The organism is Psychrobacter sp. CX14 (assembly GCF_057396205.2).
The window spans coordinates 1-46,989 of the sequence record NZ_JBXYJI020000002.1 but is presented as its reverse complement, the minus strand read 5'-3'; the positions used below and the strand labels follow the sequence as shown (position 1 = coordinate 46,989).

The window sequence follows — 46,989 nt, the reverse complement described above, 5'->3', positions numbered from 1 at the left end:
CGCCTTTGGGTGCTGACTGATAACAATACCATCTTGTAGGATGGCAGGGTAACTGTCCGGTGCCAAAGGGATATATTGGCTGGAATTAATATCGGCACTGACTAATTGTGATAGCGCAACAAAGCCATAATCGGTACTGGCGGTATGCGTATATTGAAAGGCTTGGCTGATATTTTCTGCTTGAATGATATTTTTGTTAGCGCTTAAGGTTTGATAGAGTCTTTGCTGTTCCAAAAATGCTTTGGCTGATGCGCCGTAAGGGGCGAGTTCTGGATTGGCAATCGCAATTTTCAATGTCGGCTGAGTTGCCATATCGTTCGAAAGCAGCTGATTCACTTGCGTACTACTTAGTTTAGACTTATCTGCCTCTTGCTTATTATTTAACGGATGCTTGCTACTGTATAACGCCAATTGACCCCGCGCATAAGTAAAGGGCTGATAAGACTGCGCTAACGAGCCTTGCTCTGATTGTTTCTGGTGCTGCTGAGCGTATTTTTCGGATAACTTTGATCCGCTGATAAAAAAATATCATAAGGTGCGCCAGAGTTAATCTGAGCGTACAACTTACCAGAGGACGCATAGGTAACCTCTATATGGGTATTATCATTTGCCTTTACTGAGTCTTGAGCTGAATGGTTTTCATTATACTCATCAATTATAGATGGTAATACACCTGCTAAGTTTGCCGCTGCTGCGATACGCAAAACCTCAGTGTCTTCGCTGGTGTTATGCTCAACTGTTTTTGGCTTTGTTTGAGATTGCGTGGCAGTGTTGTTGTCGCTGTTGTTATGAATGCTAGATTGATTGCTGTTCTGATTGCTTGCTTGATCATTTGAGCAGCTAGCAATCAGGACAGCCAGTGGCAATAATACCAGTTGTTTTAGACGCAACGTCAGGGTTATGGTTGGCTTAGAGGTTAGCGCTGGTTTATGAGTCAATAGGGCGAACATGGGTCACCTAGATAATATTGGGATTAAAACTGACGCAAACAAGAATAGTCATAGTCAGCGAACTACTAACATATTTAGCGTGTGGTGTAGCGCAGCGAAACCCATGTTGACGTCTTTAATCGAATGAAAGTTAAGTGCCTAATTTAGTATCGCGACATCACTGTTGCAGCACTTCTGCGATCGCATTAGCGACATAATCGACATTATGAGTATTTAAGCCGGCGACACACATTCGAGAAGTGGCCAATAGATAGATGGCATAGTCTTCTCGTAGGCGATCGACCTGTTCAGGGGTCAAGCCGGTGAAGCTAAACATCCCCTTTTGAGACGTCAGATAATCAAAGTTATGAGCAGGTAGTTTAGCTTCTAATACCGACTTGAGCTTATAGCGCATAGCTTTGATACGATCTCGCATAGCATATAATTCACCTACCCATTGCTCGTACAACGCATCGTCACCCATGACGATATTGACCACATGTTCTCCGTGGAATGGTGGGGTAGAGTACAGACGGCGTACGATAAGCTTCAGTTGCCCAAATACCCGCGTTGCCTCATCCTCTGACGGGCAGACGATAGACAGGCCACCGACACGCTCCCCATACAAAGACAGATTTTTCGAATATGAGTTACTGACAAACACTGGCAAGCCCAATTCTACCGCTTTGCGAATCGCATAAGCATCGCTGTCTAAGTCCTCACCAAAGCCTTGATAGGCAATGTCCATAAACGGGATAAGCTCACGCTCTTTCACCACTTCCAGTACGGTGTCCCATTGCTCATGCGTCAAGTCAACGCCAGTGGGGTTGTGACAACAAGGATGCATCAGCACCACATCGTGTTTATTCAGGCTCTTAAAGAAGGCGATCAGCGCCTCAAATTTAAGTCCGCCCGTCTCTGTGTCATAGTAAGGATAGCTACCCACTTCAACACCGCTACCTTCAAAAATAGCAACATGATTGACCCAAGTTGGGTCGCTCACGTAGCATTTTGATTTTGGGAACCAAGCATCGATAAATTCCGCACCGACTTTCAAAGCGCCAGAGGCTCCGACTGTGCCAATGGTCGCGACACGATTTTGTTGTAATACTTCCGCATCTTTACCAAACACTAAGTTTTGACAGGCTTTTTGAAAGCCGACCAGTCCCTCCATCGGCAGATAAGGACGCGGAACAATAGGATCGGACAGACGTGCTTCTGCTGTCTTCACGCACTCTAGTACCGGTAGCTGACCGTGCTCATCCAAGTATATACCAACCCCCAAGTTTACTTTATTAGGATTGATGTCCGCCAAATATTGACCCACCAATTCTAAGATGGGATCACCTGCATAAAACTCGACATGTTTAAACATTTTAGAACCTTACGTTTTACGTTGCCCTTTATTGACCTTCATAACGTTCATGAGCCGCATTGAGCAACAATAAGCCACTTTATTGTTATTAATATAACTATTGGGATTATGATTTGGGTTTATGATTAAAGTATAGGTAAAATTAGTGATAATTGCTATGATGCGTCCGTAACATAGTGTCCAAACCTATCGGTCGCAATAACAGTACCAATATAGGTAGCAATATAGGTAGATAGATAGCTCGACAGCATAGCTCAAAAACATAGCTCGAAAAATAGAACACTAAAACTGACACAACCCAAAACAGCCAAAGCAAAACAGCCGTTACAAAACAGCAAATCTATCAATAAATCCCGGAGCAAAAATACCCGCTATTTCATTATTGGGTCAACAGGAGGAAGCGTGTATGACGACAGCGCAGACAGACACCGCACAACAACCGTCCCCAGATCTAAACCAGTCCACTCAACCGCAAAGTGCGCCACACAGCCCACCACACAGCCGCCCGCCCAGTCCACCGCAAAGTCCACTGCCCACGCCACTATGGGCGCTTATCATTGCTGGCCTAGTGATATTGGTTATGGGTATCACCATGATAGGCTTTGGCTGGGTGCCTCACTTGTCGTTGCTATTGGCGATTTGCTTTTTATTCTTTATTGGTAAGACTCGAGGTCTAAGCTTTCAGCAGATGCAAGCCCACATGGCAGAAGGGGTGATGAGTGGTATTGGCGCCATCTATTTGTTTTTCTTTATCGGACTGATGGTCGCCGCTTTGATGATGTCTGGCGCCATTCCGACCCTCATGTATTATGGCTTTGAGCTGATCTCACCTGATTTTTATTATATCTCAGCGTTTGTATTGACCTCGATTATCGGTATTGCCTTGGGCAGTAGTCTCACCACCGTTGCTACCTTAGGCGTTGCGTTTATTGGCATGAGCCATGCCTTCGATGCCAATGTGGCGATAGCGGCGGGTGCGGTGGTCTCTGGCGCATTCTTTGGTGATAAGATGTCGCCGCTATCAGATACGGGCACTATCGCCTCGTCTGTGGTCGGTATTGATTTATTCGAGCACCTTCGCAATATGGTATATACCACCGTACCGGCATGGCTAATCAGTGTCGCATTATTTTGGCTATTCTCAGGGCAGACTCACAGTCCAGAATTGGCTCAAGTCACGGCATTGGCGCAAGGCGAGGTTCTTAGTCAAGCAAGCGAACTGAGCCAAAGCGGCGGTCTTAGTAAAGTCACCGTCCTGCAAGCACAATTGATCGACAGCGGCTTAGTACACCCCTATGCGGTATTGCCGTTTGTGGTATTGATCGTATTGGCCCTACTGCGCGTCAACGCCATTTACACAATTATCGCCACTATCCTCACCGCGTTAGTCATTACATTTAGCCACAGCACGCTCAGCATCGAGCAATTGGGTGGTTACTTCTTTGCAGGCTATACGCCAACTGGCCCCTCTGGGCAGTCGTTAGAATTGGGTGACGTCGGCGATATGTTGTCACGGGGCGGGGTGCAAAGTATGTTCTTTACCCAGACCATTGTGATATTGGCGTTAAGCTTAGGCGGACTGCTAAAAGCCTTGGGTATCTTACCTGCTTTGTTATCAGGGCTACGCGATACCTTAACCAATGCCGGACAAGCCATATTTGCCGCTGCCATGACCGCACTGAGTGTCAACGTATTGATTGGCGAGCAGTATTTAAGTCTATTGCTGGCGGGCACCGCGTTTAGACCGACCTTTGAGCGTCTCAACCTCCATCCGAAGAATTTATCGCGCACCCTCGAAGATGCGGGCACGGTGATTAACCCGTTAGTGCCGTGGAGTGTCTGCGGGGTCTTTATTAGCCAAGCGTTAGACGTTCCGGTATTGGATTATCTGCCTTACGCGTTCTTTTGTTACTTGTCGTTGTTATTGACCCTGATATTTGGCTTTACCGGCTTTACCATTAGTCAAAAACAACCCAAAACCCTAGCCAATCCTCATAACGATCAATGACAATAACACCCAACAATAACCATCAACCTGCCACACTAAACGGGTGCAATGCATCGTATTAACAGTATGAAGGCGATAATACAACAGGAGCTGATCCAGCTTTGTGCTACTATCTGCCCGTCTGTGCAAAGCGTTGGCAAGTGGGCGTTGACTGTCACCTGCTTCGCGTGCCAGCCAACCCCCAGCCATCGCAATTTGCACCGTCAGGCAGTATATCCACTGCAATCTGGGCTAGCGGTCACATCCTGTCGTTTACCACTATCTATCGTAATCTGAATTAATGTCTTCTTTTCTCAAAAGCAAGGCTGGGATGGATTTAACCCCCTTCCTTTCTCAAAGGAAGGTTGGGATGGATTTTTTAACTCCTTCCTTTCTCAAAGGAGGGCTGGGGAGGATTACTTAAAGGAGGGCTGGGGGGATTTTCGGTTGGGATTTCATAAAAAAAAGCTGAACAATTAAATTGTTCAGCCCAGATATTAAAAAATTAGAAATACCAAAAGTATTAAGCTTTAATTAGCATCGTCCTTTAACACTTCCGCCATCGCATTCGCCACATAATCGATGTTGCTGGTATTGAGTCCCGCCACACACATACGTGAGTTGGACACCATATATACCCCAAACTCCGCTCTTAAGCGTTCGACTTGCTCAGGCGTGAGACCAGTGAAGCTAAACATACCATTTTGGGTAGTCAGATAGTCAAAGTTACGACCGGGTACTTTCGCTTCAAGCACTGATTTAAGCTTTAAGCGCATGGCTTTGATACGGTCACGCATACCATACACTTCGCTGACCCATTGCTCATATAGCGCGTCATCATTCATGACGATATCGACGATATGACCGCCATGTGACGGTGGGTTTGAGTATGTACGGCGCACCGTAAATTGCAATTGACCAAATACTCTATCGGCAAGCTCAGCGGTCGGGCAGACCACCGATAGACCGCCGACACGCTCACCATATAATGATAAGTTTTTAGAGAATGAGTTACTGACAAACAGTGGCAAGCCCATATCGACCGCTTTGCGAATCGCATACACGTCGCTGTCCATGTCTTCGCCAAAGCCTTGATAGGCGATATCCATAAACGGGATTAACTCACGGGTTTGGATGACCTCGAGTACTTTGTCCCATTGCGCAGGTGTCAAGTCCATACCGGTAGGGTTATGACAGCAAGGATGCAGGATGACGACGTCGTTTTTATTCAAGGCTTCAAAGAAGGCCACCATCTCATCAAATTTGACGCTGTTGCTGGCTTTGTCATAGTACGGATACTTCGCCACAGGCACATTGCTGTACTCAAAGATAGAGATGTGGTTGCCCCAGGTTGGGTCACTGACATAGGCTTTGGCATCAGGGAACCATTCATTGATAAATTCCGCGCCGATTTTAAGCGCCCCAGAGCCGCCCACTGTGGCAATGGTTGCCACACGTTTGTCTTCTAGTACTTGAGCACCTTTACCAAATAATAGCTCTTGGCACGCTTTACGGTGTCCAGGTAGGCCTTCCATCGGTAGGTAGGGACGCGGAGTGATAGGGTCTGCAATACGCTGTTCTGCTGTCTTCACACAGTCCAGTACCGGCAATTTACCGTCTTCATCATAATACACGCCCACACCAAGATTGACTTTATTAGGGTTTGGGTCAGTGGCAAATTTCTTATTAAGACCTAAAATGGGGTCACCAGGGTAATAATCGACACGATCAAACATATTTTATCCTTTACAGGTTGGTGAGTCATAGCATACAAAGGATAAACCAGAATGAGGGTTAACTCAATCTAAGATTGTTTAGTTTCCTTACTTATCAACTAATAACTTGTATAATGTAAGACGTAATGAACCAATACATACTGAATCAATCAATGAGACCACTTTATGATCTTAACCAATACTGAAAATGCAACGACTGATAAAAGTCAAACTAATAAGATATTAGTTACTGGTGGCGTTGGCTATATCGGCTCACATACTTGTATCGAGCTGATTGAAGCAGGCTATGATGTGGTGGTCTATGACAATTTATCAAACAGTCATCTTGAGGCATTAAAACGTACTGAGCAAATCGCGGGTAAGGAGATACCTTTTATAAAAGGGGATGTGCTTGATGGTGAGCTGTTAAATCAAGTGTTTTCAGAGCATGACTTTTTCGGTGTTATTCACTTTGCAGGATTAAAGGCGGTTGGTGAGTCAGTAGCACAGCCACTTAAATACTACAAAAATAATGTCACCGGTACATTGGTCTTATTAGAGGCAATGCAAGCGCATAATGTGAGAAACTTTGTTTTCTCATCCTCAGCCACGGTGTATGGCGATCCTGAAATCTTACCAATTCCTGAAACAGCACCCAGATCTTGCACCAATCCTTATGGTCAATCCAAGCTAACAGTTGAATATATTTTACAAGACTTAGCTAAAGCAGAACCTAGTTGGAATATTGCGTGTCTACGTTACTTTAATCCGGTAGGGGCACATAGCTCAGGGTTAATCGGGGAAGACCCTAATGGTATCCCCAATAATTTAATGCCTTATATTAGCCAAGTCGCCGTCGGTAAGCTTAAGCAGTTAAGTGTCTTTGGTGGGGACTATGATACGGTTGATGGTACAGGCGTACGCGACTTTATTCATGTAGTCGACTTAGCTAAAGGTCACGTGGCTGCTTTAGACTATCTAGAGCAGAGTCATCAAGCGTCTAAAACAGGTTTGGGTTTTGAGGCGATTAATTTAGGGACTGGTAATGGAAGCTCGGTTCTACAATTAGTAGACGCTTTCGAAACGGCAACAGGTCAAAAGGTACCTTATCAGATAAGTGCTAGACGCCCAGGTGATATAGCTGCTTGTTATGCAGGGGCTGATAAGGCAAAAGCTTTATTGGGTTGGGAGGCTGAACTAACGATTGAGAATATGTGTAAAGACAGTTGGCACTGGCAAAGTCAGAATCCTGACGGCTATAAGTAAAAATCCTGATAGTAGGCAATAAAAAGCAGCCGCTAAATTTTAATTAAGCGACTGCTTTTTATTTTATAATCTAGGCTTAACGTTTAAAAGTTATTAAACTCAATACCAATACCACCACCGATATCTGTTGAGTGAATATCAGAATCAGATACCCAAGCACGGCTCGAAATCAAGGTTTTTGGATTTAGTTGATGCTCCCATGCAACATCCAATACTTTTAACTTGTCTGATTCAGGGAAAGCATGGTTATTATTATATGAGCGGCTACCAACTTTGCCAGATTGATTTACTTTGGCATACTGCATTTTGGCATTAATAAAGTTTTGATTATCTAACCAAAGCTTGCCACCAATAGCGATACTCTCTGTGTCTCCACCTAAAGCATAACCCAATGGATAGCCTTGTTGATAATAACCATCGGTATAATTACTATGATTATAAGAGATACCCCTCACATCACCGCTAGTAAGGGTATCTGTCCACTCCGTATATAGTTGGTAAGGCACCGCACCAAATTGTTCGGTATTAAAGCTTGATGCATAATCAGCGCCAGCAAGGTACATGTTTTTAGCGGGTAGGCCACCAGCTTCATCTTCACCAATGTACTGACCATATACACCGACAGGTGCGTTAATCAAAGATGCTAAATTTACACGAGCATCAAAACCCCCTAATTGGTTTGCAGGGTCAGGATCGCCTGTACCACCATTATCCTTAGTACCTTTTAAAGCATCCCAAAACGAATCCCAATTTTCAGGACGTCCATCACCGCCCCACATAAAGCTACGAGATGCACCAAGCTCTAACCAGTCAGTAGGGTTCGCTGTCAAACGCATACCAATTAGCTTTGCATCATCAGCCGCTTTATAATCCTCTAACTGACCCGCAAATAACTGATACTGCCATGGGCCAATCCAGTTTAGATAGCGATTACTTGGTGCCGCTTGCGTATCACGCTGCATAGTAACCCCCATGACAGGGCGAGACGCATCACCGCGAATTAAGCTACCATCATTACCAGGGCCCCACCATGTGGGTATTTGACCAGCTATCAGCCATTGATTAGCATATTTACCGGCAATGTACGACCCTTCAAAGCTGACATCATCGTCATCAATTAAATCGTCATCTTTTAGATTAACCTGTACATTAAACTCCCAATCATCTTCACTCATTCCTGCTTGAGCGCTGGCTCCGAAGTCTGCCATCTTATCATCAGCAAAGCTTTGAGGTAGTTGCTCTCTGCTGGTTTGTCCATAGGCAGATACTTTAGTATTCACTAATGACTTAGGCTGCTTACTCAGTGTATAACGTACAGATTGAATAATTTGTTGCTGTTCAGTGGTCTGAATTTTTGCATTCGACAACGCTCGATTAATCTCATTAGCAGTCAGAGGCCATGTGCTCGTGCTAATCTGGATCACGCCTTGCGCTTGTAACCAATCAAGCTCAGACTTTAGGCTCATGTCGTTCATGTGTAAGTTTTGAGCGAAGACAGTACTACTGGCTAGCGTAATACCTAATAATAGGCTTAATTTGATAGGGTTTGATAATGCTTTCATAGCAAAGGGCCTTAAAAATTGTCAGAGTAATGTTCTATGTTGATTATCATAGAAAAATAATATTAATTGTGCTTTTTTATAGCTCATAAATAAAGACCTATTTAGTAATAAGTCTTTATTTAATAGGTTTTATATAAGCAAGTAAGCTTATTCCGAAGGCATATATTAGGCGTCTTTATCAATCTTAGAAAAGACAGTTTGAATGGCTTGGGTTGTTTTATCAATTTCACTATCTAGCAATGTAGGATGTACCAAGAACATCAAGCTGGTTTCGCCCAACTGTTTAGCGACGGGTAGTCTCGGATCTGGACGAAGGCCAGTATTATCAAAGGCTTTTTCTAAATAGACCTCAGAGGCAGAGCCTGAGTAGCAAGGAACACCTAACGCATTTATCTCGTCGATAATACGATCACGCGACCAGCCTTCCGGTAGGTTCTCAAGGTTTACATAGACATATAGTTTGTAGTAAGCATGGGTGCAGTTTTCAAAGCCTGACGTCTGTTCCATCACAGGCACATTAAGATAGCCTTTTTCTTCCCATTGCTGGCACGCTTGTAAGATCGCTTGTGCGTTTTTAGTACGTTTAATGGTCCAGTCAGACATACGCGTCAGTTGAATACGACCGATGACAGACTGCATTTCTGTCAGTCGCCAGTTGGTTCCGAAGCTTTCGTGTAGCCAGCGATAGCCGGGTGGGTGTTCGGTTTCATAGACAGCGGCATAGCTTTTACCGTGATCTTTATAGGCCCACATTTTACGCCAAAGCGTTTCATCATTGGTCGTGACCATACCACCTTCACCACCTGTGGTCATGATCTTGTCCTGACAAAAGCTCCAAGCGCCAATATGCCCAATACTACCTACACTGCGACCTTTATATTTAGCACCATGAGCTTGCGCACAGTCTTCAATCACGTATAGTTTATGCTTTTCAGCAAGTGCCATGATGCCATCCATATCACACGGCCATCCTGCTAAGTGGACACAAACGATAGCGCGTGTTTTATCGGTGATTACGGCTTCTATGGTCTCTGGAGAGATATTGCCACTATCTTTATCGATATCAGCAAATACAGGTGTCAGACCGGCATTGACCACACTAGAGATACTAGCGATAAAGGTACGTGGCGTAACGATAACTTCATCGCCAGACTGTAGTTCTAAAGCTTGTAATGCGACATCCAAGGCTAACGTCCCATTACCCATAGCCACGGCGTACTCGCTATCGGCCCACTTTGCAAATTCTTTTTCAAATTCGCGACCCTCTTGTCCGGTCCAATAGTTGACTTTATTAGATAACAGGACACGACTAACCGCATCAGCTTCCTCTTGAGTAAAGCTAGGCCAAGGTTGGAATTGAGTATTTAGCATGATTATAAATCCGTATATTTTTATTTATCGGCTAATAAGTTAAGCAAAATCTTAGGCAAGTTCAGAGCTGGGTTTTATTACTACGTCATCGAACATCATCATAACTACGCCTTCATCGTAGTTACCAAAGCTTTCAGTATTTACGATTTGGTTAACGTTATTTTGTATCAATTCATAGAAATTGACACCCGCACCAAATGCATGCAGATAAGCACCACCAAATCGAGGATTTATTTCAGATAAGAAGTATTTTCCATCTTTGTAGAAAAAGTCTATATCAATTGGCCCATAGAAATTAAAATAAGGAATAATTTCTTTAACTAAATCAAAAAGAGATTCGTCTTTAAATGATACAGTTTTACTGGCGCCACCTATCTTAGTTTCGATTTTCTTTTTAGAAAATGCAGTTACAGCTTTATTACTAATACAGTCCACATAAACGTCTACATCTATGTCTTCACCACTCATTAGTTCTTGAATTATGAAATGGTTATCACTATAGCTGTTTATTCGAGCTTCAAGCTGAGTTAAATTATTTATTTTCTCAGCCCCAACACTGGCGCTTCCAGTTCTTGGTTTGATAAATACAGGAAAGTTAATTTTATTATCCCTTAGACCTGACTTGAAACTTTCTAAACTATCATAGGTAAGAACAGTATCGATATTTTTTTCAGCTAAGAATTTATACATCTCAAACTTATCAAAACATAGTCTAGCTGTTTCATAAGAAGGGCATAAAGGTAGTACACCAAGACTAATAAACTTATCTCTGTTATTCGATAAAACTTCGATTTCAGGATCGATAAGAGTTGTAATAGCTTGAATTGAATTATCTTTACATAACTCTAGAATATATGATAAATATGATGGATCATCTATACGGGGTGATAAAAATGGTTTATCAGCGGAATATAGAGCTGGAGCGTATTTACTACAATCAGTCGCAAATATTTCTGCGTCGATATTATAGCCTTTAAGATTTTGAAGAAGTTTTGCTCTACGTCCTACACTACAAAATAGCATTTTCATAATCTAATCCTCTATGAAGTCTTCTTTTTTACCCCAGAGTAGAGCAAAAGGTTCTGCTTGCATTTCATTTTTAAAGTCTATCAATGATTCTAAATAAGAGTACTGCTGCTGGAATCCAAGTTCATCTTCAGTTTTCGAAATGTCAAATTTTGCTAATAAGGGATCTGGTTTTTCAGGTTTATAAATTTTCTGAGAAGGATTGTTTTTTGGTGAAAAGACCTCAATAATTCCATCAATTTGTTCTTCAAGCGAAACTTCCTTGCCACCAACATTATACATACCGCCAGGAGCGTCAGCCTCAAAACATTGTCCGACAACTTGTGTAAAGTCTTTAATATATACCATTTCCTTTGATCGGGTCGCATCACCCCAAACCTCGATATCTAATGATTTTTGAGCCCTATCCATTAGCATACGGTAGGGCATCATTTGACGTTTAAAGTTGGAGTAGTGATAAGGATTAGGATGATAGTTATATATGGTAAAAAATCTGAGATGAAATCTTCTAAAGTCGTACGTCGCCGCATAATGGTCTATTAAGTCTACGGCCGCATTTTTAGCGATTGTATAAACAGAATGATCACCAGTTAAAGGAAAGCTTTTTGGTTCATCCGCTTTAATCTCATTCGGAGTATTATGATATTGATATTGGTCAAAAGGGGTTTGTGGAAAAACGATTCTTTGACCACCTGCTTTAACCATATATTCTAAAACATTTAATGTGCCTATGGTTATAGATAAAACCAAGGCTGCCGGATTGTAGTTATAGCGAGAGGGGAGTTCTCCTGCCAGATGAACGACACCATAAATATCCATAGGTAGGCAATCAAAAGATTCTTTATTTGTAATATCAACAGAGAAGTAGTGCATACCTTTTGATTCAAAAAAACCATTATCAGAGGGTCTTGATCCAACCGCATATACATCATAGCCAAGTTCTTTTAGATGGACAGATGTGTAGGCACCAAGATTACCTGTGGCACCAAATACAATAATTTTTCTCATATTACTCATTCGCTATTTTATTTAGTTGTGTTGTATATATTGAAGAAGTCAGATGCAGACCATTTTTTCCTAATTAGATTATAACTATTATCTTTTTCTAATAAATATACATTAGGAAAGTATCTAATAAATAAAGGTGAGAGAGTCATTGTATAGGCCCCAACAGATTTATAATGGATCTTATCGCCTATTTTTAATAACTTTGAATCCTGAATCTCAAAGATTTTATCGTACTCTAAACAAGTACCTCCAGCTATTATCTGCAACGGTACTTGAGGAGTTATAGTATTATTAGAAAGTATCGAATAGAAGTAGCTTTGTTTTCTATAAAAAGGGTCTAAGTCGTTTCTAGAGCCATCAGTTGTAATAGCATAAAAGTCTTTGATTTTTTTCACATCGACAACTTGCGATACAAAATCAATGGCTGATGCAACGACTGCATTTCCTGGTTCAACAATAACAGTAATCTGTTCTAGATCAAAATATAGTGATAAACCATTACTTATTGCAGTAAAATATTCATCGAAAGTTGGTTTTCCTTCCATAATGCCATAGAATCCACCACCGATATCGACATACTCCAGTTCTAAAGAGTGTTTCTGCGTTAACTTACCAATATATTTAGCTATTTCTTCATAGGTCTTTACAGCACGAGACAGTGTCGTTCTATGAGCATGTAGCCCAGCTAACTTAATATTACTATATTCTGCAATTTTCTGTAACGCCAACTCCAGCTCGTCATTTTCTGGAGAAAAGCCAAAGCGACTATAACCTTCATTTTGTTTAGCATCTTCTGGTGCAAGAATATCAAGGTCGATATTAATTCTAATACCTACGGAATAAACTTCATCTTTAGGTAGTTCTGAAAGCCAATCAATTTCTTGCTTAGTCTCAATGTTTACAATAGCTCGACTTTTAACGGCTTCTAAAAATGTCAACTTAGATTTTAATGGTCCATTATAAACGATGTTTTTAATATCGAAACCAACCATTTTGGCAAGTTCATATTCATCACTTGAAACTACTTCTGCATAACCACCGTTTTCTTTTATCATTTTTAAAATGTAAGGCAACGAGTTGGTTTTTAAGGAATAGCTGAAAATACTATTTGAAAAATGCTTTGATAAAGAGGACTTGAGAGACTGTATACTAGTATCAAGTGTCTCTTTCTTGACGATAAAAGCCGGTGTTTCTAAATTATGCATATTTTATACTCAGTCTAAAAAATCTTGTTGAGTTACAGCTAATTCGATATCTGCAACATCACTCTTTGTTATTATTTTCTTAATAGTTTTGAAAAATATAAGAGAATCTAGTTTAAAAGAGATATTGTTTACATACCATACATCCATTTCAAACTTATCTTTCCATGTTACTTGATTTCTTCCATTCACTTGAGCCCAGCCAGTAATACCAGGTTTAACAGAATGTCTTAGTCTTTGTTTAGATGTATACATAGGTAGGTACTCTTTTAATAAAGGGCGAGGTCCTATTAAAGACATATCACCCTTTATAACATTAAGTAACTGTGGGATCTCATCTAAAGATGTTTTTCGTAAAAAAGCACCTAAAGGTGTAATACGCTCTCCCATAGGTAGCAAGTTCCCTTCGGAGTCTTTTTTATCATTCATTGTTTTAAACTTAATTAATTTAAAAGTTTTTTCATCTTTCCCTGGCCGTTCCTGAATGAAGAAGGGCTTACCCTCATTAGAGTAGTATAAAGCTACCATTGTTGCTAAAAATACAGGGCTTAATACTACAATTCCAAAGGTGGCGAACAGGAAATCTAGCAGTCTTTTATAGTAAACTTCATACATTCAAGGCTCCCTAACTCAATCTTAAATTAATAATTAAACAAGTTTAATAACAGTCAATGATAAATCTACTAAAACTTAAATATAATACAGAACTATATAATTACTGTTAATTGCATTGTTCTATTATAGATCCATTTCATTTATCATCACTCGATTAACACTATGGACATCAAATTTATCTTCTGCAATTTTACGTGAAGCCTCACCCATTGATCTTATGAGTTCAGGATTAAGAATAAATTTTTCCATGGCCTCAACAAGATCATTGACTGCTTTAACTGGGACTAAGAATCCATTATAGCCATTAATAACCGTTTCACGACAGCCAGGCGCATCAGTAGTAATTATAGGTCTTCCCATGGCCATAGCTTCAAGTACTGTACGAGGAGTCCCTTCACGATATGAAGGTAATACATATATAGAGCTTGCAACAATAGCTGGTTTAACATCACTCAATCGACCCCAAAAATTGAATAGACCTTCTTTAATCCAACTGTCGAGCTCTTGTTGTGTTATAGCTGATGGATTCGAGTCAATATAACCAACTAAATCAAAGTTAATGTGTGGATATTTATATTTTAGGATTCTCGCAGCATTTGCATACTCACGAATACCTTTATCTATTAATAAACGTGCGATTAATAGAAATCTTATTTCAGGCTGATTGTTGATTTTAGGTAATGGAGCATCGTTAATGTTATATTCAGAGATATCAACACCAGAACCATTCACAACTACTGCAGATGTTTTATTATTAATTAATTTTGGTGTAATGGACAAAATTCAGGCTGAGACCCCCTTTAAAGCTATATACTATAAGTATTTGCAAGGATTGAAAGCCATGAATCAAAAAACTGCCCTTTTTGTGGTGAAAAACACACGAAAAAGAATGGTTATAAATCAGGGAAACAGCAGTACAAATGCCTTGTTTGTAATCGGCAGTTTTTAGGTGGCAGGCGGCTCAATAATACAACTTTGTGGCAAGAATATACTCAAGGTAAACAGACTTATAAACAACTTGCTCATAAGTATGGCTGTAGCATAAAGACCATACAAAGGCGACTAGATACTATTGAGATAAAGTCACTTAATAAGCTACCTACTCGTGCCAACATAGTGATGGACACGACCTACTTTGGTAGAACATTTGGCTTAATGGTATTTCTCGACTATACAAGCAAAGCGGTATTACACCACCGTATTATTCACTATGAGACCAACGCTCTGTATAAACTGGGAATAGAGCATATAAAATCACAAGGCATTGATATCACTAGCATTACTTGCGATGGAAGACGAGGTCTTAATGCTTTGTTTAAAGATATACCGATACAAATGTGCCAGTTTCATCAGCTACAGATCATCACTCGATACTTAACTCGTAGGCCTCAAAATATCGCAAGTATTGCACTTAGACAGCTAGCTTTAAATATAAAGGATTATGATAAGACAACGTTCATTCAGGACTTGGATAGATGGTATTTAACTCATGAGGACTACTTAAATGAACGTAGTACCAATATAGATACTGGTAAGACTTGGTACACCCATAAGCGTCTTAGAAGTGCCTATAGAAGCTTGCGAGTAAATAGTGATTGGTTATTCACTTATAGAGAATTAGATGACTTAAACATTCCAAATACAACTAATTCTCTAGAAGGTTTGTTTAGCGAGTTAAAACGCCAATTAAGCAGTCATAATGGGCTCAATAAACAACGTAAGCTTAAGTTTATTAACAACTTTTTAATGACATACTCTGCAGGTTAGCCTGAATTTTGTCCATTAGAGACTAACCGCTCGTTTTTAGCCTGAATTTTGTCCATTACACCTTAATTTTAATTTTTTAAATAAATTAAGGTCATCTGGGTTTTGAAAAAATACTTTTTCAGTTTTAGACAAAGCTTGGCGATATAATTCATGAATAGCTCTTTGAAAATAGCTACGTTTTCCGCTCTCTTCTACTTCCTGAAAAGCATAGCCAAGTCCAGTAATTAGAGCAAATCTATGAGGTACTTTAGCTGCCCATGCTGCTAACATTCCATAAATTACAGGTTTGATTGTATATGTAAGTATGTATTCTGGCTGTATAGTTCTCATAAGAGAATAGAGTGATTTTAGAGTATTTAAATCAGCTATAGGGTTTGTTCCTGTGCGTTGCATTGAAATGTTATGAGTAATGTAGCCTAAGGCTTCTAGTTCTTTTAAAACATTAGGGTAGCTGTCAAAGAGAGGAGTAGCTATATGAATTTCATAACCTCTATTTTTAATAGCCTGAATCAAATGGCCACGAAATTTTAAAATGGAGACTGGATGACTTGCAATAATTAATAGTTTCATTAGGAGTTAGTGCTTTTTGAAGTTTAAAGGTTAGTTAGTTGAGATAAATCTCTAGGTATGCATCTGCATTAGAAGAAAGAGAAAATTTATCTTTAACACGCTCTCTAGCTTTTTTGCCTAATAATTGACGTTCCTCTGCTGTCAAGTTTAAAGCTCTGTTTATAGCGTCGGACAAGGCATTATTATTTTTAGGTTCTACAAGAAAGCCGGTTTCCCCTAAAGCTTCAGCCACGCCGCCACAATCAGTGGAAACGATTAAACATTCAGTAGACATAGCTTCTAATATAACCATAGGTAGCCCTTCCCAAGCGGAGGACATAACATATAAATCACATGCAGACATAAGTTGCTGAATATCTTTTCTTTCACCTAAAAATTCAATAAAGTTTGAGATTTGTAACTTCTGAATCTGATTAACAAATTCATCTTTAAGGGGGCCGTCACCGACGATGTATAGTTTAAAGTCTTTCCGAACTTTTATCAGTTTGGCAATTGACTCAAACAAATTAGGATAGTCTTTAGCTTCATGAAATCTACCTACCGCTAAAAGCATCAGCTTATTACCGACATCTAATTGTTTGCGTTTTATTTCTCTATAATTATCATCGTGTGTGAACTTATGGATATCAATTCCATTTGGAATACAAGTAATATTATTTTCTTTAACTGCGCCTTTCGCAATTAGTGAGCTAACCGCATCATGACTCACATTCGTGGATAAGTCTGCAAGATTCTGTGTAAAACGGTAGGATAACATTCTAAGCGTCCCACCTTCATTACTGCTATGTGATGTACATATCAGCTTTGGAATACGAATGGATAACCTGACTAGTCTCGAGATTATATTTGCGTGATACATATGGCTATGAACTACATCAGGCTTATAGTTCTTAATAATATTACGTATAACAGCATATGCGTGAACAAAATCTTTAGGCCCATTCATATTAACGGGTATAAGCTGAACAGACTTATTTTTAGGCTGAACAACTGCTTTTCCAGTTAAATATATTATCTTGACGTCATGTCCACGATTTACAAGCTCATCAGATAAGCTGGTAACTAAGTGCTCAGCCCCGCCCATCCCTAATCCAGTTACTATCATTAATATTTTCATACCTGTGCTCAGCTCAATTAGTAATCGTTAGTAATAAGGGTGCCTAAAAATTGTAAAGAATGGACTAAAGGATTAGTTTGTATAAAGTTAAGTCTACTTATTTTTTAATAGTTTATGAACCAGAGTGGTAATAAAATAAACGATAATTAATGGGTAAAAAATATTCCTGATATATGCTGAAATAGACCCTAAAGAGTTTCTCTGAATCCAAAAGCCTATAGTGACACCGATGATAAGTATTATAACAGACATGAAGTTACTTCTCATACTTGAGTATGTCCGCCATAAGAGACTAAGAATTAAAGGTATGAAAATTGATATAAATACAACACCACCATACCCAAATGATGCATAGGCTTCTGCCCACACATTATAAGCAAGACCATAATCTAAACCATAAAATAAAGATGGCTGAAAATGGTCATTAAAATATGAAGAAGAGTATCCAAATAGACTGGTTGGGATAGGCAGTAAGGCTAGAAAAGAATAAAAGTAATAGATCTTATCTGACTTATAATTATTAACTAAAACATAATCAAGGATTTGAGAAGTAGATAAAAACTCACTACCTGAAAGTAAATATGATATATCAAAGTTTTCTAACCATAACAATAAGCCTTCATTTATTCCGTAGAAGAGTATATAACTGTAAAGACGCTTACTTAATATGAGTACTAATAAGGCTACAAGACCTGATATAACAAGTTTGTATTTAGATATTAATCTAAGGCGATTGTTTTCTAATAACAAGATACAGGCCCCGAGAACCGCAGTTGTGAAAGCAACTCTTCCTCCGTATACTAGTGATGAAAGTAGAAGTAAACTAAAAATAATCAGAAATGATTTGCTTTTTGTCTTAAGAGCAAGTAAAAAACCTGCTACAGGAAAATAAGAATAAAGAATAAAAATACAATAAATTACCTGTTCCTTCTGAAATTTCTTTTTTATTCGTAGACGAAAGCAGTATCGGCATATAAAGAAATAAGCCAATAAGTGAAAAAACAAAATAACCTTTAATCCATTTTATCTATACTTGCGGGTTGTAGGTGTTTGATAGGGTAGTTAGTTCTAGTGGTTAGCAATACTATACTGGAGCCAAGATATGCAAGCCCCATTACTACGAAAAATATCCGGAGATGCACTTATATATTGTCCAGAATAAGGATTAACGATAACTCCGAAGAATAAAACAACACTATATAAAAATAATATAAGAATATAGACAGCAATAAAATCAAACTTTCTCACCACAAAAAGTAATAGAGAGATAGTTGTTACTGCATTAGTAATGAAAAAAATATATTGAATGTTGCCCATAATTGCTCATAGTATATTATTTTTAGTTTGATAACTTAAATTATCTAAAAGTAATTAAATCAATATGATTCAGGAGATTTATTTTGTATTCTATCTTTTATATTAAGAAGTAGCCCAGCGGGTAAATAAAGTATAGGAACAGAACTGATGAGTATCTTCGGAAGTTTTTAAATCGCCACCAATTAGAAGCTGCTCGGAACTTTAGTTTAAATTTAGAGTAATGCTTATATTGATTTTTATAAACGTATAACGTTGAGTTTATACAGCGATATCTGTTTTTAATACTATTATCAGTTAGGCCACCGTCTAAGTATTCACAAATATAGCCTTTAAAGTTTATAAACTTAGTCATACCTTTTTTACTAAGCCATAAGAACATGGGAGATTCTGCCATAAAGTTCTCACCATCAAATTCAGGAAAGAAAAAGCCATTTAGAGAAACCTGTCCTTATAAGATCTGCTTTATCGCCCGAAATATTTGATAAATCCTATCTAAATAGGTGTTTAATTCTTTTGGATTATCAAATTTGTCACCTATTGTTTTTCCATCTGGATAGGCCCTTAGAAAAGAAATAGATATATAATCATTGCTAAGTTTGGATGCTTCTATATCTAGATACTCAATTGCATCGTTTTTCAGCCAATCATCACTATCAACAATTAATACCCACTCTGTAACAACTTTTTTAAAAGCCATATTTAAAGCGGTATGTTTACCGCCATTATCTTTTCTAAAGTATCTTATCTGAATTTTATCTTCAGCAATAAAACTTTTAATAGTTTCTGTAGTATTATCGATGCTTCCGTCATCGATGATGAGCCATTCAAAGTTTTTTGATGTCTGTTTTATAAGTGATTCGTAAAGAATTGGCAGGGTATGGGCTCTGTTATAAGTAGGCGTAATTACTGTTATCATTTTAAGGTTTGCTCTTTTCTTGAGTTTATCGATAAAACTAATATCTAAATAAGTTTGAAAAATGAATAAAAAGATATATGTTACTAATCGAGTTAAGTGATAATTAATTGGTAAAGGAAACTTCTACTGTTGTTTAAGTTCTTAGAGGTACATTTTTAATCAAACTATTGCTACATTCCTATATTAAATATTGCGGAACATTAGCTTATGTGTTTATCAGCACTCTTAAAAGAAAGCTTAAATGAAACTTGGTTATTTATAATTTACGACTCAAAGCAGCATGGAAAGCAAAAAATAGAAATATTTCTGTAACGATTGTTGAAGTTACTGCACCTATGGTCCCAAAGATAGGGATAGTAATAAAGTTAATAATAAGTTCAACAAAGCTGCAGCTCCCATAATTTTAACTTTAGTATCGATTAAGTCTTTGGTGTGCATTATTGAATCAGAATTCAATGTTAAAAACTTTATAGGGATATATACTGCTAAGGAATAAAGAATATAAAGCGCGGGAATGTATTTGTCACCAAATACAACGGTTATAAAAGGCTTTATGCAGACTATAAATGTAAGAAAGAAATAAGCCCCCTACTATAAGACTATACTTAATATGGTTCTTGTATGTATGTTTTAGAGCAGCTTTATTAGCCGTAGCTAAGGTATGAATCTTTTTTAATCTGAAAGTTAAGAAATAAACTCCCGGGATGAGACATACAGCTGTTACAAATACTAAAGAGAAGCCATAGTAACCTACTTCTGTATAATCTAAATAATAGCTTAATATTAATATATCGCTCTGGTAATATATTAAGTAAAACAATCCAGAGAGTCCGTAAGGATATGAATTTTTCAATAATTTAAGTAGGCTAACTTCATCATCATTTAACTTAGAACTACTAGGTGTTTTAAGCGCTAATTCAGCCTTAGTTAATTGCTTAAGGCTTATAATAGACATCAATACCACTATTATCGCTGATAAACTATATGCGACTGCTACATTATAAATGCTAGGAGTTCTTATAGTCAGTACTAAAACTAAGGAAACTAACATTAGTAGTTTAGGCGCCAATTGCCATATCGACAACAGCTTATAGTTTTCCTCGAGTTGGTACTTAAGAGTCGTAAATGAATTATATGAAATAGATATCATATATAAGAAAAAAAAGCAATAGATTATGAAGTAGTTTTCAAGCCCGTTTTTATAATAAGACCAACCTTGTAAGATCACAAATCCAGTGTTGTAGTTATTACCAACTTCTGAATAACTGCTTTCATCCATCTTGATGCATACTTACCTTCCTCGGAATAGGCACGTAATAAAAAGCTTGTAACCCCGAAGGCTACAATGGGTGCTACTAAGTTGACTAAGTTGATTACAGACGTATAAATACCATAATCATTAACGGAAGCACTTTAGCTAAATATAGCTGTACAAGAAAACCTGAGCCAGCACCTATAAAGACACTAAAGATTAGGTAAAGTATCGATCGCATTAATTATTGATCCTGATTCTTTAAATACCAAATCATGGCTTTATCAATGCCTTGAGAGATTTTAAATTTCGGCTCATATCCGAGTAGGCTGTTGGCTTTACTTACATCGGCTTGACTGTGACGCACATCCCCTGGTCTGAAGTCGCGATAAGTTGGTTCCTGCTCGTAGGTTACATCATTATCTGCTAATGCAGATCTAATGGCATTAAACAGTTCATTCAGCGTAGTGCGATCACCAACTGCTACGTTATACACTTGATTGGTAGCGTCTTCATTTTGAGTTGTCGCCGCTAATATATTGGCTTGTACCGTATTTTCGATATAGCAGAAGTCGCGGCTGGTATCGCCATCACCATTGATGAATACCGTATCATTCTTGATCATGGCAGCAGTCCACTTAGGGATTACTGCTGCATAAGCACCGTCTGGATCTTGGCGACCGACCAAAGACATTGAAGTAGCGTAAACCAATGCTCTTGAAACCATATGAGCGAGCGAAGACATCGGCATAAAGCTCATTCACAATTTCGTGACCGCATAAGGAGACAACGGCTTACCAATTTTGTCTTCAACTTTGGGTAGGCCAGGGTGGTCACCATAGGTTGAGCTACTAGCGGCATATGTAAAGCTTTTGACTTCTGCATCACGCGCAGCGGTTAGCATATTCAAGAAGCCTGAGATGTTGACCTCATTAGTCGTAATAGGGTCAGCAAGTGAGCGAGGTACTGAACCAAGAGCTGCTTGATGAAGTACGTAATCAACACCTGAGCAGACCTTTTGACAGTCTGTGAAGTTACGAATATCACCTTCAATAAATCTAAAACGTTGCCATTGTTCAGCAGATACTAAGCTTTGCACTTCATCTAAGTTTTTCTGATAACCAGTAGCAAAGTTATCTAACCCAACTACAGTTTGGTTGAGCTTTATAACGTCTCAAGAAGGTTTGAGCCAATAAAGCCTGCAACCCCTGTGACAAGCCAGTCTTAGGAGTGGCAATTAGGTCTTGTTGAATTTTTTGGTATTGGGTCATAGAATGTTACTCTTTTATATTTCATAAATTCAGCAGATATAGGGTTTTACTCTATAGTTGTGAGCTTTTTACAAACGAATATCACTCAGCTCACTATCAAATAGATATTTTAAATCATAAAGTACATGATTCTGATTACCTAGTGCTCGAAATTTTATCTACACCCATTTCAACGAACTGATTATGAGCCACTGCCAAGATAATGCCATCGTAGCTATTTCGTTCTAGATTAGCAATGTCATTAATAGGAGTAATGTCATACTCATGTTGAGCCTCATTAGCATCTACCCAAGGATCGTAGACATCAACGTCGATGTTGTACTCTGCAAGCTCATGAACGATATCAATCACTTTGGTATTGCGCACATCAGGACAGTTTTCTTTAAAACTCAATCCTAATATTAAAACCCTCGCACCTCAACTTGAATGCGTTTTTTAATCATAGTTTTACTAACTGCGTAACGACATATTCGCCATACTATATTAAGTCGACGACCCGCTAATATAATTTCTGGGTTATAACCAATCGCTTGTGCTTTATGGAGTCAAGTAGTAAGGGTCTACACCGATACAGTGTCCTCCCACCAGACCTGGTCGGAAAGGTAGGAAGTTCCATTTAGTACCAGCAGCAGTTAATACTGCTTCGGTATCAATCCCCATTTTATTGAAGATTACTGCCAGTTCATTAATTAAAGCAATATTCACATCACGCTGGGTATTTTCAATAACCATAGCCGCTTCAGCGACTTTAATAGAAGGCGCCTTATGTGTGCCAGCAGTAATTATTAAGTTGTATACCTGATCGACTAAATCAGCCACTTCAGTCGTTGAGCCTGCGGTAACTTTTAGAATGTTAGTCACTCGATGTTCTTTATCACCTGGATTAATACGCTCAGGGCTATAACCTGCATAGAAGTCTTGGTTAAATTTAAGTCCTGAGCTATGTTCTAATTCAGGGATACACACTTCCTCAGTTGCGCCCAGGGTAAACGGTTGATTCGTAACCCACAATATCGCCCTTTTTAAGTACACCTACCAATGGCAGTAGAAGCTTTAATTAAAGGGGTTAAGTCGGGTTGTTTATAGGCATCGATAGGGGTGGGAACAGTGACGATATAAAAGTTACAGTCTTCAAGGTCCTAATAGTTGAACTAAACTCTAATTGTTTAGCACTAGCTAGCTCTTCTTCACTCACTTCTAAGGTATGATCGGTTCCAGAATGAAGCTCTGATATTCTATTTTGATTAATATCAAAGCCAATGACAGAATAATTTTTTCCGAATTCGACTGCCAAAGGTAAGCCGACATAGCCTAGTCCTATAACTGCAATCTTAAGGTCTTCAAGATTTAACATGGATCACCTTTCAATTTAGAGTTTTTTTTTAGTATTAATATATTTAATAGATTTTTGAGATACTTTATATCAGTTGGGCTTATAGCCGTCTACATAATGGATAAATTGGTGTTTTAACCAATTGACATCATGATGTTGTGAACGAGTAGATAATTCAGATAATGTTGCTTCAATCTCTTTCAATTCAAAGCTGTGCTCACGAGCTTGCATGATCAGTGGATGGACAGTTGGTTCAATATTGTCATCCCCGTATAATCAGCTCTTCATACAGCTTTTCGCCAGGACGCAGGCCACTAAATACTATTTCAATATCACCTTCGGGATGTGTATCGTCTTTATCTCATAGCCACTGAGATGAATTCATACGTCGTGCCAGATCAACTATCTTAACAGGATTACCCATATCCAGTACAAATACTTCCCCGCCTTGTGCCATTGCGCCTGCTGGATCACTAGGTTCGCAGCTTCAGGTATGGTCATAAAGTAGCGTGTTACTTCAGGATGGGTTACCGTAATGGGCCCGCCCTTTGCAATTTGCTTAGTAAATAGGGGCACCACGGATCCTGATGAACCTAATACATTACCAAAGCGAACCATACTAATATCGTACTGCTCTTTTGCTCACTAAACCTTGACACACCAGCTCTGCCAGTCGTTTAGAAGCACCCATAATATTGGTAGGACGTACTGCTTTATCAGTAGATATCAATACAAAAGTTTCAACTTTTGACTCTACCGCCGCGTTAACACAGTGATAAGTGCCCTTAGCATTATTAATCGCCCCTTCAAAGGGGTTAAATTCAACAATAGGGACGTGTTTATACGCTGCAGCATGGTATACCGTCTGTATGTCATACTGATTAAATACTTTAATTAACTTATCTTGGTTGTTTACATTACCGAGTAAAGCAATGATCTCAGTATGGGGATGATCAGGATGTTGAGCTTGCAAGCAAGTAGATCTTGATGGATGGCATATAGCGCATATTCAGACAACTCATAGAGGACCAAACATTTAGGACTATTTTTAATAATCTGCCGACACAGTCACTACCGATAGAGCCACCAGCGCCAGTGACTAATACATTCTTGTTTTCAATATTTTTAGCCAGTAGTTTTTGATCGGGTTCTACCGTTTGTCGATCCAGTACATCAAGGATATCCACTCGGCGCATGGTACTGACCGTGACTTTACCTTCTGCGATATCATGTAGGCTAGGCAGTTGCTTGATTTTGACTGACATTTCGGTAAGGCGATCTATGATGTCACGTCGACGTTGGCGACTGACGGAGGGCATAGCCAAAACACCTGCGCCACATTTAGGTCAGAAACCAGTTTCTCAATGTGAGTGGCAGGGTAAATCTTTTTGTTTAAGATACGTCCACCAGTGAGACCATTATCATCATCGACAAAGGCTACCACTTGATAGCGTGGGGAAGTTTGTAAGGCATCTAGCAAGGCTGTACCGGACGTCCCCGCCCCATAGATAATGACCTTATCTCGATCAGATGTACCGTGACCATCCGTATAGTAAACAGGCTTACCCTGTAGGCGCAGCAGTAAGTCGCGGAAGATAAGACGACTGCTCCATAGCCATATAAACAACATAAATAAATAGAGTAGCGGCACGGGAACGCGGGATACTGCTAATGCCTTCTAACAGATAAGCCACCGTAAATAGGATCAATATCCCCACAAACAGCAGCAATACCTTACGCATATCAGTATCAAAGAATATACGTGTCACGCCGCGGTAAAAGCCAATGAGGTATAGACCTACGATAGGTACTAAACCATATAAAGAGACCAATAAAGGACTGGCGTTGACATCGAGCACCCCTTGACGTAAAGACAACGCCAAAAATAAACACAGTATTGAAACCGCATAATCAACCGTTAGCAAAACCGCTTGCTTAGCGGGGCGCGGTAATTCTAATAGCCATTCAGCAACTTTTTTTAGCACAGTAGGTTGACCAAACTCAGTATGTTGATTTACTACTGCCTCACTATTGTGAGTTTGGCTTCTATTACTAATACCATTTTTATCATGACGGCTTTTATTAGGATTGTGTCGCATTTTGATATCGCTAGTTTGATGTTCTGGTCTATTAGATTAACACGGAGTGACTAACAGTTAGCATTTACCTTGCTTCAAGGGACATACTAACTTGCTAGTCTTTCGAATTACCATACGCATAGTTATAGTGGTAGCTATATTTGTCAGTGATGCTTGTACCACATCATTTAGCACGATACCATCTACCGTGATATTAGCCTTATGCATTTGATTAATCGCATAAGAGACCTGTCCTTCAATAGAATCATTATAGCGTACCACAATCAGTACTTTATCCGCATACTGTGCGGTAATCATCGCATCCGATACGGCTAAGATAGGCGGCGTGTCAATAATAATATAATCATAGACAGATACTAACTGTAGCACCATAGTCGCAAATTTATCAGTGGACAACAGCGAAGCAGGGTTATTCGGATGTTTACCTCGTGGCATAAAGTCAATAAATTCAAAGCTAGTCGGCTGTATATAGTCAGCAATAGTCAACCCAGCTGAGTCCGTTAAGTAGTCACCAAGTCCCATATTATGATTGACAGTAAAGATATGATGTAGCTCACCACGACGCATATCACCATCGATAATCAGCACCTTTTTATTTAACTGAGAAAACGTCTCTGCTAAGTTAGACGCAATAAAGGACTTACCAATACCAGGCGATTCACCACTGACCACAATGACTTTACCAGGCTTGCGATGAGTTAACTGTTCATCGTGTAGTTGGTTTCTATCACCCAGTACAGTCGTTATCTTACTCACAGGTGGCATGGCAAACATAAGCGCTGTACGTAGGCTTTTTATGCCTTCATAGCTCAGTCCATCGTGCTCGACGGTTGCAAGTAGACGGCGGTTATTTTTATTATTGTTTTTACTGAGATTAAAGGAGGTCTTAGAGCGTGGAATAGTGGCGATAACTGGTACGCCCGTCTTGGCTTCCAAACGCTCCGGATCTTTAACCGTATTACGCAGTAAGCTCTTAAGAAATACCAGTAAAGTACCCAGCATTGTACCTAGTAGTAATGCCAATACCCAAATTTGTAGCTTTTTAGGCGCAATAGGTTTGTAGGTACTAATCGGCATATCGACCACCCGTACATAACCAATCTCACCGGCGCGCGCAATCTTAAGCTGCTCGTAGTTCTTCAGCATGGTCAGATAAATTTCACGATTGATATCCATATCTTGTGATAACTGTAAGAACTGACGCTGTACTTCCGGTAGACCGGATAAGGTATCTTTTATTTCTTGACGACGTGCATTAAGCACTTCCAGTTGGTCATTGATCTGAATGACTAACGGATGCTCGTCAGTATAATAGGTCAACAGCTCGGCTTGCTTTAAGTTAAGCTCACTTAATTGCCGCTCTATTTGCGCACTCTCTTCTAGCAGTATTTCCGACTCTTTACTAACATCAATGGTGCCGTACTCTTCGCGAAACTTATTAAAAGCCTCTTCCGCTTGCTCGAGCTTTTCTTTTAACTGAGGAATCTGAGACTCCATAAACTCAATCGTCGTCGTGGTTTGCTGAGAACCACGCGCTAAGTTTTGATCCACGTAAGATTGCACCACATTGGACAATACTCGGCTCACTTGTTTTTGATCGTTGCCAGTGAGCGTCAGTTGAACAATACCGGTTTGCTTACCACGCTCAGAAACGGATAAATTTTGACTGAGTGCGTCAATAGCAGAGGGCGTTGACAGATTGCTGATACTAATGGTATGGCCTACTGCTGGTAATGCAGTAACTTGAATATGTATATCACCTTCTGGCGTACGTATGGTTACTGGTGTTCCTAAGTTACCAGTATAAGCAACAGTTTCTTTGTTTAATTCTGTACTTAACTCAAACCCCGAATCTGTTTTCACCAGATTAAACGTTTTACCTTGATAGGCCAACGGTACCTCAAAGTTTGCGATTTGTACTTGCCCGTCTCCAGTCTCTAAGAACACGCCTTTATCAGTGCTAGTCTGAGTAGGGACGCTTGACTGAGCAATACGATCTAGCGCGCCTATTGCAGGATCACTAACCCTTATATCTAGATGCAACTTGTCCACTACCGGCTCAAGTACCATACGCGACTTAATTAGCTCGCGTTCAGTCTCAGCAGGGCTGGTACTTTCACCCACCAGTTCAGAGATGTTGCTACCTAATGCAGCGATGCCAGAAGACTTATCATCGATTTGGATCAGCGCATCTGTTTTGAAAGTTGGCTGCACAAATCGACTATAAGTAAAACCTAGTATCAGGCCGATTAACGCACAGCCAAGGATGATCTTCCAGCCTTGTAATAAGGTCAGCAATAGCGCAATCAGATCGATCTCATCGTCCTGTTGAGTGGTCGTATTGGTCGCAGGGTTTGGCACTGTTTTGCTCATAGGGTTTCGCTATATCTAAATCAGGGGTTAAATCGAGTGTTAAGTTTATACTAGCTCAGACGGCTCTATGTTTGCAGGTCGTTTGCCCGTCGTATGTAGAGCAAGACACCCTACACCAGTTTATCTTGCCAGTCGTCGATACTGGTGACGATGTCGTTATACGCCGTCTCAAATGCTGATATTTCATGTTTATAGGGGTCAGCAATGTCTTTATCGCGCCAGTGACCCAACTTAAAAGTCTTACCACGACAAAACGGCCAACGATCTTCGATCCATTTGGTTTGACTGTCTGACATGGTAAAGATCAGATCTGCTTTGCGTACCAAATCATCATCGATCTGTTTCGCCACATGGTCGCTAATATCGATCTCATTGTGCTCTGCCATGATTTTAATAGAGGCAGGGTCTGCAGGATGATCGACCAAAGCGCCCACACCAGCAGAGTCAATATGCTTATTGGGGAAGCGCTGTTTTAATAACGCTTCTGCCATGGGACTACGACAGATATTGCCGATACAAACTACCAATATATTGTCAAATGCCATAGGGTACCACTCAAAATATTAAACAAATAAAAATATAAAACTTATGCAAAAAAGCTAGATTTCGGTGATTCAGGCGACCTAGGGATTATTTATGAAGCCTCTGGAACTACTGTACAGCAAGCGAATAAATGATACCCAGTCGCCACAAATTCTAACTATGCATAAGAAATCATAAAACACTGCAAAACGCTAAAACAGACTAAACGGCGTTGACCATCTACAGCGTCGCTAACTGACGGATAGCGGTTGATGACGGTAAGATCGAGTTGATAAATCGTGACCAGCGCGTTAAGCCAGTAGGATCGACATAGACGATATCATTAGGCTGCATCTCAAAGCGATTGGCTAATGCCAAGTTGGTCACCGTTTGCAGATTAACATAATATATATCAGTATAAGAAGCGTTACCATGGTCGCGAACAATATAGATTTTTGCCGCATCTGCCGTTAATGGGTTTAAGCCGCGTGACTGTCCCATAACATGGGCTAGCGTTAACCCTTGTTCAGGTATTTCTACTGGTTCAATCTGTCCGAATTCACCCAATACATATACCTTATTACGATCTAAGCTATTTACATGGACTGAATCACCATCTTGTAAATAGATTTGATTCGCAGATATGCCCATTTCTTGTAGATCGCGTAAGCCTAGATGATACTGAGTACCATTACGTGTTAATACCACACTATTGGTGTCGCCTTCAGGTGTTTGTCCACCTGCTAAAGATATCGCACTGTATAGAGTTACTGGGGCATCCGCGATATTAAACTCACCGGGTTGACGCACTTCGCCATCGATAAAGAATTTACTGCCTCGGAAGTTAACGATCTTCACTTGAGGGTCAGGATACTTTAAATAACGCTGTAGTTGACTACGTAAGCTGGCAGTGAATTGACTCACGGTGAGTCCACTGGCCTTAACACGGCCAACCAATGGAAACTGGATATAGCCTTGTTGATCGACAGGATAGCCTGATGCGTAGGGGTTAGATGCATTAACGGATGTCGTATTAGGAGGTGTAATTTCCGGATAGCTAATCAGGTTAATGTTTAAGATATCACTGGTTGAGATACGATATTCAGAGCCACGAGATTTTGACCCACTCAATAACTCACGCACGCGTGAATTCTTCGTCCCTAAGCCTGGATGACTGTTATTCAAACCGCTATTAAGTGGGTGAAGAAGGTAAATTTGCTAAGCTTAATGGCTGAATATTAAATTGCATACCATTGTCTGCAATAAAGGCGCCTTGTGGTGGTAGTTCGCCAGATTGCAGACCAGAGTTTATACTGGTACATCCTGAAGTTAACCCGATAAGCACCGCTAAAGTGGTGCTAGTAAGCAATGATTGAGGACGTTTTAAAACATTCATGTTAACTTCTCTACCTTTTTTACGACGACGCTTTACAACAGCATAGGTCTTATCTTGTTGAGCTTAATACAATTAATTGAATTTAAATACGTCATTAAATTCAGTACATAAGACAGCTTGGATCTTTAATAAGTCTATATGCTTTATAAACTGTGCTCAAAATGTATACATTATTACCGCTATTTTAACACTAAATTAAGTGCGCTGTCTCAATATGCGCGTATCTTACTATAAAAAAGAGGATAGTTGCTATAGCAGTAGGGATTTAATAGTAGAGCCGATAGCAGTAAAATAAGCTCAAATATAGGCTAGAGTAGTAGTCATAGCACTAGGAGCAATAAACTTGCTTTCAATGGGCTTATTCTAAATATAACTTAAATCTTATACTCAAATCCTAGTCAGCTAAGAAAATTGTGCTTAAAGAGATCACTACCACCATTCAGGCTCAGTAACTTTTGTCTTGGCATCTTCTTCAACCTCAACTGTATTTTTTGGCACTTCGCTAATAAACCGAGAGATTTTGTCAAAATATCCTGAGAAGCTCGAAAAATAATTTGGCGCCGTTAAATACAAATGAGTTTTGGCTCGACTACATGCAACGTAAAACAGTTTACGTTCTTCCTCTAACGATTCAAAGTCGTCTAATGAGCGATGATGCGGCATTAAGCCATCTACCAAGGCATTAATAAATACCACTGGCCACTCAAGTCCTTTTGCACTGTGAATCGTCGAAATCGTCACTGCGTCATTGTCTTGCGCCGCAGCTTCGCCCTGGGTGGCAACAGAATCATTAGGCGGATCGAGCGCAAGGTTCTCCAAAAAGCGTTCAATACTCGCATGCTCTTGCGCCAAGCTCTTAAGTACGCGAAAATCTTCAGCACGTTCACGCCAATTATCTTCAATAGCCTTTAATACCGGCATATAAAATTCAATCAGTTTATTGATAATATCGGTTATCGATTCAGCCTGTTCGGCTTGAGTGAGCACATGATACAACTCAGCGAGCTGCTCATTATTTTTATTAAGCTTAGGGTCGCGCAGTGGTTCTAAAGAGTTGCCTTGCTGATTAATCGATTGGGTCAGTCTAGTCGCTGTAACACTACCAACCCCTTAAATAGCGTCAAAATACGGTGCCAAGAAATAGTGTCATTGGGATTATATAATTTTAACCAATGCCAAGATGTCTTTAATATGGCGTTTTTCAATAAACTTAATACCGCCAACTACGATAAAAGGAATACCGCGCTCCATAAACTCTATCTGGATATGGCTAGACTGAAAGGAGGTGCGCCCCAGTACTGCGAAATCATTATAGTCGTGCTCGGGCTTTAATTCGATGATTTTATCAGCAATATATTTGGCCTCTTGTGTCTCATTACTGCGTCGACAAAAGGACGGTTTAAGTCCTTGTATCGGCATATCTGAGAAGAGCTTCTTTTGATAGCCAAGAGTGATTTGCTCCGATAAGGCATTGACGTAATCGAGCACAGCGGGCGTACTGCGATAATTTTGCTCGAGTTTGATCAGCTTAGCTTCTGGTAGCTGTCGCCAAATAACAGGATGTTTTCATAATTAGCCCCGCGAAAGGCATAAATACTCTGATTATCATCACCGACCACCATTAACGATACATTTTCAGGCTCGCAGATATAGTCAATCAGCTGCTTTTGCGGAATATTGGTATCTTGATACTCATCGACCATCACATGACGGTAAGTGTCTTGCAGGATTTTACGGAACTGTTTGTTAGTCTTTAGGTGCATGACCACTTGACCGATAATGTCATCAAAATCATAAAGGTGATTGGCACGTTTATAATGATGAAACTCTTGAGCCAATTGTTCAATTGCATCTATATGAATGATTAAATCAGGATAGTCATTTTCAATTAAATCACGAATAAGGATGCGGCGATTGCGCGAAGTAGAGATAATATTTTGCAGGCGTTTTTTACGCGGGAAGGCCTGTTGGTGTTTTTGGCAGAATAGCCTTTTTCTTTACAAATAAGGTCAATCGCATCCTCACTGTCACCGGTATCTAAAATAGTGAATCTTGGGTTAATGCCTAACAGCCCCGAGTAGCGACCGCAGCAGCATATTACAAAACGAGTGAAAGGTGCCACTAGTAATATCATTAGGGTTTTGGTTATCCGGTAGGCGATCTGACAGTAAGGTTTTGACCCGACTTTTAATCTCATTAGTAGCTTTACGGGTAAAGGTAAGCAATAGAATACTATTCGGCGCTGCACCTTTTTCAATCAGGTAACTGGTTCGGTAAGTTAAGGTTTTGGTTTTACCAGATCCGGCGCCAGCAATAACAAGCGCTTTGCCTTGAATAGTAGTCGCTGCCAAGCGCTGACTTGGGTTTAATTCATTAAGATAATCGACAGACAGTTCTAAATCATCAACCTTTGAGTCATCATTGTTTTCAGATATAGATTCTGGCGTGATGAGATTGGCTTCAAGCTTTGCAATGGACTGACGTAGGTTACCAATCTTACCTCTGATGTCATCATGTAGCAGCGGATAAGTATAGGTATGGGTGTCAAATAAGGTGTCAGTCATAGTATCCCCTTTTTGGGTCATTGGCGGTCAAGGGTTCAAAAAGGAATATAAAGTAGGGCGTGTCCCTAATTGGATTATTGGGTCAAAAATTGTTTAAGAGCATGAGTGAATTGCACCGGCGCATCCATAGGTATAGCGTGGCCGGAATGTGCAATCTTAATAACAGTACTATTAGGTAGGGAGTCTGCGACTTTATATTGCCAAGCAGGGTCATATAACTTTGACCGACCGCCAATTAATAGCGTAGTGGGTGTCGAGGTTGTCAGTGCTTCTCGATAATCATAAGGTAGAGTCAGGTAAGCCTCTAGACCATGCAGCTTCTGTCGCCATGTCTTGTGCTCATAAAGTGCCAGTTTATGCGGCGCTTGATAGGCCATGGCATTCACCAACCAGCGCGATGAGGGGCGATCTACTGACATTAGGGAGAAAGCAGTCTCCATTTTGACGATTTGCTGTTTAACCGGATAAGGCAGATGGCTAAACTCAGTGATGGCTGTTTTTTGAGTGTCTAACTTATTGGTATAAGGTAGCGTGGCCTCAAGTACGTCACTAAACTGTTCAAAGACCTCCGCTTGTTTATCGCCAAAAACACCACCCTGCAATCAGGCTGATTATGCACAATCGGAGATTGGTCAATATTTAGATAACGACGCACTCGATTTGGGCGGGTACTGTTGTTTGGGCGGTCACTGTTGATAGTAGATTGACGAGCGCTAATTAAATCAACAGATGCAGCAGGTGAGTGCGGATGACGATTAAAATAGGCCCACATCACTAAGGCACCCATAGAAATCGCTGCCACATCTATCGATTCAGCCTGATGAGTATGACAAATATGCTCAAGCAACACGTCAACATCATCGGCATATTGCTCAATAAAATCAAACTGCGTTGAAGGGCTATCAGCCGCAAGTCCCCAACCACGCAAATGGGGTAGATAAAATTGAAACTGCTTTGTTAGCGGTAAAATAAAAGGCAGAAATTGCCGCGCGTCCATCCCAAAGGCATGTAACAGCAAAACAGGTTCGCCTTCGCCAATCACATTGACTGGAATCAAGAAGCCATCATCCGCAACCACATGTTGCAAACGTAGATGATACGGCTGCAACAAGCGACTGTTTAGTGGCAATCTATTTAATAGGGAGCTATTTAGTAGGGCGTTATTTAATAGGGGTTTTTTTTACTAGGGAGCTATTTAATAGATTGCCACTGACGACTTTTTTACCCAATACTTTAAGCATAGCTGTTGTCATTAAGCGTTAAAGTCTGGCGAGTCAATACATTCAACCACATTTAAATCAAAGCCAGATAGGGCGTTGAATTTCAGCGGGGTTGATAATAAACGCATATCACGCACGCCTAGGTGACGTAAAATTTGTGCGCCAACACCAATACTGCGGTAAGGCTGATTAGATAACGTCGATAGCGACTGATTATTGGTCGCCCGTTCTAATACCTCCCCAAGATCTACAGGCTCATTGTTACCAATCCACACCAACACACCACGTTCAGACTGACTGATCTCTTTTAGTGAGCTTTGCACGCTCCAACCACTACGGCCGGTTTCATCACGCTTAGCTGCGAATAAATCACGTAAAGGATGGAAGCCATGCACACGTACGGTACTCACGCCTTCGCTTGGATCGCCTTTGACTAAGGCTAAATGCGTCTCTGACGCACCATATTCTTGGAACTGATATAAGGTGAAGGTGCCAAAGTCAGTTTCAAAGGGGCGTTTATTCACCTCTTTTACGGTTTGCTCATTGGCAATACGGTAGTTAATCAAGTCAGCAATGGTACCAATTTTAAGGTCATGCTCTGCGGCAAATTTTCTAAGTCATCACGGCGGGCCATGGTGCCATCTGGATTGATAATTTCAACGATAACCGCTGCTGGCTCAAGGCCGGCTAGTCGGGCTAAGTCGCAGCCTGCTTCAGTATGGCCGGCACGGTGCAGAACGCCGCCATTTTGCGCCATAATTGGGAAAATATGACCGGGTTGTACGATGTCTTCTGCTTTTGCTGATGACGATACAGCAGCTTGAACAGTACGTGCGCGATCCGCAGCAGAAATACCCGTGGTTACGCCTTCAGCAGCTTCAATCGATACTGTGAAGTTGGTGCTAAATTTGGCTTGGTTACGGTCACTCATTAGCGGTAATTCAAGACGACGGCAGCGCTCTTCGGTCAAGGTCAAACAAACCAAACCGCGTGCATGGGTAATCATGAAGTTAATGGCTTCAGGATTGATGTGAGTGGCTGCTATAATCAAATCGCCTTCGTTTTCACGGTCTTCATCATCCATCAAGATGACCATTTTGCCTTCACGAATGTCTTCAATGATGTCTTTAATATTATCTAGTGCCATAGCAATGGATCTCTTTTATTGTTTAATAATGTTGTTTAGTCAAGGATTTTATAGGCGACCATTGTACCCCTAACTGAGGTTTAGTGCCATTAACTGCCATGAATCAACGGTATTGAAATGATTAACCGTATTCAGTGTGATTGAGCTTCTTATTAACCCTACTAAGATGATTTAATGCTACTAAGACGATCTAATAGCACTAAGATGATTTTGTATTGGGCTGCGATTGTAGCCACTGCATAAATTGTAAGCTGTGCTGCTCGCGTTGATTATCTGCATATTCATAAAACTGAGTACCGATTAGATTGTCAGGCAAATATTGCTGCGGATAATAATGATTTGGATAATCATGAGGGTAGACATAATCTTGACCGTAACCTTGTGCTTTCATCAGACCAGTGACGCCGTTACGCAGATGCAAAGGAACAGGCGACTGGTCTTTTTGTGCCAATGTCATGGCTTTATTAATGGCCATATAAGTGCTATTGCTCTTGGCAGAGGTGGCTAAATACACCACCACTTGACCCAAGATAATCCGTGCTTCTGGCATGCCAATCATTTTTACCGAACGCAGTGCGGCATCTGCTAATAACAGGGCATTTGGGTTGGCATTACCAATATCTTCACTGGCTAAAATCACCAAGCGGCGAGCGATAAACTCTGGCGGCTCACCAGATACGAGCATACGTGCCATCCAGTACAAGGCTGCATCAGGGTCTGAGCCACGTACTGATTTAATCATTGCCGAGATAATATCGTAGTGCTGATCGCCATCTTTATCGTAGCGCTGTAGAGTCGTCTGTGCCACACTGGCAAGTAGGTTATTATCAATCACAATTGGCGATTGGTTCTGATCAGCGGCTTGTACGGCCATCTCTAACAGGTTTAAAGATTTACGTGCGTCACCTTGGGCAAGCGCAGCAATTTGCTCTGCAGCATCAAGCTTAATATCAAGCGTCGATAAAATGACATCGGTTGTGATGGCGCGGTTTAATAGGGACTCAATCTGTGTTTTATCCAAAGGTTCAAGCCTATAAACCTGACAACGTGATAACAGGGCATTATTGACACTAAATGACGGATTTTCGGTGGTGGCACCAATTAGGGTAATATCACCGGATTCTACCGCGCCAAGTAACGCATCCTGCTGTGCTTTGTTAAAGCGATGAATCTCATCAATAAAGACCACAGGTGCGGCAAAATCAAGACCTGTCTGTCCAGATTTATTACCCGCATCGAGTACTTCACGTAATTGTTTCACTCCCGTATTAATCGCCGATAACGGATAAAACGGACGGCCTACCGCATCGGCAAGCAGCATCGCAATCGTGGTTTTGCCAATACCCGCCTCACCATGTAGTATCAAAGAGGGCAGATGACCATTCTCAACAAAGGCGGCGAATCGGTGCATGCTCTGCCAATAGATGAGATTGCCCAATGACTTCATCAAGCGATTTAGGGCGCAGGCGCTGTGCTAAAGGAATATCAGATTGAGCAGACGTGTTATAGCGATTGGACATAATAAGTGGTCAATACCTTGTTATACGATTAAATAAATTATTTATGGTAGAAGATTAAGGCCATATTGCTTATAGTCAAACTCTAAAAGAGCGACATGGCAGACGAGTAAACGTTATACGGCCTGCATATCAGGCAAGTCTAAAACGCTAGCGGTTTGGTTGTTTGCAAACTATAGCTCTCGATTACAACCGAAAATAGAGTCATTTGCAAGTTAACCGAGTGTAAGCGTTTATGAGATTTGTAAGAGTCGAGTGAGTAAGGTATCTGCCGCCTTGTAGTACGGCAGTAGTGCACGCATTATGAGAGCGGTATTTATTTCAAATTATTTTATGTCGAGACATTATCATGGCATTAAAGCGAGGGCGAGTGAATAAGTGGATGAAATAAACTCTGGCCATCGTCTTTGGTCAGTAAACCGACCAAACAAAGGACTCGGTTTTAAACGAGGCAGAGATTGCTATGGCGCATTCTGTGTTCGGTAATGATTTTGATGTGAGTCAGGTGCAATTAAAAACAGCTTGGTGGGTGCTTAAAAATTATGCAGTCAGTCCCAATGGCAATATTTATTTTAACGAGCAAGATTGGGTGGAGGATTTCTCTAAGGTATCTTTAGGCAAAAAAAGCTGGCTGATTCATGAGCTAACCCATGTATGGCAATTGCAGCACGGCTTAAAAGTCGTCAGAGCGCATTAATTAATCGCCGTTATGATTATGCGTTTGAAGAGGGTAAATCGTTCTTTAAGTATGGTATCGAGCAGCAAGCGCGCATGGTACAAGATTATTTTGTCAGACGAGAGCAGGGTCAAGAGTGCCAACAATGGCAGGCGTGTATCCCATTTTTAAATAATAATGATTTGACCAAAGCTTAGTCGCCCTGATATAACAGCCAAACATTTAAGCAGGCTTTTAACCAGATATTTAAGCAGGTGTTAGAATAGATAAAGACAATAATAAGGTAGGATATGATACATAGAGAGTTTGATATGAATAAGGAAGTTCACCTTGCTAAACGGCAGTCGCTTAGCAAGGCGCTGTCTGCCATTCTACTAAGTAGTGTGGTATTGGCCGGTTGTCAGCCTAATACGGAAGCCGAGTCAGAAGAAACAACCGTTTCCGAGACGGCTCAATCTACTAATCCAGAAAATGCGGTGCCGATGAGCGATGCTGCAAAGGCTACTGTGGAAGAATTTGAAGCAGAGTTTGTGGCAAAGATGCTGAATGTACAGGAAAGCCAGTTAGCAGAATACGAAGCACTGCAAGCGGCGGATAAACCCGATGGGTCGTTATTGGATACTGCTATAAGTAATAATGATGCCGATACAGAAGCGGGTAGTCCTGTGGCCGGTAATCAGACCAATGCGACGACCAATAATGGCGCAGCAAACACGGACATCCAAAACCCCAATGCTAAGCTTGAATCAGAAACTCAAGCAACAGCATCGACCGAACAAGCGCAGACCGATAATCAAATCACTACTCAGTCGAATACCGCAGATAACCGTCAGGCAACAAAAGCGGCGGACGATACTGGTGATGATACTGATATCGATAATATTGAAGCATTGGCATTAGAGAAGCTGCCTTTGATTAACAATACAGCTTTGGTAGCGCCGCAAATGTTGACTGCCAATGAAATCAGTCGCCGTTATAACGTGGCGCTGCAATCACTGTATTTGCCTGAAGAGGTGCCGCTGCCTGCTGAAGCGATGGATACCTTGCTTAATATTGCGACGCTAACGCCAGATTTATTTGCGAACTCGGAGCTTGCTCAGCGTTTGGTGATTAAGAGCCCTGCATTAGCACGCTTATTACGTCAATATCAAACGTGGCAGCAAATTCAACTACAGCAAAGCAAGGAGCTTGAGAGTCTACAGCAGAAGCAGTCAGAAGAGTTTGATAACTTGGTTAGAGAGTTTACCGGCAAAATTGAAAGTTATGATGAGCAGATTGCTAAGTATGAAGAGCGTCTAAAAGAGTTTGAATAGATTTATCTATAGTCATAGGCAACTAAATGAGATACAAGGCAACCGAGTGCAAGTACTACTCTAGTAGGCTTAATGAGGTTAACGCTGTAGCTCTTTAGTTTGGCTAAGACTATAAATGCTTGTCTTAATTGAAACAATATTAATATCAACAAAAAGCCCTCGAGATTCTCGAGGGCTTTTTATTATCCAAAAAGATAGCTAATTAATACGAATGGCGACTAATTATCAGCAGCTATCAGTATTGATTATTTGCGGTCTTCAATCTTAACAAAATCACGCTTAGTCTCACCAGTATATAACTGACGTGGACGACCAATCTTGAACGGTGCGCGGTGCATTTCGATTAAGTGGCTAATCCAACCTGACGTACGGCCTAGAGCAAAGATTACCGTAAACATAGAGGTTGGGATACCAATCGCTTTAAGGATGATACCTGAGTAGAAGTCAACGTTTGGATATAGGTACGTTTAACAAAGTACTCGTCTTCTAGAGCGATTTTCTCAAGCTTCATAGCAAGCTCAAGCTTAGGATCAGTGATACCTAGAGCGCCCAATACTTCATCACAGGTCTCTTTCATTACTTTAGCGCGTGGGTCGAAGTTTTTGTAAACGCGGTGACCAAAGCCCATTAGCTTCACTTCTTTGCGTTTCACTTTTTCCATAAACTCTTCAACGTTATCGACAGTGCCGATTTCATCAAGCATTTTTAGAACCGCTTCGTTAGCGCCGCCGTGTGATGGGCCCCATAGTGCAACGATACCTGCAGCGATACACGCATAAGGGTTAGCACCAGTAGACGCAGTTAAACGTACAGTAGACGTTGAAGCGTTTTGGCTCATGGTCAGCATGTAGGGTGAAGATTTTGTCCATTGCTTTTGCAAGGATTGGATCTACTTTGTAGTTTGCGTCAGACGCATCACCAAACATCATGTATAAGAAGTTTTCAGCATAGTTGAAGTCATCACGTGGCTCAACAAAGCTTTCGCCTTTAGTATGACGGTAGCACATAGCAGCAAGTGCTGGAATCTTAGCGATTAGACGAACAGCAGTAGCTTCTTGAGTCTCTTCATCAGCGATGTCTAGACCGTCGTGATAAACAGCGGCTAATGCGCCCATTAAGCTGATCAACATTGCCATTGGGTGAGCATCTTTACCGAAGCCGTCAAAGATGTTGCGGATTTGCGCGTCAACTTCTTTGTTGTCTTGGATTTTGCTGTAGAACGCTTCTTTTTGCTCAGCAGTGGGTAGCTCGCCGTTTAATAGTGCATAGCAAACTTCTAGGTATTCTGCATTGTCAGCAAGTTGGTCGATTGGATAACCACGGTGTAATAACTCGCCTTTCTCACCATTAATGAAAGTGATTTGAGACTCAACAGGCGCGGTTACTTTAAAACCTGGATCATATGTCCAATAGCCTGCACTTTGGAATGCAGCAACATCAATTACTGGATGGCTAGTGTGCCTCTAAGAATGGGTAGTTCGTGCTCTTCGCCATCTACCTTTAAATATGCAGTATCGTTAGCCATAAAATCCTCTTGATTATTGGAATAAATAGTAAATTTGGAATGATAACTTCTATAAAATGGGCATGGTCAGACAATCTAACTCGACTGTACCAACACTGCGATTATTCTATGCTGAAGTTACCGGGTATGACACTTAAAACGTGTTAAAAAATCAAAAAACAATACGCTCGTTATTTGTATTCACTGATTATAAAGCCTGCTAAAGTCCGTTAAGTCATAGCGGCATGGCCATTATGCTTTTTTCGATTCCATTTGTGGCACACGATACTCATTCAAAAAACAATATGGAGACTGTGTCACAAAGGCTTTGGCCGAATTCTGGTAAGGCATAAAACGAGACGACTGATATATTACCAGTTAATACAATCAATTGAAAAAAACATTTATAACGTAAGCACTACCCCCTAGTCAATGTTTGTTGCCTATTTTAATTGTTTTTAACCAAGCGGTAGTTTAATGCTTTGTAAATGAAGATGAGATCAATTTTGAAATGCCAAAATGAAGCCAAGCTTTGTATTTTATAAAAATAAAGTGTTTTTTGGTGAAAAAAGGGGCGGGGATTTCCGGTAATTATTACACTTAAAGCCAGACTAAGCAGAGGTTAAGTAACATTAAACTAACACGAGATAGCAAAAGTATCGTGGTGAATCTGTAATAAAAAATAGACAATAACCCTATTAAGAGTAGCCTTAAGGCTAGCAAGAGGGTTGTTGTTTTAGTATTTTATTTGTAATTGATAGAAACAAACTCTATAATTACTGCGTTCCAGATGCTGGCTTGTAATTTAACTGAGAGTTAATACGTTATAGGACGTTGATTTATAATTATTATTAGTTGTTGTTTGATATTAATTATAAATTTATAGGAGAGTCTCCTAGTTATCTCATTTGGTTAATTCTTTAATAGTCGCCAACGCTTTTCGAAACTGTCAGATATGCATCGCCTATTTTGTTTGTTTGACCGTATGCAGCCTATCATAGCTCCTTATTTTAGCAGTGCATATCCAATCAAGCAGTAACTATTAAGTAGTACGTTGTCTGTAGATAATAGGTAGTGCTTGCCGTTTCGTATAACAGTGTCAGCTCTAGCATCGAATTCTTATACTCTAAGCTTTTTTTAAAATTAAAAAATAATTTTAGAGTGCTGTAAGCTTTACAGTACGGCTAAGTTCTTTATTTAGCCAGTTAGCTACTCCTTAACTTATCCGTCTCGTGTGTGCTTTATTCGTAGCTACTTAAGAAATTACTCGTAATTTAAGTAATGGGTTAGGTCGCTGTGATGTGTAAGCGATAACATGAGTGTCAACCGTAAAAGGACGCCCGCTGTGAAAAGCAACCGACCGATTAATCTGCCACTTAGCCAAGTGATAAGCGTTAACAGCTCACCTACGGCAAGAGCTTCGATTTTGCATCGTATTTCAGGGATTATTCTGTTCTTACTGATTCCCGTCATGCTGTGGCTTCTACAAACTTCTTTATATTCTCCTCACCACTTTGCTGCTGTGTTTGACAATATTGTCCTACGTTTTATCGTATGGATCTTTGTTGCTGCGACGGCTTACCACTTCGTTATGGGTATTAAGCATTTATTTGCGGATATGGGCTTTAACGAAGAGCTTAAGTCAGGCAAAACAGCATCAGTTGTGAGTTTTGTTATTGCCGCTATATTGATAGTGCTATCATTTATATGGGTGATGTTCTAATGAGAAATGATTCTGGAATTAAAAGTGCGACTGGCCTAACAGGTTCAGGCTCGCGCGATTGGATTATGCAGCGTATCAGTGCCGTTGTATTGGCCGTATATGCTGTAGTGATGGTAGGCTTCTTCCTAACTCATGGTGATGTGCACTATGAAGAGTGGGTAAGATTCATCATGAGCATGCCGATGCGTCTATTAAGTTTAGTCGCAATTATTGCACTAGCGGCTCATGCTTGGGTAGGTATGTGGACTGTATTTACCGACTACATTAAATCAACTGGCTTACGCATTGTGTTGCAAGCCGCTATGATTATCGCAATTTTAGTGTATCTATTTTGGGGTGTCATGATTTTTTGGGGTCGCGGTATTATTTAATCTAAGTGGCTGCTTTAAGCTTAGGAATCTGCTAAGACAAGGCGTGCCGCTTAAGTGACATTAATACTTAAACCAACTCTAAATAAAAGTGAGCCTGTCTGGTAATGTGAGGCTATATTAATCGGCTAAAATACGCTATGTGATTTGTACATTCAGTAGTTATTTAAGAGATTTTAGTGGCAGTATTTTAGTAATAACTGACTTAATATAGCGCCCATCGCCAGCTAATATGACGACTAACGTATTCATTAGGAAAACGTAATGGCAACTAGACAAGACAATACAATTAGCAATATTAAAACCCTAAATTACGACTCTGTTATCGTTGGCGGTGGCGGCTCAGGTATGCGTGCGGCGCTACAATTGGCCGAAGGTGGCATGAAAGTCGCCGTTATCACCAAAGTATTTCCAACCCGTTCGCACACTGTTGCGGCGCAGGGTGGTATTGGTGCAAGCCTTGGTAACATGAGTGATGATAACTGGCATTTCCATTTTTACGATACTGTAAAAGGTTCTGACTGGTTAGGCGACCAAGACGCTATTGAATATATGTGCCGCGAAGCACCAAAAGTAGTGTATGAGCTTGAGCATATGGGTATGCCATTTGACCGTAACCCAGATGGTACTATCTATCAACGTCCGTTTGGTGGTCATACCTCAAACTATGGTGAAAAGGCTGTACAACGTGCTTGTGCTGCAGCTGACCGTACTGGTCATGCGCTACTGCATACGCTATATCAAAAGAACCTTGAGAAAGGCACTGAGTTTTTCATCGAGTGGATTGCGCTTGACTTGATTAAAGATGAAGAAGGCAACATCAACGGCGTTGTCGCTATCGAACAAGAAACAGGTACTGTTGCGGTATTCCAAGCAAACCATACTGTTCTTGCTACTGGTGGTGCTGGTCGTATCTTCTCGGCATCTACTAACGCTTATATCAACACCGGTGACGGCCTTGGTATGGCAGTACGCGCAGGTATTCCATTACAAGATATGGAGTTCTGGCAGTTCCACCCAACGGGTGTATTCGGTGCCGGCGTACTATTAACCGAAGGTTGCCGTGGTGAAGGCGCTATCTTACGTAATAAAGATGGCGAAGCATTCATGGAGCGTTATGCACCAACTGTTAAAGACTTGGCACCTCGTGACCTAGTATCACGTTCAATGGACCAAGAAATTAAAGAAGGCCGTGGTTGTGGCCCTAATGCTGACCATATCGTAATGGATATGACTCACTTAGGGGTTGAGACCATTATGAAGCGTTTACCATCAGTGTTTGAGATTGGTAAAAACTTTGCTAACGTTGATATCACTAAAGAGCCAATTCCAGTTATCCCAACCATTCACTATATGATGGGCGGTATTCCAACCACTATTCATGGTCAGGTTATTGTTCCTGATTTGGACAGTGGTCCAAACGAAGAAGGCTTATACACTGAAGGTAAAGTAGTTAAAGGCTTATACGCTATCGGTGAATGTGCTTGTGTGAGTGTTCACGGTGCGAACCGTTTAGGTACTAACTCACTGCTTGACTTGGTTGTATTCGGCCGTGCTGCTGGTAAGCACATCACTGATTGATTACCATCATGCAGACCACAACTACAAGCCAATCGATCCACGCGTTCTTGACTATACTGTTGGCCGCTTAAACAAATTGCAGCAATCAACTCAAGGTCACAACGCACAAGACGTCGCTGATGAGATTCGTGCATTGATGCAGAAGCACGCCAGTGTATTCCGTACTCAAGAATTAATGGACGAAGGTGTTGAGAAACTATTGGCGCTAGGCGAGAAAGTGGAGAATATTCATCTTGCTGATAAGTCACAAGTATTTAACACTGCGCGTATTGAAGCATTAGAAGTGGCTAACCTTTATGAGGTCGCTAAAGCAACAATGATTTCAGCATCAAAACGTCACGAATGCCGCGGTGCGCATACCGTACTTGATTATGATCGTCCAGAAGATGATCCAGTTGCACCAAACGGTCGTAACGATAACGAGTGGATGAAGCATACGCTTTGGTATTCTGAAGGCAATAAGGTTATCTATAAGCCTGTTCGCAAAGTACCACTGACTGTTGATTACGTTGAGCCTAAAGTACGCGTTTACTAATTTACCGGTAGGTTAGAGGCGATAATCGTTTTTCTAACCTACTTATAGAAACGCTTAAATAAGCTATTTGACGTTAATTTTTGAATTTAATTTTTAAATTAGTAAAGCTGTTTTATCAGATGTCAGATTTTAATGCGTTTGAAAAAACAGCTCTACACCGTGTGGAGTTAGCACTATGAGCCGAGGTACTCGCACCATTGAGTTATACCGCTACGACCCCTGATAAGGACGCAGCCCCTTACATGCAAACATATACGGTTGAGCTTTTAGACTCAGATCGTATGTTGCTTGACGTTTTACTACGTTTGAAAAAACAAGATGAAAGCATTACTTTCCGCCGTTCATGCCGTGAAGGTATTTGTGGTTCTGATGGTATGAACATCAATGGTAAAAACGGATTGGCATGTTTGCTTAACATGAACACGCTTCCTGAAAAAATTACCATTCGTCCATTACCAGGTTTGCCAGTTGTACGTGACCTAGTTGTGGATATGAACCAGTTCTATGAGCAGTATGAGAAAGTTCATCCTTTCTTAATCAACGAACAGCCTGCACCGCCAACAGAGCGTCTACAATCTCCTGAAGACCGTGAAAAGCTAAATGGTCTTTATGAATGTATTCTATGTGCATGCTGTTCAACCAGCTGCCCATCATTCTGGTGGAACCCTGATAAATTCTTGGGCCCATCTGCGCTATTGAATGCTTACCGCTTTGTTGCCGATAGCCGAGATAGCGATACCCAAGCTCGTTTAGCACGTCTTGATGATCCGTTCAGCTTATTCCGCTGCCGTGGTATCATGAACTGTGTATCGGTTTGTCCGAAAGGCCTAAACCCAACGCGTGCTATCGGCCATCTACGTAACTTACTACTTGAGCAAGCGGGTTAAGCGTGCTCTTTATTATTAAGTTTTAACTGTTACAGAATAGATAGCATATATTAGCGATACTTTACGTGATTACGACAGACCTCTATTTGTTGATAGGGGTCTTTTTTTGTTAAAATTGCGTTAGTGCGAATGATGAACATTTAGTTTCTAAATATCTACTATTGAACAAACAAACGATGAAGATTTAGGTTCCATGTTACCCTTATATTCAGTGAGCAACTGTAGCCTAAACTATCGTAGTCTAAACCTATAAATAATAAATAAATGTTCAGGTAAGTTAAGTACGCATAAAACTGGACGGTATCTGCATCAAAGTAGGTAAGAGGTGCCGGCTTTTATCGTTGTCATAAGACTGGCATCGTTTTAAGTCAAAATAAAGGCTAAAAGCGGTGTTATTTGGCAAGACTATTAAAATAAAAGCCGCCGATAGTCTTAAAGTTGTACTTTGTACCCTAAACATACAACACTCGCTATAACTGTGAGTAAAATAAACACTAATCTAGGTTACGGATAGCGAAAAGAGAGAGTAAAATAGAGGGTTTTTAATGGTCAATAGTGCCGTTTACTCTCAAATATGCATTCTGGTGGTATAAATAGAAGAATAATGGCTTATCATTTTTAGAGTCGCTTGTATAAGCCACTATAAATTTGCACTAAGCATCCCATAATGTTGAATCATCCATAGCCAGTGTGACTTAATCGCGTTTTATTTTAATTAAACCTTAATGTAAATAAGAAAAGACTATGAATACTATGAATCAAGATGTCCAAAAAGCCGCGGCCACAGAGCTTGCTGGAGACAATGCAAGCTATATTGAGTCTCTATATGAGCAGTATCTACAGGATCCAGACAGTGTAGATGCTGACTGGCAAGCCTATTTCAAAGAATTTGAGACAGGTAACGATGCACTGCATCATGTCATTCAAGATCAGTTCTTACTACTTGCTCGCAACCAAACTGCGAATAAGCTACCTGCTGTAGGGGCTGCTAGTAACACTGGTGCACAAGGTAACAATGTCGCCAACTGTGTTGACCCAAGACAGATGGGTGTGCAGAAGCTTATCTCGGCTTATCGTCGTCGTGGTCACCGCCGTGCACAGCTTGATCCTTTACAGCTACATCCACGTGCTGAAGTAGAAGATCTAACGCTTGAATTCCACGGGCTATCAGAAGCGGATTTAGACACCGTGTTCCCGACCAGTGATTTTAATATTGGTAAGCCTGAAGCGACACTTCGTGAAATTATTGAAATTGCTGAGCGTGTTTACTGCCGTCACATTGGTCTTGAGTACATGCACGTGACAACCAGTACTGAAAAGCGTTGGTTTGAAGAGTACGTAGAAACCAATTTAGGCCATATCAAATTTGATGCTGAAAAACGCAAATCAATTCTTGAGCGTTTAACGGCTGCTGAAAGGTCTAGAGAAATACTTAGCACGTAAATACACTGGTGTTAAGCGTTTTGGTCTAGAAGGTGGTGAAGCTTCATCCCTGCTGTTCACGAAATCATTCAACGTGCTGGTGGGTATGGTACAAAAGAGATGGTTATCGGTATGGCTCACCGTGGTCGTCTAAACTTATTGGTAAATATCTTGGGTAAAAACCCAGCTGATTTGTTTGATGAGTTCGATGGTAAAGTCGTTCCTCAAAAAGGTTCAGGCGACGTTAAATACCATAATGGTTACTCTTCAAACATCATGACCCCAGGTGGCGAAGCGCATTTAGCTTTAGCGTTCAACCCATCGCATCTTGAAATCGTCTCTCCTGTATTAGAAGGCTCTGTTCGTGCGCGTCAAGTACGTCGTAACGACACAGACGGTAATCTAGTATTGCCATTAGTTGTCCATGGTGACGCTGCGATTGCTGCACAGGGTGTGGTTCAAGAAACTTTCCAAATGTCACAGACTCGCGCCTATACCACAGGTGGTACGGTTCACTTAGTTATCAATAACCAAGTGGGCTTC

The 46,989-nt window shown here is 40.6% G+C and carries 34 protein-coding genes and 12 pseudogenes; 10 read left to right on the top strand and 36 right to left on the bottom strand.

What is annotated here, in order from left to right; all coding sequences use genetic code 11:
* The 3 genes from modA to AC2SLO_RS12580 all read right to left on the bottom strand — a co-directional run.
* Positions 1–519, bottom strand: a 519-nt coding sequence (gene modA / locus AC2SLO_RS12590; RefSeq protein ID WP_495637123.1) for a molybdate ABC transporter substrate-binding protein, incomplete at its 3' end; no start/stop codon positions are given.
* Positions 450–950 carry a substrate-binding domain-containing protein gene (locus AC2SLO_RS12585; protein WP_495637122.1) on the bottom strand — a complete coding sequence of 167 codons (501 nt, stop codon included), beginning with the start codon at positions 948–950 and terminating at the stop codon, positions 450–452. The genes AC2SLO_RS12585 and modA, both read right to left, overlap by 70 nt.
* Before the next feature lie 157 nt (positions 951–1,107).
* Positions 1,108–2,304: an amino acid aminotransferase gene (locus tag AC2SLO_RS12580; RefSeq protein ID WP_486541460.1), complete on the bottom strand. Its 1,197-nt coding sequence runs from the start codon at positions 2,302–2,304 to the stop codon at positions 1,108–1,110.
* A gap of 406 nt (positions 2,305–2,710) precedes the next feature.
* Between AC2SLO_RS12580 and AC2SLO_RS12575 the strand changes: the two genes are divergently transcribed.
* Positions 2,711–4,312, top strand: a complete 1,602-nt coding sequence (locus AC2SLO_RS12575; RefSeq protein ID WP_486541462.1) for a Na+/H+ antiporter NhaC family protein — start codon at positions 2,711–2,713, stop codon at positions 4,310–4,312.
* A 509-nt stretch (positions 4,313–4,821) separates the two neighbouring features.
* Here the strand turns inward: AC2SLO_RS12575 and AC2SLO_RS12570 are convergent.
* A complete protein-coding gene (locus tag AC2SLO_RS12570; RefSeq protein WP_486541464.1) occupies positions 4,822–6,027 on the bottom strand; it encodes an amino acid aminotransferase in 1,206 nt (401 codons plus the stop codon).
* 165 nt (positions 6,028–6,192) lie between these two features.
* On the opposite strand from AC2SLO_RS12570, the gene galE reads away from it, so the two are divergent.
* The gene (galE, locus tag AC2SLO_RS12565; RefSeq protein ID WP_486541466.1) at positions 6,193–7,272 is read left to right on the top strand and encodes a UDP-glucose 4-epimerase GalE; all 1,080 of its coding nucleotides are present in this window, start codon (positions 6,193–6,195) and stop codon (positions 7,270–7,272) included.
* Positions 7,273–7,355: 83 nt separating this feature from the next.
* Here the strand turns inward: galE and AC2SLO_RS12560 are convergent, their stop codons facing one another.
* The 7 genes and pseudogenes from AC2SLO_RS12560 to AC2SLO_RS12530 all read right to left on the bottom strand — a co-directional run.
* On the bottom strand, positions 7,356–8,834 hold the full coding sequence (locus tag AC2SLO_RS12560; protein WP_486541468.1) for a capsule assembly Wzi family protein: 1,479 nt from the start codon (positions 8,832–8,834) through the stop codon (positions 7,356–7,358).
* A gap of 165 nt (positions 8,835–8,999) precedes the next feature.
* The gene (locus AC2SLO_RS12555) at positions 9,000–10,205 is read right to left on the bottom strand and encodes a DegT/DnrJ/EryC1/StrS family aminotransferase (protein WP_486541469.1); all 1,206 of its coding nucleotides are present in this window, start codon (positions 10,203–10,205) and stop codon (positions 9,000–9,002) included.
* A 51-nt stretch (positions 10,206–10,256) separates the two neighbouring features.
* Positions 10,257–11,234, bottom strand: a complete 978-nt coding sequence (locus tag AC2SLO_RS12550) for an ATP-grasp domain-containing protein (protein WP_486541471.1) — start codon at positions 11,232–11,234, stop codon at positions 10,257–10,259.
* Positions 11,235–11,237: 3 nt separating this feature from the next.
* On the bottom strand, positions 11,238–12,239 hold the full coding sequence (locus tag AC2SLO_RS12545; protein WP_486541473.1) for an NAD-dependent epimerase/dehydratase family protein: 1,002 nt from the start codon (positions 12,237–12,239) through the stop codon (positions 11,238–11,240).
* A gap of 17 nt (positions 12,240–12,256) precedes the next feature.
* Entirely contained in the window at positions 12,257–13,444 is a 1,188-nt protein-coding gene (locus AC2SLO_RS12540; RefSeq protein WP_486541475.1) for a type III PLP-dependent enzyme domain-containing protein, read from the bottom strand.
* A 9-nt stretch (positions 13,445–13,453) separates the two neighbouring features.
* A complete protein-coding gene (locus AC2SLO_RS12535; RefSeq protein WP_486541477.1) occupies positions 13,454–14,056 on the bottom strand; it encodes a sugar transferase in 603 nt (200 codons plus the stop codon).
* 123 nt (positions 14,057–14,179) lie between these two features.
* Positions 14,180–14,821 (bottom strand): annotated as a pseudogene (locus tag AC2SLO_RS12530) (glycosyltransferase family 4 protein); the annotation flags it as partial.
* A 66-nt stretch (positions 14,822–14,887) separates the two neighbouring features.
* On the opposite strand from AC2SLO_RS12530, the gene AC2SLO_RS12525 reads away from it, so the two are divergent.
* Positions 14,888–15,823 (top strand): IS256 family transposase, variant Zn-binding type, encoded by a 936-nt coding sequence (locus AC2SLO_RS12525; RefSeq protein ID WP_495637094.1) that lies wholly within the window; start codon positions 14,888–14,890, stop codon positions 15,821–15,823.
* Positions 15,824–15,859: 36 nt separating this feature from the next.
* Here the strand turns inward: AC2SLO_RS12525 and AC2SLO_RS12520 are convergent, their stop codons facing one another.
* The 24 genes and pseudogenes from AC2SLO_RS12520 to AC2SLO_RS12405 all read right to left on the bottom strand — a co-directional run bounded on the left by AC2SLO_RS12520 (position 15,860) and on the right by AC2SLO_RS12405 (position 36,440).
* Positions 15,860–16,393 carry a glycosyltransferase gene (locus tag AC2SLO_RS12520; RefSeq protein WP_495637121.1) on the bottom strand — a complete coding sequence of 178 codons (534 nt, stop codon included), beginning with the start codon at positions 16,391–16,393 and terminating at the stop codon, positions 15,860–15,862.
* 34 nt (positions 16,394–16,427) lie between these two features.
* Positions 16,428–17,510, bottom strand: a complete 1,083-nt coding sequence (locus tag AC2SLO_RS12515; protein WP_486541481.1) for a glycosyltransferase — start codon at positions 17,508–17,510, stop codon at positions 16,428–16,430.
* Between the two features lie 93 nt (positions 17,511–17,603).
* Positions 17,604–18,260, bottom strand: coding sequence for a hypothetical protein (locus AC2SLO_RS12510; RefSeq protein ID WP_495637120.1), 657 nt, complete (start codon positions 18,258–18,260; stop codon positions 17,604–17,606).
* Positions 18,261–19,275: 1,015 nt separating this feature from the next.
* The gene (locus AC2SLO_RS12505; RefSeq protein WP_495637119.1) at positions 19,276–19,743 is read right to left on the bottom strand and encodes a glycosyltransferase; all 468 of its coding nucleotides are present in this window, start codon (positions 19,741–19,743) and stop codon (positions 19,276–19,278) included.
* A 523-nt stretch (positions 19,744–20,266) separates the two neighbouring features.
* Positions 20,267–21,022, bottom strand: coding sequence for an oligosaccharide flippase family protein (locus AC2SLO_RS12500; protein ID WP_495637118.1), 756 nt, complete (start codon positions 21,020–21,022; stop codon positions 20,267–20,269).
* 217 nt (positions 21,023–21,239) lie between these two features.
* Positions 21,240–22,163, bottom strand: a pseudogene (locus tag AC2SLO_RS12495) (NAD-dependent epimerase/dehydratase family protein).
* A complete protein-coding gene (locus tag AC2SLO_RS12490; RefSeq protein WP_495637117.1) occupies positions 22,129–22,266 on the bottom strand; it encodes a hypothetical protein in 138 nt (45 codons plus the stop codon). The pseudogene AC2SLO_RS12495 and the gene AC2SLO_RS12490 overlap by 35 nt, the downstream one beginning before the upstream one ends.
* A gap of 68 nt (positions 22,267–22,334) precedes the next feature.
* Positions 22,335–23,620 (bottom strand): annotated as a pseudogene (tviB, locus tag AC2SLO_RS12485) (Vi polysaccharide biosynthesis UDP-N-acetylglucosamine C-6 dehydrogenase TviB).
* 241 nt (positions 23,621–23,861) lie between these two features.
* A pseudogene (locus AC2SLO_RS12480) lies at positions 23,862–24,217 on the bottom strand (polysaccharide biosynthesis protein).
* A 1-nt stretch (position 24,218) separates the two neighbouring features.
* The gene (locus tag AC2SLO_RS12475) at positions 24,219–24,572 is read right to left on the bottom strand and encodes a polysaccharide biosynthesis protein (RefSeq protein WP_495637116.1); all 354 of its coding nucleotides are present in this window, start codon (positions 24,570–24,572) and stop codon (positions 24,219–24,221) included.
* Complete coding sequence (locus tag AC2SLO_RS12470) at positions 24,553–24,918, bottom strand: hypothetical protein (protein WP_495637115.1); 366 nt, start codon at positions 24,916–24,918, stop codon at positions 24,553–24,555. The genes AC2SLO_RS12475 and AC2SLO_RS12470 overlap by 20 nt, the downstream gene beginning before the upstream one ends.
* Complete coding sequence (locus tag AC2SLO_RS12465) at positions 24,879–25,229, bottom strand: PglD-related sugar-binding protein (RefSeq protein WP_495637114.1); 351 nt, start codon at positions 25,227–25,229, stop codon at positions 24,879–24,881. Before AC2SLO_RS12465 ends, AC2SLO_RS12470 begins: the two co-directional genes overlap by 40 nt.
* A complete protein-coding gene (locus AC2SLO_RS12460) occupies positions 25,162–25,698 on the bottom strand; it encodes a hypothetical protein (protein ID WP_495637113.1) in 537 nt (178 codons plus the stop codon). Before AC2SLO_RS12460 ends, AC2SLO_RS12465 begins: the two co-directional genes overlap by 68 nt.
* Positions 25,699–25,755: 57 nt before the next feature.
* Positions 25,756–28,071, bottom strand: a complete 2,316-nt coding sequence (locus AC2SLO_RS12455) for a polysaccharide biosynthesis tyrosine autokinase (protein WP_495637112.1) — start codon at positions 28,069–28,071, stop codon at positions 25,756–25,758.
* A gap of 110 nt (positions 28,072–28,181) precedes the next feature.
* Positions 28,182–28,616, bottom strand: a complete 435-nt coding sequence (locus AC2SLO_RS12450; protein WP_486541497.1) for a low molecular weight protein-tyrosine-phosphatase — start codon at positions 28,614–28,616, stop codon at positions 28,182–28,184.
* 217 nt (positions 28,617–28,833) lie between these two features.
* Positions 28,834–29,778 carry a polysaccharide biosynthesis/export family protein gene (locus AC2SLO_RS12445; protein WP_495637111.1) on the bottom strand — a complete coding sequence of 315 codons (945 nt, stop codon included), beginning with the start codon at positions 29,776–29,778 and terminating at the stop codon, positions 28,834–28,836.
* A gap of 7 nt (positions 29,779–29,785) precedes the next feature.
* Positions 29,786–29,989 carry a hypothetical protein gene (locus AC2SLO_RS12440; RefSeq protein WP_495637110.1) on the bottom strand — a complete coding sequence of 68 codons (204 nt, stop codon included), beginning with the start codon at positions 29,987–29,989 and terminating at the stop codon, positions 29,786–29,788.
* 429 nt (positions 29,990–30,418) lie between these two features.
* Positions 30,419–30,976 (bottom strand): 3'-5' exonuclease, encoded by a 558-nt coding sequence (locus AC2SLO_RS12435; protein ID WP_495637109.1) that lies wholly within the window; start codon positions 30,974–30,976, stop codon positions 30,419–30,421.
* Between the two features lie 168 nt (positions 30,977–31,144).
* Entirely contained in the window at positions 31,145–31,477 is a 333-nt protein-coding gene (locus AC2SLO_RS12430) for a 3'-5' exonuclease (RefSeq protein WP_495637108.1), read from the bottom strand.
* 35 nt (positions 31,478–31,512) lie between these two features.
* Positions 31,513–32,553 (bottom strand): annotated as a pseudogene (locus tag AC2SLO_RS12425) (UvrD-helicase domain-containing protein).
* A gap of 74 nt (positions 32,554–32,627) precedes the next feature.
* Entirely contained in the window at positions 32,628–33,155 is a 528-nt protein-coding gene (locus tag AC2SLO_RS12420; RefSeq protein WP_495637107.1) for an alpha/beta fold hydrolase, read from the bottom strand.
* Positions 33,062–33,664 carry an alpha/beta fold hydrolase gene (locus AC2SLO_RS12415; RefSeq protein ID WP_495637106.1) on the bottom strand — a complete coding sequence of 201 codons (603 nt, stop codon included), beginning with the start codon at positions 33,662–33,664 and terminating at the stop codon, positions 33,062–33,064. Before AC2SLO_RS12415 ends, AC2SLO_RS12420 begins: the two co-directional genes overlap by 94 nt.
* A 141-nt stretch (positions 33,665–33,805) precedes the next feature.
* Positions 33,806–34,920: pseudogene (gene ribBA, locus AC2SLO_RS12410) on the bottom strand (bifunctional 3,4-dihydroxy-2-butanone-4-phosphate synthase/GTP cyclohydrolase II).
* A gap of 199 nt (positions 34,921–35,119) precedes the next feature.
* Positions 35,120–36,440 (bottom strand): annotated as a pseudogene (locus AC2SLO_RS12405) (replication-associated recombination protein A).
* A gap of 460 nt (positions 36,441–36,900) precedes the next feature.
* On the opposite strand from AC2SLO_RS12405, the pseudogene AC2SLO_RS12400 reads away from it, so the two are divergent.
* Positions 36,901–37,310: pseudogene (locus AC2SLO_RS12400) on the top strand (type IV secretion protein Rhs).
* Positions 37,311–37,403: 93 nt separating this feature from the next.
* Positions 37,404–38,426 carry a hypothetical protein gene (locus AC2SLO_RS12395; protein ID WP_486541509.1) on the top strand — a complete coding sequence of 341 codons (1,023 nt, stop codon included), beginning with the start codon at positions 37,404–37,406 and terminating at the stop codon, positions 38,424–38,426.
* Positions 38,427–38,671: 245 nt separating this feature from the next.
* Here AC2SLO_RS12395 and AC2SLO_RS12390 read toward each other — a convergent pair.
* A pseudogene (locus AC2SLO_RS12390) lies at positions 38,672–39,951 on the bottom strand (citrate synthase).
* 1,294 nt (positions 39,952–41,245) lie between these two features.
* On the opposite strand from AC2SLO_RS12390, the gene sdhC reads away from it, so the two are divergent.
* From sdhC to AC2SLO_RS12365, 5 genes and pseudogenes are all read left to right on the top strand, one after another.
* On the top strand, positions 41,246–41,653 hold the full coding sequence (sdhC, locus tag AC2SLO_RS12385; protein ID WP_486541513.1) for a succinate dehydrogenase, cytochrome b556 subunit: 408 nt from the start codon (positions 41,246–41,248) through the stop codon (positions 41,651–41,653).
* Positions 41,653–42,024 carry a succinate dehydrogenase, hydrophobic membrane anchor protein gene (gene sdhD, locus AC2SLO_RS12380; RefSeq protein ID WP_486541515.1) on the top strand — a complete coding sequence of 124 codons (372 nt, stop codon included), beginning with the start codon at positions 41,653–41,655 and terminating at the stop codon, positions 42,022–42,024. Before sdhC ends, sdhD begins: the two co-directional genes overlap by 1 nt.
* A gap of 261 nt (positions 42,025–42,285) precedes the next feature.
* Positions 42,286–44,137, top strand: a pseudogene (sdhA, locus tag AC2SLO_RS12375) (succinate dehydrogenase flavoprotein subunit).
* A gap of 175 nt (positions 44,138–44,312) precedes the next feature.
* Positions 44,313–45,024, top strand: a pseudogene (locus tag AC2SLO_RS12370) (succinate dehydrogenase iron-sulfur subunit).
* Positions 45,025–45,768: 744 nt separating this feature from the next.
* Positions 45,769–46,989, top strand: a pseudogene (locus AC2SLO_RS12365) (2-oxoglutarate dehydrogenase E1 subunit family protein); the annotation flags it as partial.

Bases quoted from the DNA above. Each gene is read 5' to 3' on its own strand.
- AC2SLO_RS12395 (WP_486541509.1), top strand. From the start codon at position 37,404: ATGATACATAGAGAGTTTGATATGAATAAGGAAGTTCACCTTGCTAAA.
- AC2SLO_RS12585 (WP_495637122.1), bottom strand. From the start codon at position 950: ATGTTCGCCCTATTGACTCATAAACCAGCGCTAACCTCTAAGCCAACC.
- AC2SLO_RS12450 (WP_486541497.1), bottom strand. From the start codon at position 28,616: ATGGCATTTGACAATATATTGGTAGTTTGTATCGGCAATATCTGTCGT.
- sdhD (WP_486541515.1), top strand. From the start codon at position 41,653: ATGAGAAATGATTCTGGAATTAAAAGTGCGACTGGCCTAACAGGTTCA.
- AC2SLO_RS12455 (WP_495637112.1), bottom strand. From the start codon at position 28,071: ATGAGCAAAACAGTGCCAAACCCTGCGACCAATACGACCACTCAACAG.
- AC2SLO_RS12490 (WP_495637117.1), bottom strand. From the start codon at position 22,266: ATGACCCAATACCAAAAAATTCAACAAGACCTAATTGCCACTCCTAAG.
- AC2SLO_RS12515 (WP_486541481.1), bottom strand. From the start codon at position 17,510: ATGAAAATATTAATGATAGTAACTGGATTAGGGATGGGCGGGGCTGAG.
- AC2SLO_RS12560 (WP_486541468.1), bottom strand. From the start codon at position 8,834: ATGAAAGCATTATCAAACCCTATCAAATTAAGCCTATTATTAGGTATT.
- AC2SLO_RS12575 (WP_486541462.1), top strand. From the start codon at position 2,711: ATGACGACAGCGCAGACAGACACCGCACAACAACCGTCCCCAGATCTA.
- AC2SLO_RS12540 (WP_486541475.1), bottom strand. From the start codon at position 13,444: ATGCATAATTTAGAAACACCGGCTTTTATCGTCAAGAAAGAGACACTT.
- AC2SLO_RS12580 (WP_486541460.1), bottom strand. From the start codon at position 2,304: ATGTTTAAACATGTCGAGTTTTATGCAGGTGATCCCATCTTAGAATTG.
- sdhC (WP_486541513.1), top strand. From the start codon at position 41,246: ATGAGTGTCAACCGTAAAAGGACGCCCGCTGTGAAAAGCAACCGACCG.
- AC2SLO_RS12555 (WP_486541469.1), bottom strand. From the start codon at position 10,205: ATGCTAAATACTCAATTCCAACCTTGGCCTAGCTTTACTCAAGAGGAA.
- AC2SLO_RS12440 (WP_495637110.1), bottom strand. From the start codon at position 29,989: ATGAATGTTTTAAAACGTCCTCAATCATTGCTTACTAGCACCACTTTA.
- AC2SLO_RS12545 (WP_486541473.1), bottom strand. From the start codon at position 12,239: ATGAGAAAAATTATTGTATTTGGTGCCACAGGTAATCTTGGTGCCTAC.
- AC2SLO_RS12465 (WP_495637114.1), bottom strand. From the start codon at position 25,229: ATGTTGTTTATATGGCTATGGAGCAGTCGTCTTATCTTCCGCGACTTA.
- AC2SLO_RS12535 (WP_486541477.1), bottom strand. From the start codon at position 14,056: ATGTATGAAGTTTACTATAAAAGACTGCTAGATTTCCTGTTCGCCACC.
- AC2SLO_RS12550 (WP_486541471.1), bottom strand. From the start codon at position 11,234: ATGAAAATGCTATTTTGTAGTGTAGGACGTAGAGCAAAACTTCTTCAA.
- galE (WP_486541466.1), top strand. From the start codon at position 6,193: ATGATCTTAACCAATACTGAAAATGCAACGACTGATAAAAGTCAAACT.
- AC2SLO_RS12520 (WP_495637121.1), bottom strand. From the start codon at position 16,393: ATGAAACTATTAATTATTGCAAGTCATCCAGTCTCCATTTTAAAATTT.
- AC2SLO_RS12500 (WP_495637118.1), bottom strand. From the start codon at position 21,022: ATGGATGAAAGCAGTTATTCAGAAGTTGGTAATAACTACAACACTGGA.
- AC2SLO_RS12470 (WP_495637115.1), bottom strand. From the start codon at position 24,918: ATGCCCTCCGTCAGTCGCCAACGTCGACGTGACATCATAGATCGCCTT.
- AC2SLO_RS12505 (WP_495637119.1), bottom strand. From the start codon at position 19,743: ATGATAACAGTAATTACGCCTACTTATAACAGAGCCCATACCCTGCCA.
- AC2SLO_RS12460 (WP_495637113.1), bottom strand. From the start codon at position 25,698: ATGCGACACAATCCTAATAAAAGCCGTCATGATAAAAATGGTATTAGT.
- AC2SLO_RS12570 (WP_486541464.1), bottom strand. From the start codon at position 6,027: ATGTTTGATCGTGTCGATTATTACCCTGGTGACCCCATTTTAGGTCTT.